This is a genomic window from Corallincola spongiicola (assembly GCF_004284785.1).
Lineage (GTDB): Bacteria > Pseudomonadota > Gammaproteobacteria > Enterobacterales > Neiellaceae > Corallincola > Corallincola holothuriorum.
Window position 1 is genome coordinate 115,344 of sequence record NZ_SHLY01000004.1, and the last position, 57,671, is coordinate 173,014.

The following is a 57,671-nucleotide window of genomic DNA, read 5'->3' on the forward strand; positions in this document are numbered from 1 at the left end:
GAGCGGTCCCATGGGGGGAGATCAGCAGCTCGGCGCGCTAATCGCTGAAGGCAAGATAGATATGCTGGTATTCTTCTGGGATCCCTTGGATGCAGTTCCTCACGATCCCGATGTCAAAGCCCTGCTAAGACTCGCTGCGGTCTGGAACATCCCTGTTGCCACCAACAGAGTCACCGCCGACTTTCTGCTTGATTCTAAACATATGAATCAAGCTTATGAAACCAGCATCCCTGATTACGCCAATTACCTAAAAGGGCGGACATAATATTCACCCCAAAAAACAAAAAAACCGGACATTGTCGTCCGGTTTTTTTCTGAGGCAATCGGTCTATTCTTTACCAAATACCTGATTTTCTTGCTCTTGCACACGAATAAAGGTCATACGTTTGGTCAGCTCTTTTAACTGCCGAGCACCAACATAAGTACAGGCACTCCGCACGCCACCCAGAATATCCTTCACCGTGGCATCTACTGGGCCACGATAAGGCACGCTAACCGCTTTACCCTCTGAGGCTCGATACTCGGCAACACCGCCCGCATGACGCTGCATCGCCGTTGCACTGCTCATGCCATAAAACTGCTTGTACTGCTTACCGTCACGCTCAATGAGATCACCACCTGACTCATCATGCCCTGCAAACATACCCCCAATCATGACAAAATCGGCACCGCCGCCAAATGCCTTGGCCACATCGCCGGCACATGAACAACCGCCATCTGACACAATCTGTCCGCCCATGCCATGAGCCGCATCGGCGCACTCAATCACGGCGGACAGTTGCGGATAGCCAACACCTGTCTTCACTCGGGTGGTGCATACAGAACCAGGACCAATACCAACCTTAATGATATCGGCTCCTACTAGGATAAGCTCTTCAACCATTTCGCCGGTCACCACATTACCCGCCATAATGGTGATGTCTGGGTAGCTTTCTCTCACGCGGCGAACGAAATCAACAAACGCCTCAGCATAGCCATTTGCCACATCAATACAGACAAATTGAAACTCTGGATGCTGCTTTAACAGTTGTCCAAGCTTTTCAAAGTCAGCCTTAGAAGTTCCAGTGCTCACCATGATGTAGTTAAAGATAGAGGCATCGTTCTCAGCGATAAATGCAGCCCACTCTTCCACCGTGTAGTGCTTGTGGATCGCAGTCAGCATCTGATGCTCTGCTAACGCTCGAGCCATCTCAAAAGTGCCGACCGTGTCCATATTGGCAGCCACTACAGGCACACCTGTCCAAGTACGACCGCTATTGTGAAAACGGTAGGTACGCACTAATTCGACTTCGGAACGACTTTTGAGTGTTGAACGCTTAGGGCGGATAAGGACATCCTTAAACCCCAACTTGATATCAGATTCAATGCGCATACTAAAACCTCTGGTGAGAAAACAAACCGGCGGACTTTAGCAAAGAGTAGCAGCTTAAAAGATTGCGTCAGGACAAAAAATAGCGATATAGCCCAACAACAAGTAACCAAAGGCAATTAAGTATTGCGACAATAGGACAGAGCTCGACGTATCGCTATGGCCAAAAAGCAGAAAAGGAGCCGATAGCTCCTTTTCTTATTCATTCATCTACACACTATGTTTTATAGCGCTTTCAGAATGTTATCCACACTGGCTTTGGCATCGCCAAACAACATCTTACTGTTGTCGTTAAAGAACAGTGGGTTCTGTACGCCAGCATAGCCTGTGGCCATAGAACGCTTAAATACCACAACATTCTCTGCTTCCCATACGTGTAGCACCGGCATACCAGCAATTGGGCTGCCTGGCTCACGCGCCGCAGGGTTCACGGTGTCGTTCGCACCAATCACCAACACCACATCAGTATCGGAGAAATCATCGTTGATCTCATCCATCTCCATCACGATGTCATAAGGCACTTTGGCTTCGGCCAACAACACGTTCATGTGTCCTGGTAAGCGCCCTGCCACAGGGTGAATGCCAAACCGCACCTGGATGCCTTTTTCACGCAACTTCTTGGTGATATCAGCAATAGGATACTGAGCTTGTGCTACCGCCATACCGTAACCAGGAGTAATGATCACGCTCTTGGCACTCTTCAGCATGTCGGCCACATCCTCGGCATTGGTTTCATGGTATTCGCCCACTTCCTCATCGCCAACGACAGTGCCACCATCGGTACCAAAGCCGCCCAAAATCACGCTGATAAAGGAACGGTTCATCCCCTTACACATAATGTAAGAGAGGATCGCACCAGAACTACCCACCAAGGCGCCGGTGATAATCAACAGATCGTTAGAGAGCATAAATCCGGCTGCTGCTGCCGCCCAACCTGAATAAGAGTTCAGCATAGACACAACAACTGGCATATCTGCGCCACCAATGGCTGCAACCAAGTGGTAACCAAATACAAACGCAATAAAGGTCATGATCAGTAAGGCGATGATATTGCCACTGTCCATGTACCATGCACCCAAACCAATAGAGGCGATCACCATCGCCAGATTGATAAAGTGCTTACCAGGTAAAGAAAGTGGCTTGCTGCTCATCACACCATGCAACTTACCAAAGGCAACAATCGAACCGGTGAAGGTCACTGCACCAATAAAGATACCAAGGAAGACTTCGACATCATGGATCGTCTTTTCAACACTGGTCTGGGTCAATGCTTGAGCAACCGCAGCAGCACTGCCTGGCTCAGGGTGAGATGCAATAGCGCTAGAAAAGCCGACTAATACCGCAGCTAAACCAACGAAGCTATGTAAGATCGCCACTAACTGTGGCATCTCGGTCATCTCGACTTTCAACGCTAAAACAACGCCGATAGCCGCACCAACCAGCATCGCTCCGGTCAGCCAGGTGATCCCGCTGATCTCGACACTAGCAAAGGTAGCCACGATAGCAATCAACATACCGGCGATACCATAAAGGTTACCGGCCTTGGCAGTTTCGTGCTTACTTAAGCCCGCAAGTGCCATAATGAACAGAACGGCTGCAAACAGATACGCAGCAACTAACAAACCTTGTGACATGCGTTATCTCCTCAGTCGCGCTGGAACATTTTCAACATGCGTTGAGTGACGGTGAAGCCACCAACAATGTTGATCGTCGCGATTAAAATGGCAAAGCCCGATAGCGCTAAGATCAGCGGGCTATCGGAATTCATCTGTACCAAGCCACCAACAATGATGATGCCGGAAATAGCATTAGTCACACTCATCAACGGCGTGTGTAAGGCATGGGCGACACCCCAAACCACGTAGTATCCCACCACACAGGCAAGAACAAACACGGTAAAGTGTGCCAGAAAATCGCTCGGTGCATTCTGAGCAACCCAACCAAACAGTCCGGCACCCACTGCAAGCATGGCAGGCTTAAGCCAAGGCTTAGGTTTTGCCTCTTCCACAGGCTCCGGCGCAGCCGCTTCTGCTGCAGGCTGTTGTGGCTGAGCACTGACCTTAATGGGTGGCGCAGGCCAGGTAACTTCACCCGCTTTGGCAACGGTGACGCCACGCAGGACTTCATCGTCGAAGTTAATGTCGATATTGCCGTCTTTTTCCAAGCACAGCAGCTTCATCAAGTTCACCAGGTTGGTGCCATAAAGCTGACTCGATTGTGCCGGTAAGCGCGATGGAATATCGGTATACCCGATGATAGTGACGTCATGCTTGACGACCGCTTCACCAGGCTCAGTTAATTCACAGTTACCACCGGTCAGCGCAGCCAAATCAACGATGACTGAGCCCGGCTTCATTGATTCGACCATCTCAGCCAAAATCAATTTAGGTGCCGGACGACCAGGAATAGCGGCAGTGGTGATGATAATGTCGACTTCGGCGGCCTGCTCAGCGAACAGTTTCATTTCCGCTTCAATAAACGCCTTAGACATCTCTTTGGCGTAGCCATCACCGGCACCAGTATCTTCTTCCTCATAATCGAGGCGTAAGAATGTGCCGCCCATCGATTCGATCTGCTCAGCTACTTCAGGGCGAGTATCAAATGCACGTACTTCTGCCCCCAAACTGCCCGCAGCACCAATCGCTGCCAATCCAGCAACACCAGCCCCAATCACCAACACTTTGGCCGGAGGAACTTTACCTGCTGCCGTTATCTGACCAGTAAAGAAACGGCCAAACTCATGGGCCGCCTCAACCACAGCACGATAGCCTGAGATATTCGCCATGGAGCTCAAAGCATCCAATGACTGAGCACGGGAGATACGAGGCACACTGTCCATCGCTAACAGATTGATATTTTTCTCTGCTAACACTTTCAGGCGATCTTCGTTCTGAGCTGGCCAGAAGAAGCTAATCAGAGTCTGCTCTGGTTTTAACAACTCGGCTTCGTCGTTGCCGGTTGCCGGATCAACCATAGGCGGATTGACTTTAAATATAATATCCGCACCACGCCACAGCGCCGCTGTGTCGGTGATTACTTCAACACCTGCCGCACTGTATGCGTCATCGGTAAAACTTGCCGCCGCACCGGCACCCGCTTCAATAGCGAGTTCAAAACCCAGTTTCTGCAGCTTCTCAGCAGTATCTGGCGTCAACGCTACGCGCTGTTCACCTGACATCACTTCTCGTGGCACACCGATTTTCATAGCCATGAAAACCTCCTGAACAATCGTTACAATCCCGTAGAAAGACGCGATATAAACCGACCATTTGGTCACTGTTTATTCGCATTTTTTAGTTTATATGCAAAAAATCTGAATATTTATACACTCAGGAAGGAAATTTTCCTACCATTTTTACTAGAAAACGCTAAAAAACAGCAATTTCTGAAAATTTATTACAGCGCACTCTAACGCCCACGCCTCTGCAATCAAACTAGACCAGTCCGGCAGTCTATTCATTACATGGTAATTGGGGGCAGTAACGCCCCCAAATGTAGATTACAGGCAGAAGCCGTAATCAGCCGCTTCAGGCTTCACGCACATGCCATATCCCGTCGTACAATCAGTGTCGACTGCACAACGCTGTTTTTCCTGCTTAGCCGCAGGAGCAGGCTCAGCCGCTGCTTCAGGCTCTGAACTTGCGCAAGCCGCTAACATGCCAACCATCATCAACATAGCCAGTAGTTGTTTCATTTCAATCTCCGTGTGCTAACAAAATCAAAACACGGCAACGCCGTGACCGCTTCCAAAGTGTAGACGGCTGACGCAGGATACATAGCCAATGAGATGATTGTCTTGGGTAAAATCAAAATGACAGCAAAGCAACTATGCTATTAACTGTACTGGTAATCATTATTCTCCGGAGATGCTGCAATGGCAGTCTATGAAATCCAACATCCTTTGGTAAAACATAAATTGGGTCTGATGCGGGTGCGTGACATCAGCACCAAACACTTCCGCGAACTTTGTGGTGAGATCGGTACTTTACTCACCTATGAAGCCACCCGACACTTAGAAACAGAAACCATTGATGTTGAAAGCTGGAGCGGCGAGAGCGTGCCAGTGACAAATATCAAGGGCAAAAAGATCACCTTGGTACCTATTCTGCGCGCCGGACTCGGCATGTTAGATGGGGTCATTAGCCTGCTCCCCAATGCCAAAGTGAGTGTCGTCGGTCTATACCGAGATGAAGAAACCCTTGAGCCTGTGGCTTACTTCGACAAAATTGTCGCCGATGTACCTGAGCGCACAGCACTGATCCTAGACCCTATGTTGGCAACAGGCGGTACGCTGATCGCCACAATTGACCTGCTAAAGCAGAAAGGCTGCACCCAGATCATGGGACTGTTCTTGGTTGCGTCGCCAGAGGGGATTGCCAAGCTTGAAGCTGCCCATCCAGATGTAGATATCTATGTCGCGTCGGTCGACGAGTACCTCAACGATAAGGGCTATATTATGCCTGGCTTAGGCGATGCCGGAGATAAGATATTCGGCACCAAATAAGTTTTCTGAACAATAAAAAAACCGCCTGAGGGCGGTTTTTTTATTCCTGCAAGCGACAGATTATTTCGCTGCAGATTTCTCTTGCGGCAACACGAGGTTAAGAAGGATAGCCACAATACCGCAAAGCCCTACCCCTTTAAGCGTAAAGTCGCCCGCGCTGATGCTCATTCCACCAATGCCAAAGACGAGCGTTATCGACACGATAGCTAAGTTACGCGCTTTCGCTAGATCCACCTGACTACGCACCAGGGTATTCATCCCAATGGCTGCAATAGACCCGAATAACAGACAAAGAATACCGCCCATGACAGGTACTGGGATGGTCTGCAACAAGGCACCGGTTTTGCCGACAAAAGCCAAACCAATAGCAAAACAAGCCGCCCAGGTCATAATGACGGGATTATAAGATTTAGTCAGTGCCACCGCACCGGTACACTCGCCATAACTAACCACTGGCGGCCCACCAAAACTGGCTGCAGCCATAGTAGCCAAACCATCGCCCAACAAAGAACGGTCAATCCCCGGTTTTTCGACAAAGTTCTTTCCGGTCACGTTGCTTATCGCCAAAATGTCACCAAAATGTTCGACCACGACAATCAGTCCCACTGGCGCAATCAACAAGATGGCCCGCCAGTCGAAAGACGGCGTGGCAAAATCAGGGGCCGCGATCCAAGGCGCTGCACCGACAGGAGTAAAATCAACGACGCCCAGCGCCAACGACAGCAGATAGCCCACCACTGCGCCCGCGATAATCGGCATCAGCTTTAACAAGCCTTTGGCATAAACCGCCACACCAACCGTCGTTAGCAAGGCCACCGATGAGATAATCAGCGCTGTATCGAGTTCAATCAATTGCACTGCGCCATCGCCGGTTTTACCCAAAGCCATGTTCACAGCAACAGGCGCAAGCGCCAAACCTATCACCATGATCACCGGACCAACGACCACTGGCGGCAGCAGCTTTTCGATGATCTGGATCCCACGTAATCGAACGAGCGCACTGGCAAGGACAAACACCAAACCGGCCGCCATCAAACCGCCCAATGTCGCGGACAAACCAAATTGGGAAATGCCCAGTTGAATAGGAACAATAAAAGCGAACGAACTACCAAGAAAAATCGGGATCTGACGCTTGGTGCATAACTGGAAAATCAGCGTACCTACACCCGCTCCTAATAAGGCGATATTCGGTGATAAACCAGTAAGGATAGGCACCAATACCAGCGCACCAAACGCGGTCAGTAATATTTGTGCCCCGAGCAGAGGCAAAGTGAAGTTCATAACGCATTCCTAGTTAACAAAACCGAGCGACTTTAACAAATTTGCTACCTAGCCTACTTGAGATAAGTCAGATTGCCAGCATTAGCAATACGTTTACGAAAGAGGTGAGCGCTAAGGAAGTAATAATCCGCGAGCCCGCTTACCCTTTGACACAAACACTTACCACCCGCGCCCCTTCACTTCCAGCTAACGCCGCATGGGACTGACCTAACCGAATAAAGTGCATATCGCCTGGCATTAGGGTCCGCTCCGTACAACCGCCCTCTGCATCTTCCACGGAGATCTTCAATGTACCTTCCAGCAGATAGTAGATCTCTTCCTTATCGCTATGCTGATGCTGTCCAATACTTGCCCCCGGTTCCATATAAAAATCAGCAAACATGTTGATACCGGACTCGGATATCCCTTCCGCTTTGTTGCCATCTTCACTTAACAACCATTTAGTCCAAACCCGCCCTTGGCCCTGCCGATAATCGCTATACTCGGCGTTACTATGGCAAGGCTCGTACTTCACGGTCGCCACCTCGTCCCCCTGTTTAAATACCACAGGCCCTATCTCGCGATGATAAACAGGGGTTTCCTCCTGCTGATGAAATTCCTGTTCGGTATAGACGTATCTGGACAGTTTCATAGAACCTCGGCGACCAAAAATCATAGAGAAATGAATATACATTTAACTCAACAGCACTCACATTAAGCGCCAAACAGATCAAAAAGAGCAAGATCCAAGCAACGGCTTTTGACGACGTTAACCTTTGCCGTTTAGCAACTCTAAAAGCTGGTTAAAATTCATCGGCTTATAAAGGTAGTACCCTTGAATAAAATCACATTTTTCGCTGTTCAAAAAGTCTAGCTGTTGCTGGTTTTCGACGCCCTCGGCGGTAACTGAGAGATTGTAGGCGTGGGCAAACTCCAGCACTATTTTGGCTACCCCTGGGGTATCTGCGGGCTGCTTCAAACCAATCTCTGCAGTATGAGTCCGATCAAGCTTGAGCTTTGTCACCGGCAGTTGGCCTAAATGCGCAAGGGATGTATAGCCGGTACCAAAATCATCCAGTACTAAGCCAACCCCAAGTTTCTTCAATGCATTGGCATTCGCCAAAAAGCGGTCGTCCAAATCAGCGGTCGCGGTTTCCGTGATCTCAATTTCAACCTGCTTGGGTGGTAACGCCATCGCCGAAACAACACCGGAGATAAAGTCTGCCAATCCGGGTTGTTGCAGGTGGGTATTTGATACATTAACAGACATGGAAAACGTAGAGTTTTGCTGAGTTTTTAGGATCTCAGCCAATGACCGGCAAGCATGCTCAATCACCCAACGATCAATCGCATAGATCAACCCCGACTGTTCAGCCACTGGAATGAACTTGTCTGGCCCGACACGGCCTAAACTTTCGCTTTGCCATCTCAACAATGCCTCTGCGCCGGCAATGAGTCCAGTTTTGCTACACACATAGGGTTGAAAAAACAGTTCAAATTCATCCTGCTCTAACGCCGTCGTCAACGCTCTTTCAATCACCTCTTTTTCTAACAGGTATTCAGCGATCTGCTGGCTAAACACCTGATACTGAGCACCACCTTTTAGCTTCGCCTGCTGTTTTGCAGCTTCAGCCAATTTCTGTAATTCCGCCACAGTCTCTGTGTGTTGCGGACTTGCAGCAATACCGATAGAGACTTGTAGATACACCTGTCCAGCACCCACAACCACAGGATCCGCTAACGCCGTGACCAATTGCTCAGCCAACGATTCAGCCAGCTCAAGATTGGCATGGAACAACAAAATGGCAAATTCATTACCAGCGGTACGCGCAACATAACTCCGATGATCAATCAGTTCGTCAAATGGTGGCTTAGCCATCATCGATTGCACTAGTTCACTTAGGCTCTTCAGTATTTGATCGCCCCCTTTGTCCCCATGGGTCTCGTTCAAATGTTTGAACCTATCAATATCGAGGATCAACAGAGCCATCTTGCTTTCTAACCCTTCCCCCAAGGAGCGTTGCAATACCAGGCGATTGTTGAGACCCGTAAGACGATCTGAGTACGCGACTTTTTCCAGTGCTGTCTTCGCTTGCCGCACTGATGTCACCATATCAGCAAAGCTATTATTGAGCTCTGCAAGCTCATCACCCCCCTTGGAGAGGGGAACATCTTCATCGATGCCCTCCTCTACGCCACGGATACGCTGCCTGATCATCATTAACGGCGTTACCACCGTACGCTTGATCGCCCAGCGCAACAGAATAAACAGCAGCAGGAAAGTAACTAAAAACAGCAAGATAACGCGCCATAAATACGCGTTGGCATCTTGATTTTCGATGCTCTCAGACACCATTGCGATAGAGATGGAGTCCCCTGAAGTTAACTGCGAGACCAGTTGAAACTCACCAACATTATCCAGAACCAATGACTGACCACGGATCAATTTCTGTTCGAGTTGTTGGAAAAGATCAGCATTTCCCACCTGCCAAGGCATTGAGGAGGGTCCAAAGATGAAACGCCGTTCACGATCAAAAACTAGCAGAGCTATCCCCTGCTTAAGATAGAGCTCTTCAATCGCATCAGCGACATCTAAGCGATCGACTTCAGCAACTAAGGTATAAAGCTCACCGCTTGCCGCTGGCGACTGGCTGGTTCTGATCAATGAGGGGGAAAAACGCTCTGCTAATCTGAAAGTCAACGCGCCATGATTATTTCTCAGTTCGGAATCAACATGACTATGTGGGTAGGCCTGCAGCCGTTGCAACAGGGCAAGATTAGCATTATCGACATCAGCAAACGGGTCAACATTCTCCCCCACCATAATGAGCTGCTGATGCTCAATGTCATAAAGAGAGATACGCTTAAAACTACTGAGCTCCCTGGTCAGCTCATCCAAAGCAAACATCAACCGCGGCTTTAGGCTCACTTCACGCAACTTTGCATTACTGGTAAAGAGATAATCATCCATCTCACCGATTTTGGAGATGGCTCTTAACTGGGCGATCTCAAGCTCTAGCCGCTGGTTGCCCTGCCGAACCCAATTTCGATGCTGCAGCTCCACCTGTTGCCGAACTGCCTGCCTGTCATCTTGCAGCAAAAACCAATACTCAACCACAGACAACACCGAGACTGTCAGAAACAGACTGGGCAGAATAATCAGCAGAAATTTTGACTCTAACTTCATCGTATAACCGACAGCAGTATGCGCGAGCGCAGATCACTCGATGCTGACACATCACCATAATATTCACTTTGTTCCCGCACATCAGCGGGAAGATAAATATCGGTGTTATCGAGCAGAGTTTTCGGCAGGAATGATTTTGCGCTCTCAACGGGCGTGGCATAGCCAGAGTCTTCACTCAACCAAGCGGCATATTGAGGCGTTAGCAACAACTCAAAAAACTGGTTGATCGCTGGTTCTTGCTCTGAGCCACTCAACATGGCTAAGCAATCGGTCCAAACAGCACTCCCCTCCTTAGGTACTACATATTGCCAATCTTCATGCCCGGTAAGTTCTATCAAGGTATCGAGGTCACCGTTATATAGCATTGTCGCCACCAGCTTCTCTTTGCCCTCCTCCTGTTCCACCACATCCAATGGGTTGGCGTACGCCAGCACATCTTGCTTTTGCTGTTGCAGCAGAAGATAGGCTTGCCGCAACTGCTCAGGATCATTGCTATTGATCGAGTCCCCAGCAGCCTTTAATGCTGGGATTAATAGCTCTGTCGCATCGGGCAACATCACAATGCCACCTTTGAGTGATTGCTCCGGTCGTAACAGATCTAACCAACTATCTATCGCAGACGACACTTTTGAACGGCGATAAGCAATGCCCAAACTTCCCCAAAGGTAGGGCACACCATAGTTGTGGCAAGCATCAGCAAACACCGCAGGCACTTGTTTCTCCACCAAGGCTGCAACGCGCTGACTCAACGGCGCAATAATCCTTGCGGCGGCATAGCTTTCTATCGATTGATTGTCGATCACCGCTATATCGAACTCTTTTCGCCGCCCACCAAACAACACACGATCTCGTTCCTCGTCACTTTCAAAATAGAGTTCATGGATCTCGCGCCCGGTGACCTGTCGATAATGGTTAAACAGACGCTCAGAGCTATAGTATTCCCAGTTGTATAGTTTGAGCGGGGCAGTGGCAGTGGCACAAGGTAACCAACCGACCACGGCAAAGATCAACAAAAGTCGCAGGAGACGTATCATCAAACACCACAGCGGCCATGAATTTGTAGCTAAGTGTAATCAAAGAAAGGGAAAAGTGCGCAGCATTGCGCTGCACACTTACGTTTAGATTGCGCAGGAGTTGCACCAGATCACATGGCGACAGCGAGCGCTTTCACCTGTTGATAATCTATCTTGCCGCTACCAAGGGTAGGAAGCCCATCAACCTTGATCACCGCAGCGGGTAAAAACAGATTATTCAGCTCACCGATTTTGCATTGTTGTCGCAGCTCGGTAAGCGAAATATCCTGATCAACTAACACCACCAAGCGTTCCCCTTTGCGTTCATCAGCAATCGCGACGACCGCTAGAGAAAGCTCAGGGAACTGCGGCAATAACAACTCACTTAGGCTCTTTTCTACAGCACTTAAACTCACCATTTCACCGGCGATTTTGGCAAAGCGAGAGTAACGATCAACCACGGTGAGAAAACCGTCTTCATCTAACCACCCCTTATCACCAGTCTTATACCAACGGATCCCATCGATCTCGACCACGGCATCGGCGGTGCGCTCTGGATCATTCAGATACCCTTTCATCACCTGCGCTCCCCCAATCAAGATCAGACCCGCTTCTCCCTGTGGCAACAGTGCCAGTGAATCAGGGTCGACAATGCGGAAGCTGCTGCCCGGTAACGCCATGCCGACAGTGCCCGGCTTATTTCCCTTCTGCACTGTCCAGTAGCGGGTATCCAGTTGATCTGGAACATTCACACTGGCAACCGGGGTTGTTTCAGTGGTGCCATAGCCTTCGACCACCTGCTGCCCATACTTGTTCTGAAAACCATCTCGTACCGCTGAGTCTAAGCGCTCTGCCCCGGACACCACCAGACGCAGTGAACTGAGCATCAACGGGTGGGATTGGCGACTGTTGGTCATCAAACGCAATATGCTCGAAGTAGCGCAGTACAATGTTGCGTCATAACGGGCTATCGCCTTGCTTATCCTGCTCACATCCGTGGGGTCAGGATGAGACACCAACGGGATCCCTTCAACCATTGGCATCAGCGTGGTCACAGTCAGGCCAAAGGCATGAAATAACGGCAAGGAGCCCATCATCACATCCGAGTCCTGCGTGTTAAGCAGATCAGATACCTGCTTAATGTTAGCCATCAAATTACGGTGGCTCAGCTTCACCCCTTTCGGCGAGCCTTCACTCCCTGATGAGAACATTATTGCTGCGGTACGCTCCACATCAATCTTCGACACAGACAACCACTGCAACAGGCTAATCGGCAGTGCGGTGACCAGCAACTGGCGCCAGATCACCGACCACGGCGATACCTTAGCAAACAGATCTTCCAGATATATAACATGCAACGAAGAGAACAGCGCTTCGACGGCAAAGCCGCGCTTTTCTAACTTTTTAACGAAGCGTTTAGAGGTCACCACCAGATCTAGGTCGGCATTAGTTATCGCACCCTCGAGGGCGCACAGCGATGCGGTATAATTCAAATTGACGACAGCCTTGGCACGCATCAGCAGAGCCATATTAGCCAAAGCGCCACCATTGCTGGCCGGCAGCAAAACTCCCACCCGACGTTTTTTGCTCTGAGATGCCAGGCGGTTAGCCAATAAGTGGGTAACAGCCAACGCACGTCTACCTGATAATGACTTACCATCACTGTCGGTGAGTAACGTGTTGCCGCCGACACGGCTTGCCGTTCTTACCCAAGCAGCAGGCACCGACGGCAACGCCTTGGTGTAATGTTCCCAAGCTTGTACCGACAGTTCAGATACCCTGCGCTTAAGCTCATCCGGTGTTGTAGTGATCGCCATTGGCAAGCCAAAACTTACCACCACATCACGGCGACGTCCCTGCTCTCGGTTACTTCTTAACTTGGCACTGGCACGACTAAAACGACTCCCCCATAACCCGCGCAGATAAAATGGCAAGATCTTAACATCGGCATTGGCAAGCGCAGCAGCTTTGGTATAACCATGCTTAAACTCGGCCAACTGACCATTGCGACTAATGGTTCCTTCGGGAAACAAGCACACCACCTCCCCTTGATTAAGCAGTTCGGCGATCCGGGCAACCGATTTCCGATAATCACCAGAAGCGATCGGCACGACGTCAAACAAGCGGAAAAACCAATTCAGATACCAACGCTGATATATGCTCTTTTCCATCACAAAACGCACCGGGCGTGGCGAAGCTATCTGCACGATTGCCCAATCAATCCAACTAATGTGGTTACCCAGCATCAGGACGCCACCTTGTTCCGGGATATGCTTAAAACCATCTACGCGCAAGCGATATCCCCGAGTTGCGATAATCGCTAACAGGTACCGCACTAAAGACTGCGGTAGCTTCCACATGGTGTACAACGCACCCAAACTGGCGACAGCACATAGCAGCCAGATCAATGCTGCACCATCGATCCCGACCATCGCCAGTAACACGGTCATCACCAGGAAGCTCAACATCCCCACGTTTTGCACAAAGTTGTTTCCAGCCAAAATGCGACCACTCTCATGCTCTGGGGCATGAAACTGGATCAGGGCATTGAGCGGGATAATGAACAGGCCACCAGCCACACCAATCAAGATAAAGACCAATGCAAAGCTAACCGTAGAACTGATAAGAGGGATTAAAAAGAGTCCCAGCGCCACACCAACTGCACCTAAAGGAATGATCCCCGTTTCAATATGGTGCTTAGACACGCGACCAGCCAATAACGATCCCAACATGATCCCGATACCGGTGCACGCTAATAAGCCTTGGATCACCACGGTGTTATCTTCCGACAACACCGATTTTGCAAACGCTGGAAACGCGGCCAACATCACCTGTGATACCGCCCAAAATACAGTTAAGCCGATGATCGATAGCCAAATCACTGAGTTGCGGGAGACGGTGGTCAAATTCTCTTTCAGGTAGGTACCACGGCGATACGCTTTGATATCAAAAGACATCTTGCTGTCGACAGGCTGAGTTTGTGGCAAACGGTAGGCCATCAGCAACTCGATCACCGACAAGGCAACTAAACTCCAGCCTAACGGCGCAATAGTCATTAAGATATGACTGGTATCATCCACGGGCTGATCAACAAGGTAGCCCTCAAACAGAATTGAGTAAGCGAAAATTCCGCCCAAAATACTGATCGTCGTGATCGCTTGCACCACACCATTGCCTCGAGCCAACCTATCTTTCCCTAGTAGCTCTTTGATATAGCCATACTTCGCTGGCGAATAGATCGCACTTTGCAAGGCCAATAGAAAAGTCATGGCGAATGCCACCCAAAACCAGCCAAGGTAATAGCAAGCGGTGATCGCCAAGGTGATCCCGACTGCGGCCCAGGCACTCATCTGCATCACCCGCTGTTTCGGATACTTGTCTGAGATAAATCCAGATGGTGAAAATAGCAAAATGAACGGTAGTAATATCAGGGCATTAATGATTGCAGTGAGGATCACTTGTGAACTGCCGTCGTAGGTTTTAAAGATAGTATTTTGGATCACTATCTTATGCCCTAGGTCGACAAACGCGTTTAAAAACACCATCACCAGATAGGGTAGGTACCCTTTCACCTTCAACATTGTCTACTCCATGTAGTCTTAATTGCGCCTAAGACTATTGAAAACAGAAACTATTCGATACCAAAAACTGATTGTTCGCATAATAGTCGACCCAAGGTATTATTAGTTAATACCAAATAGCGAATATCACTTATGAGCCAAGCAAAAAAGATCCATCAGGCGCTGAAACTAGCACTGAAACAAAAAACAAAAAACTATCGTGATGTGGCTGAGTGTTTAAACCTTTCCGAAGCATCAGTGAAGCGCCTGTTTGCAACAGCAGGCTTTACCCTAAAGCGAATCGATAAAATTTGCGAATGGCTGGGAATAGATTTCGTCGGCTTAGTTGAATTAATGGAGCAGCAGCAACCAAAACTGAATGAACTCAGTCATGCTCAGGAACAGCAGTTAATCGACGACTCAATGCTCCTTCTTGTGGCAATAAGCGCCTTAAACTATTGGCAGTTTGATGAGATCCTTCGCCACTATGAGCTCTCGGCCACTGTCTTGATCCAAAAACTGGCGACACTTGATCGTATGGGAATATTAGAGCTACTGCCGGGTAACCGGATCAAATTGATTGTGGGTAACAACTTCAAATGGCAAGCCAGAGGTCCCATCCAAACATACTTCCGATCACGAGTAGAACAAGAGTTTTTTCACCATGATTTTAATGATGACAGCAGTGAGATGGTGTGCCTCAATGGCATGATGACTGACGACGCTTTAGCGCAGTTAATGCAAGCACTGGAAAAACTGTCAGAACAGTTTAACGAGCTCAATCACGTTCAGAGGAAACTGCCAATTGCTGACCGCCACGGTACCACCTTGGTGCTAGCGTTAAGACGCTGGCAATTCAGTGCCTTTGCTGACTTTCGCAAGTAAAAAGGCAGCGTAAAGTTAGCGGCACCATCAATTAAGCGGTATTTTTGCCAGCTTGGTCGCGATTTAGTCACTCCGAACTGGATCAAGCGCATTGACATCAGTAGCTTATACTTGAGGAAAGCAGTGCGGTAAGATGATGTTTAGAGCAACGCAAGATAATAGTCAGGTTGAGTGGGTTGTTGATGATCCAACAAGTGCCCCTCTTCCTTCGCTTGAACAACTCAAAAAGGCATTTTCAGAATCGCCTTATGCCAGCTATTGCTTTCTTGAAGGCGTATTTGAAGAAGCGTTAACCCAACTCGCCGTTGCCGCTACCGCCAGCACCGCCTCAACAGAAGCTCTCGTTTTTATCATCGCTGAACGTAAAGACGCACAGATCCGCGTCGTTGTTAGCGACGATCAGATGATGGCTGGTATTGAGGTCATTGGTGCATTTGGTGGGAAGCAACTGGATCTTGAAGCGCTGCAATATGCGCTTGCAGCCAACAGTGTGACCTTTGGGATCCACGAAAAGAAGCTAGCAAAGATCGCCACCCATTTACAATCGTTAGCGCCAGGAGAAGTATTCCAGGGAGTGGTCGCTAATGGCTCGCCGCCAAAAGCGGGCAGTGATGGCGTTATCAAGCAATTAGCCAGAACAGCAAAAGATCGAATACTCCGTCCAAAAGAGAAAGAAGACGGTACCGTAGACATGCGGGATCTTGGTGACCTGGTCACGGTTGCCGAAGGAACACCTCTGATGGAGCGTGTTCCAGCGACAGAAGGGGCAAGCGGCACCGACGTCTGTGGCAAACCGATACCGCCCGAGCCAGGTAAACAGCCTGCATTATCATCAGGTAGCGGTACGCGCTTTAATCCAGTAAACCCTCACCTATTGGAATCGTCACGAGAAGGCGTCCCTGTAGAAATAGAAAACGGCATGATGGTGGACGATGTCCTTGTCATCAACCAAGTCAATGTCACCACAGGTCATGTCAGATTTAAAGGCTCTGTGATCATCGAAGGTGATGTAGGTGAAGGCATGGTCGTCGAAAGTGGCGGTGACATTACGGTTGGCGGGGGAGTCAGCTCTGCCACACTGGACGCTGCTGGTAGCATCACCATCAGCAAAGGGATTATTGGGCGCCCCATCGATCATGATGAGATAGACAGTGGCAGTAACCATGCCGATAGCATGAACTGCCACATCACAGCGAAGTTAGATGTTGCGGCAAACTTTGCTCAGTACGCCGCAATTAATACCGGTAGAAATATCACTCTCACCAGACAAGCAAGTCATTGCGACATTAGATGCTTACACACCTTAACGCTTGGCAGCGAAGACAATCCACGAGGACGCCTGCTCGGGGGGATCGCCAAAGTCGGTGAACAGGTAAAAGCAGGGGAAATAGGTACCGCCGCTGGGGCAAAAACAGAGATCGATATGTCGGTACTGTTTGTGGTCATGAAACAACAGATGCAGGAATCATCCCGCGCGCTGAAACGTTCAGCCGAGAATGTCATCGAGGCCGCCAGTCAGATCAAGCAATTAAAAAAGGCAGAAAAGCCTGAGCTGTTACCTGAGTTGAAAAACGCCGTAGCGCGGTACAAGTCAAGTAAAAAGGAGAATGCGGAGCTGCAGCAGGAGGTCGAGCACTATCGGAAAGAGGTCCTGCGATTACAAAAAAGCTGCCAAGTGTCAGCAGCCAGTAAACTACACTCTCGGCTAACCGTGCAATTTGGTAAACAGCGGGTCACCAGCGAGCGTGACTATGGCCCATCGATAATAAAAATGACCGATGAAGGTTTGCAGATATCCCCCATCTAAAGCTCGGCGGCCAGTAGCCTACTCTCTGGCCGCACAAAATCTATCAGCCTTTAAATTTCGGCTCGATTAACCCTGTTACCGGTAAGTTCACCGAAAACAGGCTACCCGACAGCGGATACTGCGCTTTTTCTGGCGCATAGTCTGTGTCCGCAGTGGTAATAAACAGGGTGTTCATTGACTCACCACCAAACGCCACCATCGTTGGGTTTTTCGCTGGCACTGTGATGGTATTGACGATTTTTCCCGCTGGACTGATGCGAACCACCCGGCCACCACCATATAAAGCACTCCAATAATAGCCCTCGCTGTCAACCGCGGCACCATCAGGGCGGCCAAAGCCATGGGGAAATCGAATAAACTCGCGTTGATTACTCACCGCCCCGGTCACCACATCATAATCACAGGCGAATACCACATGCCTTGGCGTATCGGAGTAATACAGAGTCTTGCCATCAGGACTGAAAGCTAGGCCGTTAGAGGTCCAGTTATTACCCACCAGCTTGCGCACTGACAGATCCAGATCCAAGGTATAGTAATGACCACTATAAGCATCTTTGTTTGGGTTTAATGTACCAGCTAAAAAGCGTCCAGCAGGATCACAGCGGCCATCATTAAAACGCTGATGCGGCTTATCTTGTTCGGGATCGGCAATCGGGGTAATGCCCCCCGCCAGAGAGTCGATAGTTACAAAGCCAGATCTTAGACCAGCGACAAAGCCCCCCTTTTCTCTAACCGCGAAGCAGCCGATCTCTTCGTCCAACTGCAGGTAACTGTCTTGTCCGGTTTTCGGATCAAAGGCGTGCAGGCGCCCCGCATCGATATCAACCCAAAACAAGCGCTGCTGCTCCGGATCCCAACGCGGACACTCCGCCAGTTGTGCGCAATTAGCCAGCGCCGTGATCACTTCACTCATCCCTTCACTCCCTCAGCTTACCGATAACATTTTGCAGCCGCACACTATAGCCCAGCCACGTAGAGTGGCAAACCGATTCCAGTGCCAGTATCATCCGCGACTTCACAATGTAGGGGTTTTCATGAGTCTTATCGCCTATCACCCGCCCACTATGCCAGCTTTTGACCTGCTATATGGAGATGATCAACTACTGGTATTTAACAAGCCAAGTGGTCTGCTGACTGTTCCCGGCAGGGCAATCGAGCACAGAGATAGCCTGGCACTGCGGGTACAACGAATTTGGCCTGAAGCGCGGGTCGTTCATCGCTTAGATATGGCCACCTCGGGGTTAATCGTCATGGCGATCGGTGCAGATGCGCAACGTAAGCTCAATCGGCAATTTGAAACCCGCGCCACGGCGAAAACCTATCATGCCTTGATCTGGGGGGAGCCCAACGCGGAGCAAGGCACCGTTGACCTGCCTCTACGTTGCGATTGGCCTAATCGGCCGAAACAGATGGTCGATGTCGAAGCCGGCAAGCCGTCCCAAACCGATTGGCGCGTACTGGCCAAACATGGCAACTACAGCGAGATCGAATTAACGCCCATTACTGGCCGCAGTCATCAGCTGCGAGTACATATGTTAAGCCTGGGTCATCCAATACTCGGAGATCGCCTCTATGCCCATGACCAAGCATTAGCCATGGCTTCACGGTTACAACTCCATGCATCGACACTCTCTTTGTATCACCCACTAACCAACGAATGGCTCACATTTTCAGCGCCTTGCCCGTTTTTAGGTAAACCTTTAGCAAAAGTGGTCGATAAACAGATAGGGTTTATTGCAAATAACTAGTTCGGGTGCCATGGACAATAGCGCGTTCCACCGACTTAAACGGTTCATCGTCACGCTGCCACTCGTTGCGTTCAGCCTAAACGCGTTCGCAGCCCCACCGGCAGATGAGGCGACGTTAGCCCGTTACGATAGAGATAGCGAGCTGGTACCACTTGGGGAGCCGGACAACCCATTTAGTGCGCTTAAGCTGGAGGCGTTAACCCCACAAACCAAAGGGGTCGTCATTCTCGTTCCCGACTGGGGATCGCAGCCCGATGAACAGTTTGGTGTGGGGTATCTGAGGCGACTGCTACCTTCCCACGGTTGGGTCACCCTGGCGATCACACCGCCACCTGTTGTTGATAGTGAAAATCATGTCTCACCTTTGGATAAAGCAGATGAGATGGACCCTAGCCGCAGAGCTCCAGATCCACTTAAGCCTTATCAAGCCGACGAGTGGCTCAGCGAAGAGAGTCGCCAACAACAGATCGAAGCATATAAAACCGCACTGCTGCAGCGAATGGAAGCCACGGTTAAAGTGAGTTCACAATACCCTGGGTTCTATCTGGTGATCGCTCAAGGTAGCAGTGCTGGCTGGTTAGCTCAGCTCTACGCCGAAGAGAAACTAGCGCCTGCCGATGCCTTCGTTACCATAGGTGCTTACTTACCTGAACATCAGCTGAATCGCACGCTGGCAACGGCAATGGCCAAAACCAGCATTCCGGTTTTAGATCTTTACAGTCGCTACGACAATCGTTGGGTGCAAGACACTGTCACCCTGCGCCCACAACTCGCGAATAAGTACTTTAAGCTTCACTATCGCCAGCGAGAGCTGTTTGGTGATGTTGCTTTTAGCCGCAGCGACGAACGTTTGTGGAAAGAGATTTACGGTTGGTTAACTTACCTTGGCTGGTAAACGGTAACTAGCTATGTGACTTACGATGACTGCGGATTAATTCATAAGCCGCCTGTATATCCTGAGTTTTCTGCTTGGCTAAATGCATCACCTCTTCCGGTACGCCCTTAGCCACCAACTTATCAGGGTGGTGCTGCGACATCAGCTTACGATAAGCTTTTTTCACTGCGGTATCATCTGCAGCCTTTGTCACTCCGAGCAAGCGATAAGCTTCTCGCAATGCACCATGGTGTGAGCTTGCCGCATGGGTTTGCTCACTTTTCGACTGATGGCGACGAAATGCCATTTCAGCCTCAATCATGGTCAAAAGCTGAGCCAAAGACTGCGCATCAAAACCTAACTGCAGCGCCACATCCGTTAACAGCGTGCGTTGCGCGGCATCCAATGGCCCCTCAGCAAACGCCACTTGGATCTGCACTTCCAGATACACTTGCAGTACATCATGACGACCAGCACAGGCATGATGGAACTCAGCCAATGTGCGCTTTAAAGGAAATGCAGGATCTTTACCTTCACGAAAAGCAGCCTGTGCTTCATGCCGAGCCTCACTGCCTAACTGCATCTGATTCATCAATGCTGCGGCCGCCTGGATCTGACGTGGCGACACACGGCCTCGCGCCTTAGCGATATGCCCCATCACGCTAAAAAGCGCATAAAAATAAAAGGCTTGGTCTGAAACCTGAGGTTGGCCAAAGATGGCCGAAAAGCCACCAGCACGATCAAATTGGCGAGCGAGAGAGCGGTCAAACATATGCCCAAGCGCGATGCCAAATATCAATCCAGGGAAACGCCCCAGAACAAAGCCTATCGCCGCCCCAAACACCTTACCCCAGATCCGTATTTTCAAAGCGGCGCTCTCCCCATGCTGTCAGCTATCCGATTAAGTTCGGCTAGACGTTCTGGGGTGCCCACATCGGTCCATTGCCCGGCGAAATGTTCACCAGACACACAGCTCTCCATCATCGCCTGACGCAACAAGGGCGCCAAAGGAGACTTACCTGGCAGGCAATGGGCAAATAGGCGGGGGTGATATACACCGATCCCTGAGAAGGTCAGCTTCGGCGCCTTATCAGCAACAACTTTCCCTGTAGGCATCAAGCAAAAATCACCGGAACTGTTATGCGACGGATTGTCCACTAACACCAAATGGGCAGTGTCCTGTTGCAACTCCAACTTCTGTAGGCGCGAAAAATCGTAATCGGTATAGATATCGCCATTAATCACAGCGAACGGCTTATCTCCCAGCAGAGGCAAAGCTTGTATTATACCCCCTGCGGTCTCTAAACCACCGGTGGTTTCCCGGGAATAGCTGATGGCAACGCCATAGGCATCACCAAAACCCAAACGATCCTCGATCTGTCGCCCAAGGTGTGCATGATTGATCACCACTTCAGTAAAACCTGCGGCGGCTAAACGCAACAGATGGTGCTCGATCAACGCCTTCCCGGCAACTTCCAGCAGTGGTTTCGGCACGCGATCTGTTAACGGACGCATCCGTTCTCCACGTCCCGCAGCTAGGATCATCGCCTTCATGACGGTGTTAACTCCGCTAACACTTTAGATTCAACGAAGTTAGCAAATTTAGCCAGTTGCGGGTAGGTCGCGGCGACATCGACAATATAGCTAACGGTACGGGGGATATCAGCAAGATAACCCTCTTTACCATCACGATGGTAAAGTCGCGCAAAGATACCAGCCGCCTTAAGATGACGTTGTATTCCCATCAAATCAAACCAGAGCCGAAACTGCGCTTCATCTATCTCAGGATCTAACAGCTCAGATTCAACCAACAACGCCTGCCACCGTGCTAACAGTTCGTAAACCAAAGCATCAGGCCAACGGATGTAACAATCTCTCAAAAGTGAAACAGCATCGTAAGTAATAGGGCCAATCACCGCATCCTGAAAGTCGATAATCCCCAAACCATCATCACATACCATCAAATTGCGACTGTGGTAGTCACGATGCACGCCACCTTGTGGCTGCATTTGTGCATTTTCAATCAGAAACTCAAATGCCTCGTTGACGAGCTGCGCTTCATCATCAGAAAGCGTTAGTTGTAAGTGCTTGGCGATAAGCCAATCAGTGAACAGCGCCATCTCACGACTTAACATCGCTTCATCGAATGCGGGTAGTTCTCCCGCTTCTGTGGCTGTAACAGAGTAAATCGCAGGTAACTGCTGCAAGGCATGACCATAAAGAAAACCCGCCGATTGCTCCGTTAATTCAGCGAGCAGCAAGGTATCGCCAAAGTCACTCAGTAGCATCATCCCCTGCTCAAGATCCAACGCCTTAATCTCTGGAACTTTGAGCTCTGCAGCCAGGTAAGCTTGAGCAATAGCGACAAAGGGGCGGCAATCCTCATGGGGAGGCGGTGCGTCGACCGCAATATACGGGATGTCATCATGAATCAGACGAAAATAACGACGGAAACTGGCATCACCAGATACCGACATCAATTCCAATTGAGGGTCGTTAAGTTGCTCCCTCGCCCACTTTGTAAGCAAATTTCGACGTAGATCAGTCATTTTGGAAAATAAATAGCAATAAATTGCTAACAAGGTTACCAGAGTCAAAAGCTGTCAAGTATCATATCTTATTAAGCAAACATGTCTTGATCCGGAAACGTGATCGGTTCGATATCCTGTCGGAAGAATAAAAAAGAGTAAACGGATGCGTTTTTTGTTGTTACTCCCCCCGCTACTGCTATCGGCTAACGCCTATGCAGAGCCACAAGCACCACTGCCGTCGGAGCAAGAGTTGGCAGAATTACCAATGTCAAAATGCTATACCACGGCCGCCAAGCCTCCTAGCTCGCGACGAACGCTAAAAAACCTTCCCGTAGAGGTCTCTGCGGGTAAAGCAGCGGGCAGTGATCTCCAAGCTGACTTCCAAGGAAATGTCGAGCTTTCCCACGGCGATCGGCATTTAGTCGCAGATAAGATATCGATCGACCGCGAACAACAACGGGTGAATGCTGAGGGTGGCATTCGCTTTGAAGATGGCTGGTTAGATATCGAAAGCGAAACGCTCAGCGCTGAAATCTCCTCGGGCACAGCTGAGCTAACCGACGCTGATTATCAATTTACCGAACAGTTGGGTCGCGGCAAAGCCGAGCGTATCGCTTTAGAAGATGGTAACAGGGTAGTAATGGAGAACGCCTCATTCACCACCTGCCCGGAAGGCGATAACAGCTGGGATCTGCAAGCTGATGAGATATTGATTAACGGTGATGAAGAGTGGGGCGAGGCGTGGGGAAGCTGGCTGTATGTGAAGGATACGCCGGTAATATACGTACCCTATTTCTCCTTTCCTGTGAGTAGCAAACGTAAGAGCGGCTTTCTCTTCCCTAGCGTCGGTAGCAGCTCTGACAACGGTTTTGAAATGGAAACCCCCTGGTATTGGAATATCGCGCCCAACATGGATGCGACGATAACCCCTAGGTACATGGATAAACGCGGGCCTCAACTCCTGACCGAATATCGATACCTAACAGAAAAGCATTACGGCCAATTCAATCTTGAATATATGAATGAAGATAAGTTACTCATCAATAAGGATGAGCGCTACCTCTTCCATTGGGAACAAGAAACACGCTGGAACAAACATTGGCGCGGCTATTTTGATTACACCACCATCAGTGATGATAACTACCTGAATGACTTAGGCTCGGATGTCGCATCAAGCACTGATAATCGTCTCGAACGGACAGCCAATATTGGCTATTTTGAAAAGAGCTATCAGGTCAACATCCGCCTTTTAGACTATGAAGAACTCGGTGATTCATTCAGTTCGCACCGTATGTTGCCTGCCGTTGAAGCGATCTATCACAAACCTGAGATTTTCCCTTACGTAAATTTTGACTGGTATAGCGAAGCCGTTTACTTCGACCACAGTAAAAACGAGATCCCTACCACCTCACGATTACACCTTGAGCCAACGCTGAGCATCCCTTTTGGTGGGCCGAGCTACAACCTGTTGGCGGAAACCAAGCTGTATCAAACATTTTATGACCAAAACACCAAGGATGCGCCCTTTAACGAGGTACTGGACAGTTCTGTCAGCCGAACGCTCCCCTCTGTGCGCCTGCTAGGCGCGCTGAACTTTGAACGCGACACCAGCCTGTTTGGTGATCAATACCTACAAACCTTAGAGCCCCAGATCCAATACGTATATGTACCCTATGAAAATCAAGATGAAATTGGCATCTACGACACCAACCTATTGCAATACGACTATGACGCACTGTTTCGTGCGCGCCGTTTCATTGGTTTAGATCGAATTGCTGACGCTAATCAGCTCACCGTCGGTGCAACGACGCGCTATATCGACGCCAAGAATCGCGAACGGCTGAGATTCAGTCTGGGACAGATATTTTATCTTTCCGACAGTGATGTGCGCTTAGCCGATGACGAAACCCAAGTCACAGAAAACCACTCCGCCATCGCCAGCGAACTCGATATATTCTTAGACCAAAATTGGTATTTCCATAACGAGTTGCAATTTGATACCAACAACGGCCGTACCATTAAAAATGCTTCGATGATCAATTATCAGCCTGAACCGAACAAAAGATTGCAGCTCAATCACAGATACCTACCAGAGATAACAGAGTCTGATGAGATCAATCAATTAGGCGTATTGGCGACTTGGCCGATCCAACCCAACATTCAGTTGGTTAGCACCTGGTACAAAGACTTAGTGGAAAATCGCACCATTGAAACATACGTCGGCCTGCAATTTGAATCTTGCTGTTATGCTATTCGTGTGGGCTACCACCGCCACCTGAATACCAACTTCCCAGACGATGATGCACCAGCATCGTCACGTGACGCATTTGATAGTGGCGTCTGGATTAATTTTGTTATCAAGGGCTTTGGTGGCGCATCAACGCCTGGATATCAAGAGATGGAAGCCGACAGCATCTTTGGTGACGTCCGCAACGAGTATATCAACAACTAAAGCGGCTTATGATAGACTAATTGGCCCGCCGTCTATGGCGGGTTACCTCTTTTTGCAGCCCATAATTTAATAAAGAAGTCTGTATGAAATTGCTCAGTCTGAAACAGATAGTCCTGCTAATCACATCGTTGTGCTGGCTAGCCCAAGCCAACGCAGAGCCCCAGCTGTTGGATAAAGTGATAGCCATCGTTAACGAAGGCGTCGTCTTACAGAGTGAGATGGACGATATGGTTGCCGATATTAAACAAGGGGCGGCCGCAGCGGGTCAGGAGCTACCTTCCGACCACGCACTAAAAATCCAGGTTCTTGATCGTTTAATCATGACAAGCCTACAACTGCAGCTCGCAGAAAGAATGGGCATGCAGATCGCCGATTCACAGCTGCAACAGACGCTGGAAAATATCGCCAAAGACGATGGTCTAACGCTAACAGAGTTTCGCGCCAAATTAGAAAGCTCGGGTAAAAGCTACGAACAGTTTCGTAACCAAGTTCGGGAAGAACTGATTACTGGTGATGTAAGACGGATCAATGTCCGTCGTCGGATCAACGTCTCACCACAAGAGATCGACAGCCTGGTTCGCCAAATGAACCAAGAGGGTGCTAAGGACGTTGAATACCATGTCGGGCATATTATGATCGGCGTTTCCAACGAAGCTGATTCAAAAGAGATGACCGCTGCGGAAGAGAAAGCAAACAAGGTATTGAAACTGCTTGATGACGGCGCAGATTTTAAACGTACAGCAATCGCCAGTTCTGCTGGTCCAAAAGCCCTTGAAGGGGGAGATTGGGGTTGGATGAATATCAACGAGATGCCGACGCTATTTTCAGAAATAGTCAGTGAAGCTGCAAAAGGTGAAATTATCGGCCCTATTCGTACCAGCCGAGGCTTTCACTTAGTGAAGATTTTCGATATGCGTGGCGTCGAAGTGATTGAAGTCGAAGAGATAAACTCCCGTCATATCCTGATCAAACCTTCTATCATCTTGAGCGACGAAAAAGCGGAAGATATGCTCGACAAATTTGCTAAAGAGTTGCGAGCCGATGACAGTAAATTTGCAGAGCTCGCCAGCAAGTACTCTGATGACCCTGGTTCAGCTGCAAACGGTGGCGAACTTGGATGGAGCGATCCAAACATTTATGTTCCCGCATTTCAACGCGCACTTAGCGAACTGCAACCAGGGCAGATATCCGACGCATTTCGTACCCAACACGGCTGGCACATCGTGCAATTAGTTGACCGTAGGATTAGTGATGCGACAGAGGAAAGAGCAAAAGAAAAAGCATATCAGCTGATCTTTAATCGTAAGTTTATCGAACAACAAGGTATCTGGCTCGGTGAAATTCGCGCCGAGGCCTACATAGAGATTCTTGATGAAGATATTCAAGGGTAATCAATGACTAATAGCCTTACCCATAGAATTGCCATAACCCCAGGTGAACCTGCAGGTATTGGCCCAGACTTAGTGCTGCAGATAGCACAACAGCCATGGACCGCCGAACTCGTCGTGATCGCCGATCCTGAGCTATTGCGTCAACGCGCGAAGCAGCTGGGTTTGCCGATCACCCTAATCGATTACGACGCAAGCACAGAGCCAACGCCGCAGGCAGCAGGCACACTTAACGTGATACCGGTGAAGCTTAATACCACGAGCATCCCAGGACAGCTCGACGAGCAGAATGGTCAATACGTTGTCGAAACGCTACGTATCGCCTGCCATGGCAACATGGATGGTCAATTCGCCGCGATTGTGACCGGCCCCGTGCATAAAGGTGTCATCAACCGCGCAGGCGTTCCATTCAGTGGCCATACGGAATATTTCGCCCAAGAAGCTGGCGTCAACGATGTGGTGATGATGTTGGCAACAGAGGGCTTACGTGTGGCGCTTGTCACCACGCATATTCCCCTCGCCTATGTGTCAAAAGCGATTACCGATGAGCGACTGGAAAATATCATCCGTATTTTGCACCATGACTTGGTAACAAAATTTGCGATTGAAACACCGAAAATATTTGTTTGCGGCCTAAACCCCCATGCGGGTGAAGATGGCCACCTCGGGCGTGAAGAGATAGACGTCATTCAACCGGTGATGGAACGCCTTAACGCAGAAGGGTTGGATCTACGTGGTCCCTTCCCTGCTGATACCGTATTCCAGCCTAAATATCTCGATGAGGCCGATGTTGTTTTGGCCATGTATCACGACCAAGGCTTGCCGGTACTTAAATATAAAGGCTTTGGTAGCTCAGTGAATATCACCCTTGGCTTACCTTTTATTCGTACCTCTGTCGATCACGGCACCGCACTTGAGCTTGCTGCTCAGGGCGACGCAGATCCCGGCAGTATGCTAGTGGCACTCAGTCAAGCAATCGATATGGTCAACAGACAGGCAACACGAAATGGCACACGGTAAAAAGCATTTGGGCCATACGGCTCGTAAACGTTTTGGTCAAAACTTTCTCCATGACGACTACGTTATTGAGCAGATTGTCGCTGCCATTAATCCGCAACCAGGTGAACCCCTAGTAGAGATCGGCCCGGGCCTTGGCGCCCTTACCGAGCCGGTAGTCGATGAAATTGACCACCTGCACGTTGTCGAACTAGACAGAGATCTGGCCGAGCGGCTGCGTCATCATCCATTTATGGCCAGTAAATTGACCATTCATGAAATCGATGCGATGAAATTTGATTTCGCCGCGCTTGCTGCAGAACTCGGCGGACCGCTGCGTATTTTCGGTAATCTACCTTACAATATTTCGACCCCACTGATGTTCCACCTGTTTAATCAGTTCCCCCATGTCAAAGACATGCACTTCATGCTGCAAAAAGAAGTGGTCGAACGTATGGCTGCAGGCCCAGGAACAAAACAATTTGGCCGTTTAACCGTCATGACCCAATATTACTGTCAGGTGATGCCTGTGGTACATGTGCCTCCCGGTGCCTTTCAGCCACCACCCAAGGTTGAATCAGCGGTGGTTAGATTGATCCCTCACTTGACGCCACCACATCCGGTAAAATCGGTGAAGACGTTGAATCGGGTTTGTTTAGAGGCCTTTAACCAGCGCCGCAAAACAATACGCAACTGTTTCAAGCAACTTTTGCCACTGGAAACCTTAGCGCAACTGGGTATCGATAATAATTTGCGCCCGCAGGAGCTCTCCGTGGCTCAGTTTGTCGCTATCGCCAACGCCGTCACCGAACAAGAGGAAACAGCATGAGCCGTCCTTCCGTCAGCATCACCATTGAGCCGGCATTTATGGAAGAACACTCTGCACCAGAAAAACAGCATTACCTGTTTTCCTACACCATCACTATCGAAAACCTAGGTGATGAAGCATTTCAGCTGCTGGAACGCAACTGGATCATCACTGACGGCAACGGTGAGAGTAATGAGGTGCATGGCCCTGGCGTGGTTGGCGAACAACCAGTAATCGAACCAAACGAGTCATATCAGTACACATCAAGTGCCGCCTTTGCCACACCAATTGGCTTTATGGAGGGGCACTACCTGATGCAAACCGCCTCTGGTGCCCAGTTTGATGCGCCGATCCCCCCTTTCCGGCTGGCTCTTCCCTGCTCGGTTAACTAACTATGGCAACCTATCTCACAGGGGATATTCAAGGCTGTTTTGACGAGCTGCAGCAGCTGTTGGCACAAGTTGAGTTTAATCCGACTAATGACCAGCTTTGGCTAACCGGAGATCTAGTTGCCCGAGGGCCAAAGTCGCTAGAAACACTGCGTTTTGTTAAATCTCTGGGAGATTCCGCGGTCACAGTGCTCGGTAATCATGATCTGCACCTGCTTGCCTGTGCCAAAGGATTTGCCAAAGTTAAAGCCAAGGATCTACTCGACGATTTGATGCAAGCCACCGATCGTGACGAACTACTGGATTGGCTCCGGCATCAACCTTTACTGGCAAAACATGAGCAGTATAACTTCGTTATGACCCATGCGGGCATTCCGCCACAGTGGAGCGTCAAACAAGCAAAAAAAGCTGCCAGAGTGATTGAGAATAAACTCAGAAGCGAAGCCTTCCCGACACTGCTCAAACAGATGTATGGTAACGGCCCTAATTTATGGCATAAGGACTTGTCTGAAGTAGAGCACGATCGATTTACCATCAATGCTCTTACCCGAATGCGCTTTGTTGATAAAAACGACCACGCTCTGGATATGGCTCATAAGACTGCAACCGTTGATGACAAACAACTTGTCCCCTGGTTTCAGTGCCGGGCGCAACATGATGATCCGGTGATTTTCTTTGGCCACTGGGCATCACTGGAAGGGGTAACCAACCAAGCAAACGTTATCGCCCTGGATACAGGTTGTGTATGGGGAAATAGCCTCTCTCTCTACTGTTGGGAAACAGAGACACTGATCAGTCAACCCTGCCCTCTGCAAGCAAAGTAGATACACTTCATAGCATTAACACTTACCTACCTCGGTTATCTCATAGAAATGGTACGCAACCGGATAAATAACCTCAGCTAGCAGCACGGATATCGTAAGCCGCGGCTCCTCTTTGTTTCAGCGAGCTCACTGAGTAACCAAGAGCGCTATGCCCCTTGGCTCCTTGTAACAAGCAACTATCGCTAGTATCACTTGCGCACAAGAGTCACGAAACGATAGTGATAGGGATTTTTTTCATCTGGCTGGTGGGCTACGGAGTCGATTTCATGCCAAAGCTCCGGCTGATAGTCCGGAAACCAGGCATCCCCTTGGGTATCAAGCTCGATAAAAGTCAGATAGAGACGCTTGGCACGGGGCAACAGCTGTTGATAGATATTGCCACCACCTATCACCATTAACTCTTCGACAGGTCCTGCAGCAACCAGCGCTTGCTCAACCCCATGAACCACAGTAACGCCGTCGGCTTGCCACTGCGCATCACGGGTGATCACTATGTTTTGACGTCCCGGTAACGGCCGCCCTATCGATTCGAAGGTCTTGCGCCCCATCACCACCGGCTTACCTAACGTAGTGGCTTTAAAGTGCTTTAAATCAGCAGGAAGATGCCAAGGCATCTTATTATCTCTACCTATCACTCGTCCGTTTGCCATGGCGGCAACCAGTGAAATCATCATCGTTAAAATCCTATCTCCGAAGCATTACACCACGGGTTTACTACGTTGCAGGAAAAGCTGTGGCATGGCGAGACCGACACTCAACGCGCCGAGAATAAACAGCGTCTTCAAACCATTGTCGATAACATCCCCCAGCAACCAAGGAGACACAGCACCATCAATATTAAGCTGTACCAGGCCAACCATGGTAGCAAAGGCAAACTTGCCGGGGATCATCGGAATGATCGCCGCGACCGTAAACACTTGTTCTGGCACCAACTTCTTTTTTGCCCAGTGGAAAGCTAAAACACCGACCAAAACAGAGACCAAAAATGATCCCAGCTCCACAGAGATCCCCAAACTGATCAGTAGGGTACGCAAACTATGGGCAATAGCTGCGGCCAAGGCACAGTAAATCAGTGCTTTTTTCGGCACATTGAAGAGCATAGCGAAACCAACGGCGGGAATAGCACTGAAAAAAGCGTCGTCCAGCAGGTTAATCAGCAACTCCATTACAGCCACCCCCAAACACCGGTCAGGTTCATCGCCAGCAAGATCCCGAGGGCAACACTCAGCGTCATCATAGAAGCCCAGGTCCACCGAGCAATACCGACATTCACATGGCCTTTGACCATATCAGAGATCGCATTCATCAACGGGAAGCCTGGCACCAGCAGCAACACACTGGCCGCCATCGCCAACTCAGGCTTATTACCCAAACTAAATGCTGGCCCTAAACTCGCGACGGCAGTCGCAGCAGCAGCGGATAATACCCAGTTCATCAACAGATGATAGCCACGGTGATGTAACTCCTGCCGCACAAACATCGCTACGGCTGAAGCCATAAAGGTAACGCAAAATACCGGCCAGTCACCACCTTGCAAACGGGCAAAGCAGGCGCAGGACAACCCCACCATCACCACCATTAACCAGCGATTATAATGAAACTGCTTGTCGCTCAACTCTCGAAGTTTCTGGCGCACATCACGGGCGTCTTTCAGTCCCTTTTCGACCATCACCACCAAACGGCAGATCTGGCTTACCGTGGTCATATTAATGCCTCGGTCGACAATACGCCGTGTTTTGGTGAGATAGCGGGGTCCGGATACAGACGTGAGTACGATGGCATTGTGAGAGACGGCCAGATCCATCCAGTCACAGCCAAGGGCGGTCCCCAGGCGGTGAGTGAGCGTTTCTACCAGCTGGCTTTCCGCACCATACTGCAGTAATAGCTGCCCGCCCCATAGAGAGAGGCGGGTAGCTTCTTCATGCTGTTCCAGCGAAAGCTGAGGTTTGTTATTCGAGGCAGACATCTAACGACCCTTGCACAACCGATAAACAACTATGGTTTGTAGATGATCTCCATATCATGATCATCGTCATCATCATCCCAATCATCGTCATCATCATCGACAAATTTTTCGATCTGCTCTTTATGATAATGATCCCATTGGAACTCGACCTTCTCCGCTTCTTCCACTTCCGCTAAACGATCTGCAGGTAGCGATTCCAGATATTCCAAGATCTTCCAACAAAGTGGATCCGTGCCCTCTTTGTTGAACGCCGACATGCGATACACATCGCCCTGCCAATCCAGAGCAGCGACTACGCGATCAACCACCTCGTCAGCCTCATCTTCCAGTAGCAAATCGGTCTTATTAAAGACTAACCAGCGCGGCTTGCTCGCCAGCTTGGGGCTGTACTGTGCTAATTCATCGAGGATGGCAACGGCTGTTTCTGCGGGATCAGTGCCATCGACAGGGCAGATATCAACCACATGCAACAATAAGCGGCAACGCTCTAAGTGCTTAAGAAAGCGAATACCCAGACCAGCACCATCTGCAGCGCCTTCGATCAGTCCGGGGATATCAGCAACAACAAAGCTGCGATGGGATTCGGGACGAACCACCCCCAGATTAGGTACCAAAGTGGTAAACGGATAATCCGCCACTTTTGGCTTGGCCGCTGAGACAGAACGGATAAAGGTCGACTTACCGGCATTAGGGAAACCTAACAATCCCACATCGGCCAGCAACATCAGCTCCATCTTCAAGCTTCGCACTTCACCCGGCGTACCCATGGTTTTTTGGCGTGGCGCTCGGTTGGTACTGCTTTTAAAGCGTGCATTACCCAAACCATGATAACCGCCCTTAGCCACCATCAACTTCTGTTCATGTTTCGTCAGATCACCGATCACTTCACCGGTGTCCTGATCAGTGGCCCGGGTACCTACGGGGACTCGCAGCTCTAAATCTTCACCCCGCTTACCGGTACAGTTAGCACTTTGACCATTGGTACCGCGCTCTGCGCGATGAAAACGTTCAAAACGAAAATCGATCAGGGTGTTGTAGTTCTCATCGGCGACTAAATAAACATCACCACCATCACCACCATCACCACCGTCTGGGCCACCCTTAGGTACATACTTTTCACGACGGAAACTGACAATACCGTTGCCGCCATCTCCCGCTTCAACGCGAATGACTGCTTCATCTACAAACTTCATGGACTTATTCTCGGAATATCCAGCGCCGATATTGGAGCTCGGCTGACAAAGGTAACCTTAGCATAACCCTTGGGCAGGCTGCAGAAACAAAAAAGCCTCGCACAAAGCGAGGCCTTTTCACCACATCAATGCTTATTCAGCAACGATGCTAATATACTTACGGCTCTTAGGACCTTTAACTTCGAAAAGCACCTTGCCATTGGCAGTTGCAAACAAAGTGTGGTCTTTACCGATACCAACGTTGTTACCAGCATGGAACTTAGTTCCGCGCTGACGAACGATGATGTTACCGGCTAATACTGATTCACCGCCGAAACGCTTAACACCCAGACGCTTACTTTCTGAATCGCGTCCATTTCGGGTACTACCGCCTGCTTTTTTATGTGCCATCTGACTCTACTCCTGAAACTTAAGCACTGATGCCAGTGATTTTGACTTCAGTGAACCACTGACGGTGGCCCATCTGCTTACGAGAGTGCTTACGACGACGGAACTTAACGATCTTGACCTTAGCGCCACGACCGTGAGTTACGATTTCAGCAGTAATTTTGCTGCCATCAACGTAAGGTGCTCCCACCTTAATATCTTCACCGTTTGCTACCATCAGCACTTTATCGAATTCGATAGTAGCTCCGGTCTCCGCGTCCAGCTTTTCTAAGCGAACGGTTTGCCCCTCGGCTACACGGTGTTGCTTACCGCCACTTTGGAAAACAGCGTACATGGTTATAACTCCGCTGGTATACGCGCCCTAGCATCGACATTTCATTGTTGGTCGGCTGGACACGATTTACTAATCACAATAGGGCGCGCATTCTACTTAAAAGATAACCAACGATCAAGGCTAATTTCAGTTTACTGAGCCATATCTCATTCAAGCCAGATAAGGCGCGACATCAGGCTGTTGTAGTGCAACATTTAGCGCTAGAATCTGGCCTTTCTATAGTCCGTAGCAAAATTGCCGCCAATAAAAATAACAACCCTCTCAGGAGCGACATGAATCTCGAGCAAATTCGGTTACTTGCCGAAGACGATATGCAGCAAGTAAACCATGCAATTATGGAGCAGCTCAGCTCTGACGTGGCGTTGATCAATCAACTTGGCTTTTACATCGTCAATAGTGGCGGCAAGCGGCTACGTCCTTTGCTAACCACCCTTGCCGCACGCGCGGTTGGCTATGATGGCACACAACACCAAACCCTCGCTGCAATCATAGAGTTCATCCATACTGCCACCCTGCTCCACGATGATGTGGTTGACGAATCAACCATGCGCCGTGGCCGCAAGACCGCTAACGCCATGTTCGGCGATCAGGCGAGTGTGCTAGTCGGTGACTTTCTCTATACCCGGGCATTCCAAATGATGGTGACGCTGGACTCAATGCGCGTTATGCAGGTTCTCGCGGATGCCACCAATGTGATCGCAGAAGGTGAAGTGATGCAGTTGATGAACTGCAACGATCCCGATACCGATGAAGCGCGCTACATGGAAGTGATCTACTGCAAAACCGCTAAATTATTTGAAGCCGCGACTCACTTGGCGGCAGAGCTGGCTGGCGAATCTGAGAGCAATAAGCAGGCAATGGCGGACTATGGCCGTTATTTAGGCACTGCGTTCCAACTGATTGATGATCTCCTCGATTACACCGCTGACGCCGATGCCCTAGGTAAAAATCTAGGAGATGACCTAGCAGAAGGTAAACCGACCCTGCCGCTGATCCGCGCCATGCAAGTCGGTACTGAAGCACAACAGAAGATCATTCGTCATGCCATCGAACATGGTGCCGAAGTAGAGCAATTACCGAATATCGTCGCAGCCATTGAATCAACCGATGCCTTTGCTTATACCCGTCTACGAGCCGACGAGGAAGCGATGAAAGCGGTAAAGGCACTGGATTGCCTCGCCGATAGCGAATACAAAAGCGCACTGATCGCGCTGGCACGTATTGCAGTGCAACGGGATCACTAATCTGCTCAACAAACAAGTATTAAAAAAGGCGCCTTCAGGCGCCTTTTTTACTTATTGTCGTCTGGCTTAGCCAGCAAACTCAATGCCTTTCTGGATATCACCTTGCAGCGTATCCATCATGCCTTCCAGCGCCGCTTGTTCAAACGGGCTAACGTCACCATATGGCAATACAGTTTCAATGCCTTCGGCACCCAGTTTAACTGGCTGGGCAAAGAACTTGGTATGTTCACCAGGGCCTTCAACATAAGCACATTCAATCACAGGCTCACCCTGCATCGCTTTCACCAGCGACAGGCAGAAGCGTGCTGCTGCTTGTCCCATAGACAAGGTAGCAGAGCCACCACCAGCTTTGGCTTCAACGACTTCAGTACCAGCGTTCTGAATTCGATCAGTCAAGGCGGCAATCTCTTCGTCTGAGAAATCCAAGCCCAACTGCGACAACAGAGGCAGAATGGTGACACCGCTGTGACCGCCAATAACATTGATGTTCACTTCTTCCGGGTTTAACCCTTTGGCTTCAGCAATAAAAGCTTCGGCGCGAATAACATCCAGCGTTGTTACACCAAACAGTTTCTTCGGATCGTAAACACCAGCTTTCTTTAGTACTTCGGCAGCAATAGCAACCGTAGTATTCACTGGGTTAGTGATAATACCGATGCAAGCCTTAGGGCACTGCTCGGCAATCGCTTCAACCAGGTTCTTAACGATACCGGCATTGAAGTTAAACAGATCGGCGCGATCCATGCCCGGCTTGCGCGGCACACCGGCAGGGATCATCACAATATCTGCACCTTTCAGAGCATCATTGAGGCCATCCTGACCGTAACCTTCAATCGCTACCTGTGTTGGGATATGGCTGAGATCTTTAGCAACACCTGGCGTTACTGGTGCAATATCAAACAACGCTAATTCAGAGCCTGCAGGTAATTGAGTTTTTAATAACAGCGACAGTGCTTGGCCGATTCCACCAGCAGCACCTAATACAGCGACTTTCATGTGGGGTTCCCTTCTTGTGGAGAATCTTAGGAGACATAGCTTTCCAACCCAGTACAGGGCTGCAAAAACATTAATCCAAGGAGGGGATAAATACAATCAATGTCACACAACTCAGATCACGGATTGAACCCGTAACAGATAGTGCGCGACAAGCGTAAACCATTAGTGCCAAAATAATTGCCCAGCTGTGATACGGGCAGCTTGCAGGATATTGCAATTTTATGCAGAATGACTGCATAACTTTTTCAGAAGATAACCTTTCGACGACATGAATTACGGTAAGCAGGAAGACTTGGTCCGCTCGTTCAAGAACCTGTTGAAGGAAGAGTGTTTCGGCTCCCAAGGGGAGATAGTTAAAGCGCTGCAAACGCAAGGCTTTATCAATATCAACCAGTCGAAAGTTTCCCGCATGTTAAGCAAGTTTGGCGCAGTAAGAACACGCAATGCCAAACAAGAGATGGTGTACTGCCTACCTATCGAACTCGGCGTCCCAACCACTTCTAGTCAGCTTAAAAACCTGGTTTTAGATATCGACAACAACGAAGTCGCTATCGTTATCCGTACCAGTCCTGGGGCTGCTCAGCTGATTGCCCGACTATTAGACTCATTAGGCAAAGCGGAAGGGATACTCGGCACCATCGCCGGCGATGACACTATTTTCATTACGCCAACCAACGTGAAAGAGATAAGCAAAACGGTCAGCGCCGTCAAATCTCTGTTCGCTTTTTCCAGCTAACTCAGTGCATTAAATCGACTCAGGCAAGGCAGCACGAAAAGGCGCTGCCGTTGCGCTTCCCTGCCCCCCTTCCGCTGCCAATATTGCTTGAATAGCTTGCGGCCCTAGCCAACGATCCTCACACCAATCAGGTGCCAGTAACGTGGGCGGACGGGCGTGAGCCGACACCCGATGGAAGACCACCTGCGCAGGGGTCGCCTGGATCATCTTCGCTGCTGTTTCTGCATAGCTTTCTAAACTAATAGTTGCCAAGCGGTCAGCACGCCACGCTTTCGCCATCACGCTCCCCTCAACAATGTGCAATGGATGCAGCTTTAGACCATCCACTCCTACCATCAGCACTTTATCCAAGGTCTGCAAAGCATCTTGCTGATCTTCACCTGGCAAACCGACAATAAGATGAGTGCATACTTTTAGTCCATAATGTTTGGCTCGTGCGACAGCATCTTGGTAGGCAGCAAAATCGTGGCCACGATTAATTCGCTTCAGGGTTTGATCATTCGCCGTTTGCAACCCCAGCTCCAGCCAGATCTCTTGACCCTGAGCCTGATACTCCGCCAACATCCCGAGCACACCATCGGGCACACAATCAGGACGGGTACCGACACACAATCCAACAATATCTTTCGCCGCCAGCGCCTGATCATACAGCTTTTGCAGTTGAACCTGCTCACCATAGGTACTGGTGTACGCCTGAAAATACGCCAAATAAGCATCCGCTTTACGCTTTAATTCTTGCTCGCGCAGCTGCAACTGTTGAGAGATAGGTGCTGCACGAGCTGTTTCATCGACAAAAGAAGCTACATTACAGAAAGTACAGCCCCCTCGGCCAAGGGTGCCATCGCGATTGGGGCAGCTAAAATCACCGTGCAGTGACAGCTTGCGGATCTTGCGACCAAACTGCTGCTTCAGATAGTAACCAAAGCTGTGAAAAAGTTGAGGAGTATGCTGCATAGCGGCGCCATTGTAGGCGCCGCCAAGGAAGTTGTACTGTTTAGGATCAAACCTACAGGCTAAATCATCAACCGAGATCAGTAGCCTGCTGCCTGCCCATCCTTGCGACTTTCGGAAGCACCGTAGTAAACGCCGGTTGCAAGATCGCGCATGATCGCCTGATAGCCACCGTAAGGACCTGACTCCTCTTTTAAGGTATGCCCCATCTGCAGCAGTGTACGGCGAGTACCAGCAGAAAAACCGTTCTCCAAACTAACATGCCCGCCATCTGTCATCTGTTCGCCTGTGGGCTGACTGGAGCCGGTATGCAAAATACGTGGCGCATCCCCCGCCTCCTGTAGATTCATACCAAAATCGATCATATTGACCAGGATCTGCGCATGCATCTGTGGCTGAGTTGCGCCGCCCATCACACCATAACTGAGCCAAGGCTTGCCCTCTTTGGTCACAAAGGCAGGAATAATAGTATGAAACGGGCGTTTGCCAGGCGCGTAACTATTAAAATGCCCTTCCTGCAGACTAAACAACTGACCGCGATCTTGCAGTACAAAGCCGAGCTCAGGCGGTGTCATCCCCGAGCCCATGCCGCGGTAGTTACTTTGGATCAACGACACCATGTTGCCATCTTTGTCTGCGGTGGTCAGGTAGATAGTATCACCGTGGTACAGCGCTGGGTTGCCAGCATCCAAGCGCTGACTGGCGCGTCGCGGATTAATCAGTTTTGCTCGTTCATTGGCATAAGATTTAGCGATCAGACCGGCCACGGGGATCTGATTAAACGCGGGATCGGCGTAATACTTGGCGCGATCTTCAAATGCGAGCTTCTTTGCTTCAACAAACAGATGCACATACTCCGGATTATCCAACCCCATGGCGGCTATATCGTATGGCTCCAAAATATTGAGAATCTGCAGTGCCGCTATCCCTTGGCCATTCGGGGGTAACTCCCACACATCGTAACCTCGATAATTAGTGGAGACAGGCTTAATCCACTCAGAGGTATGGGAGGCGAGATCTTCATAACTCAGAAAACCACCATGTTGTTTCATAAAAGCGGCAATACTGACTGCAATATCCCCTTTATAAAAAGCATCGCGTCCACCTTGGGCAACTTGGCGATAAGTACTTGCCAGCGCGGGGTTTTTAAACAGTTCCCCCTTGGCTGGCATTTTACCATTCGGCATAAAAACTTGAGCAAAGCCGGGATACTCAGACAAACGTGGCGCACTGCGTTGCATGTAGTAAGCCACCAACTCACTCACAGGAAATCCCTGTTCTGCATAATCAATCGCGGGTTGCAGCAGCTTGGTCATCGGCAACTTGCCAAACTTGCCGTGTAATTCAAACCAACCATCCACCGCCCCCGGTACGGATACAGGTAACGGCCCATAAGGTGGTAAATAGTCGAGCCCCAAGGAGTGCAGGTGTGCCAAAGTAAGTGACTTAGGCGAGCGCCCAGATGCGTTTAGACCATATAACTGCTGCGTTTTTGCATCCCAGACAATAGCGAACAGATCGCCGCCAATACCGCTACCCGTCGGCTCAACCAGACCAAGCATCGCATTGGCGGCAATGGCAGCATCAACCGCACTGCCCCCCTTTTTAAGTATGTCCAACGCCACCTGAGTAGCCAATGGTTGACTGGTTGCCGCCATACCATGTTGCGCGATCACTTCAGAGCGACTGGCGAAGTGTGCACCGGTGATACGGTCGTAAGCTATCGTAGGAAAAGCAGTTAATAGGATCAGAGACAGTAGCCAGCAGCGCATCGAAACGACTCCATAAGCGATTGATTAACCGCCAGTATCACTTAGCAGGAAGTCAGGTGCAAATCACCTAGGTAAGCTAGCAATCGATGCATATAACCAGCTACCTATCGATGTTAAGGCTTAACGACAACGGCTGCACGTAGCCTAGCCATGCTATACACGTCAGCATAGACACCATTTTTAAATGCCGAACTAACGTGCTCTCCTTCGATAACAAAGCCAAACTTTCGGTATAAAGCGATTGCTGCTTTGTTATCAGTAAACACTTCTAATTCAACACGTTCGATATTGAGCCAGTTATCACACATATGCAGCGCGCTTTCCAACAACCGCGTCGCAACGCCTTGACCTAAGACTGAGGCACACACCGCCATACCAAAACCAGCGACATGCTTACGCCGAGGCCGCGTTGATACCATCAAACCAAGTTGACCGATCACCTTGCCGTTAGTGATCGCCACCAAGTTATGGTAATCCGCAGAAGCGTTATCGAAACGTGATTGCCACAGCGCCTCTGAGGGATAAGGAAGCTGCAGTGTGCCCGAGTATGCATGGGGTTGAGCATAGATCTCTTTGATCCCTGCAACATCAGACTTTTCAGCACTTCTAATCGTGACTTCCATAGAGCCTCATAAAAAAACAGCCATACGCCACCTTAGATAGTAGACATAAAAAAGGCCGCAAAAAGCGGCCTTCAAGGTGCTCATGAGATCAGCGCACCTGATGCAAAAAGTGCATATGTTTTTCATACTGATCAATCATGTCGCTGATCACCTGCTCTTTACTCCACCCCATGATGTCGTAGTCCTGCCCACCTTCCAACAGAAAAACCTCGGCACGGAAGTACTTACGCGCTTCATCATCATCTTCTTCGACCAAGAAACTGGGCTGCAGATACGCTTTAGGCCGCACCCGATAAAGAAAATCCTGTTCATCGCCATGGAACACCTCAAAGCGAGCACTCAGACTGTCTTCATCAACCGCAAATCGCGTATCCACACTATGCTTTTCCAGTTCAGTGGCTACCGACTCCATCGCTGGGATCACCACATCAGCAATAAACTGACCGACATTTTTTCGCCGCGGCAACAGCACTAAATTCTTCAACCTGCGCTCCCAACCTAACAGGCTGCTGTCGACCCGTGGTGGATGGATCACTTGCTCTAAACTGACCCGCTTCGTCGCATCAATACGCAACGCCTTCAACAAGCCATAAGCAGAGATCAAAAGCACAATACAAAATGGTAAGGCACTGGCAATCGTCGCCGTTTGCAAAGCACCGAGTCCGCCAGCTAGCAGCAAGGCGATCGCCACTACCCCCTCCATCGAAGCCCAAAACACCCGCTGCCAAACAGGGGTTTTGTCCGTACCGCCTGACGCCAACATATCAACCACCATGGAACCAGAATCAGAGGAGGTAACAAAGAACACCACCACCATGATGATAGCGATCACTGATAAGAACGATGACATAGGAAATGCTTCAAGAAACTTGAACAACGCCAATGACACATCCTGATTGACCACGGCTGCCAGCTCATCACCGGTGCCTTGCAACATCATATCGATGGAGGTATTCCCGAACACCGTCATCCATAAAAAGGTAAAACCGGTCGGTACAAAAAGTACGCCAATCACAAATTCACGGATGGTGCGACCACGGGAGATCCGGGCGATAAACATCCCCACAAATGGCGACCAGGAGAGCCACCAGCCCCAATACAACAGTGTCCATCCGCCCAGCCAATCGGTGGGTTGATAGGCAAATAGATTGAAGGTCTTATTGACGATATCAGAGAGGTAACCACCGGTATTTTGTAGAAACATCTGTAGTAGCAGCACCGTCGGCCCCAACAGCAACACCAACCCAACTAAAGCAACAGCCAATAGCAGGTTAATCTCCGACAAAATGCGGATCCCTTTATCCAGTCCGGTCGCCACTGAGATCGCCGCCAACCCAGAAATAACGACGATAAGCACCACTTGTACCGTTTCGTTCACTGGCAGATCAAACAGGTAGTTCAAACCAGAATTAACCTGCAACACGCCATAACCTAAAGACGTTGCCACACCAAACACAGTACCGAGAATGGCAAATACATCCACGGCATGACCGATCGGGCCATAAATTCTATCGCCAATCAGCGGATACAAAGCGGAGCGCAAGGTAAGCGGCAAACCATGACGATAACCAAAATACGCGAGGATCAACGCTACCATGGCGTAGATCCCCCAAGCGTGAAGCCCCCAATGGAAAAAGGTCAGCTTCATCGCTTCCCGTGCAGCTTCCACGGTACCAGGGTCACCCGTAGGGGGGGACAAGTAATGCATTACCGGTTCGGCAACGCCAAAAAACATCAAACCGATACCCATACCGGCAGAAAAAAGCATGGCAAACCAAGAGCCATTGCTGAAATCCGGTGCCGAGTGATCCGGCCCCAACTTGATATCGCCGAGCCGACTTATCCCTAGATACGCAACCGTCATGAGGATGATCGCCACCGCCGCAACATAAAACCAACTGACATTGGTCACAATGGACGCTTGCATGTCAGTGGAGAGTTTGTTGAATTTTTCCGGCATCAACACAGCACTAACCACGATAAGAAAAACCAATAGGGTTGCGCTATAAAAAACAGGGGGGTTGATCTTGGCTTTTAGTTTAAAGGGACTCGAAGAGTCAGACATCATGCCCTCTTAGTATGCGACGGTTAAGTGAATGAAGAATGCATAAGATAGTCTAATTAGCTTAGCAGCTTATATCGGGCATGTTGCGATACTGCCACTAAATAACGCTATAAAATCCACACCTTAGGCCATGCAGGAAAAATCAACAGATGGCACTGAACGAAAAAAACCCGGCCAATTGGCCGGGTTAAATAAGGGACTAGCTATATTTGTTAGCAGGTTACTTCTTGATAGTACCGAACTCTGGGTATGCTTCCATACCACACTCAGCCATATCAACACCTTCAAACTCTTCTTCTTCGGTAACACGTACACCGATGACTGCCTTAATCACACCCCAAACAATCAAGCTACATACGAATACCCAAGTGAAGATAGTCAGGGCACCAATCAACTGGCCAGAGAAAGTCACATCGCCGTTAGTGATTGGAACGATAATCAGACCGAAGAAACCAACTACACCGTGTACAGAGATAGCACCTACTGGATCATCAATCTTCAAGCGGTCAAGCGTGATGATTGAAGCAACCACAATCAGACCAGCAATCGCACCGAAGATAGACGCTTCCAGCGCAGTCGGAGTAGATGGCTCAGCAGTGATAGCAACCAGGCCAGCCAAAGCACCATTCAAACACATGGTCAAATCAGCTTTCTTAAACCAGATACGTGCCAGAACCAGTGCAGAGATAGCACCTGCAGCCGCAGCTGCGTTAGTGTTCAGGAATACCATGGCAACAGAGTGTGAGCTAGCAACATCACCAAGCTTAAGGACAGAACCGCCGTTGAAGCCGAACCAACCCATCCACAGGATGAACGTACCTAAGGTTGCCAAAGGCAGGTTTGCGCCAGGGATAGCGTTGATTTCACCGTTAGCACCGTACTTACCTTTACGAGCACCCAGCAGCAATACACCAGCCAAAGCAGCAGCAGCACCGGCCATATGAACGATACCTGAACCAGCGAAGTCAGAGAAACCAAGGTCACCTAGGTTGTACAGGCCAAATACGTCAGCACCGTTCCAAGTCCAAGCACCTTCCATTGGGTAGATGAAACCAGTCATCACGACACAGAAAGCCAGGAAAGACCACAGCTTCATGCGCTCAGCAACCGCACCAGAGACAATCGACATTGCCGTAGCTACGAATACCACCTGGAAGAAGAAGTCTGAAGCACCAGAGTACACGGAATCACCGTCAAAACCGGCTTCTGCAGATTCAGCTAATACACCTGCTACATCAACAGTTTCGATACCAGACAGGAAGATCCCGCCATCGTACATGATGCTGTAACCAACAATGAGATACATCACACAAGAGATCGCAAACAGTGCGACGTTCTTGGTCAAAATTTCGGTAGTGTTCTTAGAACGTACCAAGCCAGCCTCTAACATTGAGAAGCCCGCTGCCATCCACATTACCAGGGCACCACACACTAAGAAGTAGAAGGTGTCCATTGCATACTGCAACTGAAAAATTTGGTCTTGCATTATTAACTCCCCCGAGTCATTTAATTCAGTGTCTGCCGGACGTTATAGCGCGTCAGCATCTGCTTCGCCGGTACGAATACGTACGGCATGTTGCAACTCATAAACAAAAATTTTGCCATCACCGATCTTACCGGTGTAAGCAGCTTTGCTGATGGCTTCAACCAGACGCTCTACCTGCTCGTCGCTGGTGGCGATCTCTAACTTAACTTTCGGCAGAAAATCCACCTGATACTCGGCACCCCGATAAAGTTCGGTGTGACCTTTTTGGCGACCAAAGCCTTTTACTTCAGTCACGGTCAAACCTTCTACACCGATCTCCGAGATGGCTTCCCGGACATCATCTAGCTTAAAAGGCTTGATGATTGCACTGACTAGTTTCATTGCTGCACTCCCTAGGAACGATAAGTTTTAATTAGCTAAAGCTATTTGTAACAGGAGTGTTATCAAAGGCTGTGCCAACTTTAAAAAAGCACGACACATCAAGGGATTAGATAAATTTGCGGGGAATATTGAAAAAACAAAATTCACAGAAAGAACAAAACAGGTGCAAGGAGATCACCAAAATCGTGCATATCGACAGGTGATCACATTTTCACCAGCAGCAAAGCACCGAATTGGTGCACCCTAAGCAAGCAAGTAACTCTGCCATGAGCGTAATAAATGAATAAAATCCTCGACACCACAACTAGTTACAGCATTCCAGTCGGACAGTTCTAAGCTCGGATCTTCGATTGCTTCAAGTTCATCATCATTGCGATTTGGAAAGATCTCAGCCGCTCCATCTTCCAATAACAGGGTCGCTTCACGACCGACATACTGCCATTGAGGTATTGCTCGGCTTCTCACCTGTTCGGCATAGCGCATGATCTCAACCAAGAGCACCTGATCGGTGCTTACCTCTTCCGAGAGCCATTGCCCTAACGCTTCCTGTTCCATCGACAAACGAGCGATCGGGAGTTGCGTGATCGGATCACGGCTAAACTGAAAATCCATAATGACGTCTAATATATCTATTGGCAGGACACCTGTTCAGTTTAGCCCGAAACAACCGGATAGACGATGCCGATCTGCCATCGCTTAGTCGGCAGTCACTTGGGCTAACAAGAGGCCTTTTTCCTGCCAGATCCGCACACGATAGCCCGCGCTGTATAACATAACCGCAGGCGCAGCACGTTCTGCAAACAGTTCCTTGCCCCACCCTGTCGGCAACGCAATTTGATACAAGGTACTTAACCCTCCTTCGCTGTCGGTATAACGTAACTGCGCAGCATCCACCCCCTGAATAGAGCAGTAGCGTCCACCGGTCAGTTGCCACTGCTGCAACTGTGCGCTGTCGATTGGTTGAAAACTTAATTGGCGAAAATAGCCACGAACCAGCTTCAGCTCTTGCCCCTGAACCTCCAATGGTTTCAACTTACGGTGATTTGCCACCACCTCATCGGCAATCAGCTGTGCCAGATTGAGTGCTGTGGTACTTTGCATCGGCAAGTTGTGCCATAACACCAGAGCAAACGCACAAAGGGTCGCAGCCAAGCCCAACCACATTCGCCGCTGGATCGTCTGCTCTTTGTTATCTTGGCGATGTCGCTGAGGCGCTTCTGTTGCGTTGGATACAGCTTCCGGCACGCTTTGAAAACGCTTATGCAGCTGCTTTAGCTCCTGCTCATCAAGCTGCACCGCAGCAAAATAGTCTTGGCAAGCTTGTTTAAATGGGCGAGGTTGAGAATCTGTCATGGACGAACTCCATAGGCATCGCGGGGCAGATCCGACAATAGACTGCGGATCCGGCTAAGCCGAGCCAACACCGTGCCGCGGGGCTCATCAAGATGCGCGGCGATTTCTGACGTACTGTGCCCTTCTACTGCCCATAAATAGAGCACCTCACGCTGCTGCGGCGACAAGCGAGGTAACAGCAACTCAAGCTGTTGCTGATTGATAAAGCTTTGCTCCACACTTTGCTCTGAGTCCGCCACATGTTCAGACTCAACGAAGAGTTCAAGCGGGTACTGCTGCTGTTTACGCCAACCATCTAAGTATAAATTTCGTAACGTCACTTTCAGGTAGATTTCCAATTTCAGCGGATCAGCTGGCGGATTGCGCAGAACTTTTTCACACGCCTGTTGCACCAAGTCCAAAGCGCTGTCGCGCTGCAGCGTAAATGCATAACCGTAACGGAACAGACGATTGAGTAGCTCAGCAGGAAATTGCATGGTGAGCCCCCTTATCCCGTTTGCTATCAGTCGCATTAGCCGCCGAATCAGTCGAATTCGCTACCAGCCAGCCTGATTGCAGCACTTGCGGCAACAAAGCGAACTGCGCGGTTAACTGGGCGACAGAGCGTTTGCAACGCCATGGCGCTTGTAGCCAGCGCAGCAGCTGCAGCATAAAGCGGTCTATCGTCGTAATGCCGGTCTGATCTGGTGCGGCCCATATCAGCCAAGTGGTACGCTGTCCGGGCGCAATCATTAACTCGGCATCCTGACCATCTGCTATCAACTGCAAGCATTCACATATATCAACAATCGGGTAGCGTGAACTCACCAGTTGCAGCGCCGGTTGCAAACGCCAGGGCGGTGGCCGCTCGCAATTGGTCTGCCCCGCCATTAACTGCTCGGCGCTAAGCGCTAGCCAACGGTCACACTGAATCAGATCCACCGCCTCAGGCTGCCAAGCGTGATACGCCTGATGACATCCCCATTCAAAGCGCAGCAAAGCTGTTAAAAAAGGGTAATCAGCAAACAGAGCGTCCGCCTGCCGTTGCTGCCGTAACCAGCGGGGAAAGCTTTCACCAATGCCGGTCAATACCGAAGTCACGGCAACGGCTTTCAGGTAAGCGTGACAAATTTGGGTAAACAGCGTATTGCCCAACAAAGTGCGCGTATGAGGATATGTCGCAGACAGTGTACGCAGCAGGATTCCCAGGCGATTTTGCTGGTACACCTGCAGTGCCGCCTGCAGGTAATCATCTGCAGCGGAAACAGCCTTAGGGTCTGCGGCGCTCAAACCGTCAAGCAGTGGCCTAGCAAAGCCGTCCGCCCCTCGTTGTTGATAACAGCATTGCGGCGACGTCGGTGGCTCACTCTGATCATGAGTTCGATGCATCAGGCCACTCCCGCTAGTGGCATCATTAGGCGCTGAGCTCTGGCTACCGTAGACAACAGTTCTGCCAACGGTGGCAGATCGTTATCCCATTCGATAATGGTTGGCTTTGCTCCAAACCGCGCTAAGGCAAGGGCATACAGTTCCCACACTGGCGGGGACACTGGGCAGCCATGGGTATCCACTAACAAGGGGGGACGCTCCTGATAGCCCGCCAAATGATACTGCTGCACCGCACCTATCGGGTACTCATTCAACATCTGGCGCACATCGCACTGTAAATTATGGGCAGTGACATAGAGGTTATTGACGTCAAACAGCAAACCTACGCCCGTCTGTCGGTGGAGCTCGCCAAACAACTGCCCCTCAGATATTTCATCACTGCGGTAAGCCAGGTAGCGGGAGATATTTTCCAGTAGCAATGGCACCGGCAGATGCTCCTGGACCTGTCGAATATGCTTAACCAGCCTTGGTATGCATGCTTCACGGTACTGAATTGGCAGCAGATCATGAACAAATTCATCTGCCATAGCACTGACGCTGAGATGATCAGACACTGCGCAGGCGCTCAGATCCCGTGCCAGCGCGGCAATGCGTTGGACATAACCGGCTGCTGGCGCATGCGTCGAACCAACGGACATACCGACACAGTGCAAAACCACGGGATAACGCTCGGCGACCTGCCTAATCAATTGATAATGCCTTCCCCGCATCGCCAAAAAATTATCAGCAAGCACTTCAACAAACGGCAATGAAGGCTCGCTGGCAAGTAGCTCAAGTAGATGCGCTTCTCGCACGCTAATTGATGCAGAGGCGGCTGGAATGCCGCCAACCTTTTGCCCAGACATTAGCTTTTTGCCGGCTTAATTTTTGCCACGCTGCCACCAATTTTTTTACAGGTACCTTCTGGCACGTAGACCCACTCATTTGGGCTGTTATCCACTGGGGCCTGCGCCGCACAGCCATGACTACCATCCAGTGCGCCACAATCATTCATCCCTTTTTTCGCTACACCGGCACACTTCTCCCAATTCTTCGGCTGATCAGGTACTGCCAGCGCCTGACCCGACGCCAGAGTGAAAGTCGCGGCCATCACGCCAGCCAGGGTGGTATTGAGTTTATTCAAGTTGCTCATAGGGTTGCTCCGTCAGTAACAATAGTATTGATGTCACAGATAAAGACGAGACAGGACGCATTTTGATTGCGTGAAGTTTGATAACCTTTTTAAATCCGCGTAGAAAAAAAGATATGAAAGAATATTCAAACAGTGCGCTTTCTCAGCGCTAGCACAGGATTGAGTCAGGGAGCTGAGCGTGAAGGAAGCCGCGACAGACGTCACACAAGAAGCAAAACAGCGGGCGGAAGATCGTCGTATTATCACGCCCTACGCATTTCATATCCCCTTTGAAGTGTTAGGTATGCCGCTGGCAGCACCATGGCGACGGGCCCTCGCCCTCACGATAGATCTGATCGTTATTGCGCTATTAAGTACGCTTAATGGCTATTTGATGGGGGTTATTCTCGGCTGGATATTCTGGCGTATGCTCAGTGACTCTCCTTTCTCAAGCGTGACGAGAAAGCTGCTAAAAACACTGGCTACGTTGGTTATACTGGTCTCGTCCATCGCTGGCATCATCAGCTTTTTCGATGAAGAAAACGGACAGGTCAACGAAGTCACAACATCACTGCAAAATATTAGCAGCGTGGTCACACTTGCCCGTGTCGTGAGCTGTGATACCGGCGCTTGTTGGCAACCTCACCTGCAACAAACCGCACACTTTATCGCATCACAAACAACCAATGAGGCGGCAGCAAAAAAGTTGATCAGTCAGTTACTAGAAGACTCCCCGCTCTCCACCGAAGAACAGAAACTCATATCACACCAACTACTTACCTTAGCTTTACCCTTGCAAGGCAGTATGACAAATCAACCCGACGTCACCGAGAAAGAAAAGAGTGCGGTAGCAACAAAGACGGGCGGCAAAAAGGAAGAACAGCTCGAATCTGAAGATCCTATTGTTATTGCGCCCTTCGCTGAAGAGGCAACTCTCACAGCACAAGGCCCCCTAGCTTGGTTGCGCGCCCTGCTCGAGGAGCTTGGTTTAGGCTTTGGCTGGGCCGCCTGTTACTTCACCCTATTCACCGCTTGGTGGAACGGTCAAACACCAGGCAAACGCGCACTCAGGATCCGCGTTCTGCAACTGGATAATACACCGATCTCCCTATGGGATGCTTTCGGTCGCTATGGCGGCTACGGTGCAGGCTTAGCCACCGGCTTACTGGGGTTTATACAAATATTCTGGGATCCGAATCGGCAGGCCATACAAGATAAGATCTCTACCACCGTAGTGATCGCGACTCATCAGTCTAAAAAGATCACGGCCTCAACGGAGGTAGCAGATGAGTCTTAAAGAAGGCGCGAACAAAAACGCGCACCAAAACTAAAAAATAAAACTCAATACAAACCAAGCACAAGAGACGACGACAATCACTTGCAGCGGCTTATCGTCGCGCCATGACCATTTGCTGCCATTCTCTGCATGGGCGTTGGCCATCATCGCTGCGGTAGTTTTATGGTAGGGTTTAGAACCATCAGGATCCCGCTGGTCGCTTTTCGACCAGCGGCTAAGCAAAGTAAAACATCCAATAATGGGAATAGAGAGCAATACAGCAGAAAGGGCACCAAACCGCCCTTCAGTCAGGCTTTGGGCGAACTGGGAAAGGTATGAGCCGGCCCCCAGCGAAGAGAGGTTAATCAGCCAAAACAGACCCCAACTCGCTTTATATTTCAGACTTGCCATCCCTAGTCCCTCCATGAACATTCGTGACTACTTATTTAAGCAAGTCGCTAATAAGTCAACGAATTATAAGCAAGTAGAGACACGCGCATCAGCATTCAGCTAACTGTTGTAAGAACGCCTGCTTTTGCTCCTCGGGTAAAAAACTCGCCTTGAAGCTATTCCCTAGCAACACTCGGATCTGTTCGTCGTTCAGTTGTTGCGCTGCGGCAGCCTGCAGAATATTGTCATTGATATAACCACCAAAATAGGCCGGGTCATCAGAGTTAATGGTGACGCAGAGTCCCGCATCCAACAGCGCTTGCAGATTGCTGCTCGCCAGATCTGCAAACACTTTAAGCTTGATATTGGAAAACGGACACACCGTCAGCGGGATCTGCTCTGCCACTAGACGATCAACGAGTGCTTTATCTTCCAAGCAACGTACCCCATGGTCGATGCGATCGGCTTTCAGGCTATCCAACGCGCCAAGGATATATGCGGCTGGCCCCTCTTCACCCGCATGAGCAACCACTTTCAACCCCGCATCTCGCACCAAAGCAAATACCCGTTCGAACTTTTCAGGCGGATGCCCTAACTCTGATGAATCTAAACCCACAGCAACAAAATGCGCTAGGTGAGGTTGCAGTTCCTGCCAGGTATCAAGGGCATCCTGTTCACTTAAATGGCGCAAAAAACAGGGGATCAAGCTGGCAGATAAACCGAGCTGGGTGTGAGCTTGAGCGATCGCCCGGCTGATACCATCGATCACCACATCAATCGCGATACCACGAACCGTATGCCCCTGGGGATCAAAAAAGATCTCTGTATGTACCACGCCATCAGCCTGACAACGCTCCAGATACGCCCATGTCAGATCGTAAAAATCACTGGCCGTCTGCAACACAGACATGCCCTGATAATAGAGATCGAGAAAATCCTGCAATGAGTTGAACTGGTAAGCGGCGCGCACAGCGTCGATATCTGCATAGGGCAGCACCACCTGATTTTTGTCCGCCAGTTGAAACAACATTTCCGGCTCTAAGGTGCCTTCGATGTGCAGATGCAATTCTGCCTTGGGCAGTTGCTTGAGTGTGGCGAAATCCATGAACAGCTCCTTACAGATTAAGGCTCGATGGCATTCATCAATAGATGAAGAATAACAGGGAGGCGCGCACGCTTCTCGCGCTTTCGCCCACCTGTTGCGATCTGGGTCGGCTAGCCTGCCGTAAACCTCACCATGAGGTCATGACTCGGATCACAGAATCAGTATCCCCTGGGTGACGACCTAAATAGTATGAGACCGTTATACTCAAAGTCTTGAAATAGTTCTCGCTCTGATACGGTCTACTCAACCAACGAATAAGCGCCAAAATCATCATAACCAATTGGCCAACGGCCAACGATGGAGTAAAGAGATGCTGATCCGATCACCAAAAGCCAGTGAGCTCACCGAGGCAGATATTACGGATGAGGCGGTTTACCAGCAACGGCGTAAGTTCATCAAACAGCTGGCAGGGGCGGCGGGAGGCGTATCGATCGCCGCTGCCCTACCCAACAGCGCACATGCAGCGGGTTGGTTTGGCAGCGACGATGACGATGTTGCAGCCCCGCGTCAAACTCTCAAATTCAAGCCACAAGCGCGCGCGGAAAATATGGTGATAACCGCGGAAAAGAAAGCGATCAGTTACAACAATTTCTACGAATTTGGCACGAGCAAAGACGACCCGGTCAACAACGCACAAAAATTCCGCACCAGCCCTTGGCAAGTAACTATTGATGGTGAAGCGGAGATCACTGGTCGCTTCGACTATGAAGATATCCTGAAGAAAGTGTCGTTACAGGAGCGTATCTATCGTCTGCGTTGCGTCGAAGCCTGGTCCATGGTGATCCCCTGGATAGGTTTTCCCTTAGGAGAGCTGCTGAAACAGTTTAAGCCCACGTCCAAAGCGCGCTATGTCGCCTTCGAAACGCTGGTTGATCCCGAGCAGATGCCTGGGCAGCGTAATGCCTGGCAAGGCGGAGGGATCGACTACCCCTACGTGGAAGGCTTGCGCATTGATGAAGCGATGCACCCTCTGACATTGATGGCTGTCGGTATGTATGGCAAAACGCTACCACCACAAAACGGCGCTCCTATGCGCCTGGTGGTACCATGGAAGTACGGCTTTAAGAGCATTAAATCAATTGTACGGATCAGTTTTACCAGCTATCAACCACCGACAACCTGGAACATATTAGCCCCCCATGAATATGGCTTCTATGCCAACGTCAATCCCAAAGTTAGTCATCCACGCTGGTCTCAAGCCAGTGAGCGCCTGCTAACCAGCGGTGGTCTATTCGACCAACAGCGGGTACCAACACAACTGTTTAATGGCTACGCTGGCGAAGTCGCTGCGCTGTATAACAATATGGACCTAAGCAAAGATTACTGATGCGGATACTCTCTACTCAGCCACGCTTGTTGGCACTAAAGAGCTTTACTCATCTTGCCTGCCTACTGACCGCCGTGGGTGCTTTCTATCTCGGCATCACTGACCAGCTCGGTGGCGATCCGGTTAAGGCGATCATTCATTTTTACGGCAAAGCATCGCTTAACTTACTGATCCTGACTCTGTGTGTCACCCCGCTGAGTCGGTGGCGTCGCGAGCCCCTCTGGCTCCGCCTGCGTCGACTACTGGGGTTGTATGCTTTTTTCTTTGCTTCGTTACATATCCTCAGTTTTCTCTGGTTTGATCTGCAACTGGCGTTTGCGCTATTTATTTCAGAGGTGATTCAACGTCCTTATATCACCTTGGGGATGGCGGCTTATCTGGTACTACTGGCGCTCACCATCACCTCAACCAAAAGTATGCAGCGGCGCTTGGGTAAGCGCTGGCAACTGCTGCATAACTGGGTCTATCTAGGGCTTCCCGCCATCGTCGTGCACTACTACTGGTCAGTAAAAGCGTATATCGGTGAGCCACTGATCTACTTTGCTATCGTCTTTATTCTGCTGTGGCTGCGCCGGGACAAGTTCAAACGTATGTGGCGGCAGCGCTTATCTTCATCGATGAAATAAAACCTCGCTTTCCTCTGTCTAGTTAAGCGAGAGCAGAAATCCATTAAAAATCGAGGTATGCAATGTCCCATCGTCGTTCCGTCAGCCACCTGTTTCAACGCTATTTTCTCTTCAGCATGAACACCGTCGTGCTGCTGATGGGACTGGTAATCAGCACAGTGCAAGCAGCCGAAGCAAAGGTAAAAGCGCCGGACTGGGCATTGCAAACTGAAACCGGTGAGACGATCAGATTAGCCGACTTTCATGGTCAGCCACTTATCCTGCATTTCTGGGCGACATGGTGCCCGTATTGTAAGAAAGTCCAACCAGGGTTAGATGCCCTCTATCAGCAATATCAAGAGCAGGGACTTGCTGCGGTAGCGATTAGCTTCCGTGAAGATGACGACGCCACCCCAGGGACAGTATTGAAACAACGGGGGATCAGTTTTAAGACGGCCGTTCAGGGTGAACAAGTCGCCGCGCTTTATGGCGTCCGAGGCACACCCACTACCCTGCTCATTGATAGCGAAGGTTACCTGGTGTACGTCACCAACACCTCGGATCCCAATGACGAGGCGCTTATCACCGCCACTAAACAGCTAATGAAAAAATAGCTCTCCCTCGGCTTTGGCTGATCTTGCCCTGTGTGCCAAAGCCGGTTCTCTAGGAGGGTGAAGCAACCAAGCAATCTTTCGTTGCGTTAACTGCTTACTCGACGTAACTTTAGCCAAAACCTTAAGTCACCTCTAAAGTGATGTTGCCAGAGCATCTATCGCACATGCCAATACATGAGTTAATCGTCGATAATAAACTTATCGCCTCCGTTATCTTAGTTATCACTGCGTTACTGCTACGCTGGTTGTTGCTCCGTCTAATAGGTAAACGCAAAAAGCACGAGGAAGACCTCCCGCAACGACGGATCAATGGCCTCAACAACGCAACCAGCCTGCTATTAATGGTTGGGCTCATTGCGATCTGGATGTCGGAACTGCGATATTTCGCACTATCGATGGCTGCATTTGCGGTCGCATTTGTTGTCGCCACCCGTGAATATATTCAATGCATGCTCGGTGCAATCTACATCGCAAGCACACGTCCATTTGTGGTCGGTGACTGGATCCAGGTGGGTGATTACAGCGGTGAAGTCGTGAGTAGTGATTGGCTAACCACCAGCTTATTAGAGATAGATCTCGAAAGCCAAAGCTATGGCTACAGTGGCAAGACATTGATATTACCGAACAACCTATTTGCCACAAAAGGCGTTCATAATCTGAACTTCATGCGCCGTTATGTTGCCCATTCATTTACCATTGTTCGCGATCCCGATTGGGTTAACGTCTTTGCAGCGAAGCAATATATTCTAGACTGCACTAACGCCAGCTGTGAGCCGTTCCAAGACGTCGCCGAACGCTACAATGCTATGATTGAAAAACGCTTGGGGATCCCCATCAGCGGACCCCATGCAGATGTCCGCATCAGCACCAATGCCACGGCTAAAAACCTGTTTACCATCACCCTGTTTTGTCCAACCCAAGAGGCCGTTCGCATAGAGCAAGAGATCACGGAGAAATTTATGGCGTTCTGGTATGCAGAGATGAAAAAAGCAAAAGCAGAACTGCCATTACCCGCACTTAATGCCGAACTGAAACAACAGCAGGATAAACACAAGCAAGAGGAGTAGTGGCATTCACCGGTTATGTGACAGCTGATCTTTTTGCAATTCTCAGCCATGCTAGTATCGGTTAAAAATCAAACGGAATTGGCGTATGCCTTTACTGCGTGGCCTGATTATCTTCGGAATTGTTATCCTCGGCTTGCTGGGCGTATTGATGCTGTGGCCGAGCCAGCTACCTTCGCCACCGACATTAAATCCAGCATTAAAGCCAGAGCCGCTAACGCAAATTGCTACCGAGCCACAAACCCAAACACGCTTGCCACCACTTGAAAATATCGTAGCAACGCAAGCCAGCTGCGAACAAGAGAAGCTAGAGCTAGCAACACAACAACTATCCGTCCATGTTCAGGCTCAGCAAACGCTGCAGAACGCTATCAACAACGGTTTATCCTTGGGCACTCTGCAGGCATTAAAACAAGAGTTGCAGCCGTATCAGCTATGGCAAATATCACGTGCAACAGCAACCCCTGAAGATATCCATGTAGAGCCCCCCGACATAGAGCGGTTAGTCTTGGTCAGTCGTTTAAAGTCCCATGTGGAAGCGGAAGATTGGGATAAGTTTCTTGCTGATATTGAAAATGGCACTATCGATCTCTCATATTCCATCAGTAACTGGGTTGGGTTACCTGGATTGGAAATAGACTACCCAGAGATTGATATCCAACGCACCTTGGGTGTGATGCTGATGTTAGATCGCGGCAATCGCTTTCCCTCTCCTCTCCTAGAAGCTATCGCCGAACGCTATCGTCCGAATGAGCGCGAGCTAATCAGCCTACTGATCATGGATGCTAATAATGACGGCCTCTCGGCTACCAACCGCTGGCTCATCCGTTACCAAGCAGGGGTGACGCAAGGCGATTACGATCCGGATCTATTACTTAAGGCCGCAGCTCAGCAAGGCAATATGGAACTGGCACAACAAGCATTTGAACTTGGCGCCACCATCCAAAGCTCACCAGATGAAGCCACGCCGTTAGAGCATGCGTTGGCAGGCTATGCTCGCTCCAGCATCGAAGATAAAGCAAGCTTTGAGCAGCAGTTCAAGCCTATGATTGAGCTGCTTATTGAGCAGGGAGACAGTGCCGCTTATCGCCTACCCGATGAGCAGTATGACCAGTGGCACCTTTGGGGCTGGGGGCACGACCTCTCTGCAGAGATGCGGCAGCAACTGGAAGCTATTTCGATACCTCAGCGAGATCTTGTTCGCCAACTAAGTGGCGAACAACTGCAACGGTTACAGTTACTGCGCAATGAGCTAGCTCCGATGCTGGCATTGTGGCAAAAAAACGAAGATGCCCTGGGTGCGCAACAGGCTTGTGAGAAAAATTTAGCCGAGCTGTTACAACACTCGGATGCCAACTGGCAAAAAATTGATAGCTTTGAAATTCTCTCGGCCGCGGAAAAACAGCCTATTGCCGAAGAAGCCCTGTTAGATAAGCTGTACGTTCAAGATCCAAGTCTGGTCGATGCGCGGCTGATCTCTCAAGGCAGTAATACCGCTCTCAATGCCTATGAGGAAGCTGAACCCAACGCTCAAGCGAGTGAAGCCCAGCTACTGGAAGCGAACTTTATTACCCTACTCGAAGCATTACAGCAAGAAGGTAGCGATTGGTCAGAACAACTCGCGGCACATCTAGAAAAACAGCCGTTAAGCAATGACCAAATAGAGAGCCTCTACCAGCTGGCCTACTCGAGAATGACACAGGGACTCGAAAATACAGAACTTTCAGCATTAATCAGCCAAGGCTATCAACCGACCGGCGAAGCCGTTCTTTCCATGGTGTCATTCAACCGCATAGCCACTCTGAAAGCTCTGCAGATCGCTGGATTAGATCTCAATAGTTATCATGATGACGCCGGACGCCCCCTAGGCTTTCTAGCCATTCAAAACGGCTACCCAGAGTTAGCCTATTGGCTGGTAGAGCAGTCTGTGATTGATAACCAGGAGCCCAGAGCCAGCGATCCCCTAGATGCATTATTGGAGCGATTAGCCGAGGGCGATACTGATCCAAGGTGGGTTGCGCAGATGCCACTGCTTTTACGCCAAATTCAGGTCCGTCCCAGTCACCTAAACCGTATGGCTGCACTTAAATATGTCACGCCAATACGCTATCAACAGATAGTAAAACGTCATCCGACACTGGAACCTTTTGCAACATCACGCCCTCTAAGGATCGATGGTGTGCGATGGTGATAAACCGTAAACATATCAACCGCGCACCATAGCTGCTACACCATGACAAACGGCTCAGGATCATGTTTGCCGCTGTTGTATCAACCGAAAAGTGACCAAAGAAAGTAATTAGAGCGTGATATCGTGAATAAACTGTCGTTACCCACTGTCGGACTGGTTTTATTGGCGTGGTCAATTTCCAGTGCGGCAAATGCCACCTTACCTGCACTAGAAGCTGAGTATGCCTTAGCTGTTTGCACCCAAGCACTAAACAAAGCATTTAAGGAGCCGCTGGATCGTGATCGCAAAGCGATGTTCAATCTAGCGTTCGATGTTTGTCGTAGCCATCAGGTGGATGTCAATATGGCAGTGAATCAATTAACTGAATCCAACACCCCGTATAACAAGCGCCCACCTGAGTAGCTTTAGATAGCTCACGAAGCGAGTAGTGACAAACAAAAAAACCCGCCGCAGCGGGTTTTTTAATAGCAGTGGAGCACTACACTTCAGCGGTCTGGAAAATCACCTCGTCCGCTTTCTTGGTGTACTCTTCCATCTGATGGAAGTTGAGGTAACGATAAGTGTCCTCAGCTGTCGCATCGATAGATTTCGCGTATACGCCGTACTCTTCTGCTGTTGGGATCTTACCAATAATAGAAGCCACGGCGGCTAACTCAGCTGACGCCAGATACACATTGGCTCCCGTACCTAAACGGTTAGGGAAGTTACGGGTAGACGTAGACACAACCGTGGCATTATCAGCCACTCGCGCCTGGTTACCCATACACAGCGAACAACCTGGAGACTCAGTACGCGCACCAACTTTACCGTAGATGCTGTAATAACCTTCAGCTGTTAACTGGCTTGCATCCATCTTGGTTGGCGGAGCCACCCACAAGCGAGTAGGCAGTTGACCGGAATGCTTCTCTAGCAACTTACCAGCCGCACGGAAGTGACCAATATTGGTCATACAAGAACCGATAAACACTTCATCGATGCCAACACCAGCAACTTCCGACAAAGTCTTCGCATCGTCAGGGTCGTTCGGGCAGCAAAGAATAGGCTCTTTGATCTCATTGAGATCGATCTCGATCACGGCAGCATAATCGGCATCGGCATCGGCTTCCATCAGCTGTGGATCAGCGATCCATGCTTCCATCGCCTTAATACGACGCTCAATAGTACGGCGGTCACCGTAGCCTTCGGCAATCATCCACTTCAACATCACGATATTAGAGTTGAGATATTCGATGATCGGATCTTCACCCAGCTTGATCGTACAGCCCGCAGCAGAACGCTCCGCAGAAGCATCTGACAATTCAAACGCCTGCTCCACGGTCAGCGATTCAACGCCTTCAATTTCAAGGATACGGCCTGAGAAGATATTCTTCTTGCCCGCTTTCTCTACGGTGAGGTGACCCTCTTTGATCGCCTGCAGTGGAATGGCATGTACCAAATCACGCAACGTCACGCCCGGTTGCATCTCACCTTTGAAACGAACCAAGACTGATTCAGGCATATCCAATGGCATAACGCCAGTGGCTGCGGCAAATGCCACC

General features: G+C 49.9%; 56 protein-coding genes (2 of these 56 cut by a window edge). 21 read left to right on the plus strand and 35 right to left on the minus strand.

Annotated features, from left to right (window positions below; translation table 11 throughout):
• Positions 1-265, plus strand: the 3' portion of a protein-coding gene (locus EXY25_RS12660) for a methylglyoxal synthase (protein ID WP_130567059.1). 191 nt of this gene lie to the left of the window's left edge; the window shows 265 of its 456 coding nt (coding positions 192-456); its start codon lies off the left edge, out of view; the stop codon is at positions 263-265.
• A 63-nt stretch (positions 266-328) separates the two neighbouring features.
• On the opposite strand, the gene EXY25_RS12665 is transcribed toward EXY25_RS12660, so the two are convergent.
• The 4 genes from EXY25_RS12665 to EXY25_RS12680 form a co-directional block, all read right to left on the minus strand.
• Positions 329-1,372: a GMP reductase gene (locus EXY25_RS12665; protein ID WP_114338253.1), complete on the minus strand. Its 1,044-nt coding sequence runs from the start codon at positions 1,370-1,372 to the stop codon at positions 329-331.
• Between the two features lie 221 nt (positions 1,373-1,593).
• A complete protein-coding gene (pntB, locus tag EXY25_RS12670; RefSeq protein ID WP_114338252.1) occupies positions 1,594-3,003 on the minus strand; it encodes a Re/Si-specific NAD(P)(+) transhydrogenase subunit beta in 1,410 nt (469 codons plus the stop codon).
• A gap of 11 nt (positions 3,004-3,014) precedes the next feature.
• The gene (locus EXY25_RS12675; protein WP_130567173.1) at positions 3,015-4,574 is read right to left on the minus strand and encodes a Re/Si-specific NAD(P)(+) transhydrogenase subunit alpha; all 1,560 of its coding nucleotides are present in this window, start codon (positions 4,572-4,574) and stop codon (positions 3,015-3,017) included.
• Between the two features lie 294 nt (positions 4,575-4,868).
• Positions 4,869-5,063, minus strand: coding sequence for a hypothetical protein (locus EXY25_RS12680; RefSeq protein WP_114338251.1), 195 nt, complete (start codon positions 5,061-5,063; stop codon positions 4,869-4,871).
• 180 nt (positions 5,064-5,243) lie between these two features.
• On the opposite strand from EXY25_RS12680, the gene upp reads away from it, so the two are divergent.
• On the plus strand, positions 5,244-5,873 hold the full coding sequence (upp, locus tag EXY25_RS12685; RefSeq protein ID WP_114338250.1) for a uracil phosphoribosyltransferase: 630 nt from the start codon (positions 5,244-5,246) through the stop codon (positions 5,871-5,873).
• A gap of 60 nt (positions 5,874-5,933) precedes the next feature.
• On the opposite strand, the gene EXY25_RS12690 is transcribed toward upp, so the two are convergent.
• From EXY25_RS12690 to EXY25_RS12710, 5 genes are all read right to left on the minus strand, one after another.
• Positions 5,934-7,154: a uracil-xanthine permease family protein gene (locus tag EXY25_RS12690; protein ID WP_114338249.1), complete on the minus strand. Its 1,221-nt coding sequence runs from the start codon at positions 7,152-7,154 to the stop codon at positions 5,934-5,936.
• 139 nt (positions 7,155-7,293) lie between these two features.
• The gene (locus EXY25_RS12695) at positions 7,294-7,785 is read right to left on the minus strand and encodes a cupin domain-containing protein (RefSeq protein ID WP_158538021.1); all 492 of its coding nucleotides are present in this window, start codon (positions 7,783-7,785) and stop codon (positions 7,294-7,296) included.
• Between the two features lie 117 nt (positions 7,786-7,902).
• Positions 7,903-10,320, minus strand: a complete 2,418-nt coding sequence (locus tag EXY25_RS12700) for a putative bifunctional diguanylate cyclase/phosphodiesterase (RefSeq protein WP_130567061.1) — start codon at positions 10,318-10,320, stop codon at positions 7,903-7,905.
• A complete protein-coding gene (locus EXY25_RS12705; protein WP_130567062.1) occupies positions 10,317-11,354 on the minus strand; it encodes a polyamine ABC transporter substrate-binding protein in 1,038 nt (345 codons plus the stop codon). Before EXY25_RS12705 ends, EXY25_RS12700 begins: the two co-directional genes overlap by 4 nt.
• Positions 11,355-11,464: 110 nt before the next feature.
• Positions 11,465-14,914 carry an acyl-[ACP]--phospholipid O-acyltransferase gene (locus EXY25_RS12710; protein ID WP_130567063.1) on the minus strand — a complete coding sequence of 1,150 codons (3,450 nt, stop codon included), beginning with the start codon at positions 14,912-14,914 and terminating at the stop codon, positions 11,465-11,467.
• A gap of 132 nt (positions 14,915-15,046) precedes the next feature.
• On the opposite strand from EXY25_RS12710, the gene EXY25_RS12715 reads away from it, so the two are divergent.
• Both EXY25_RS12715 and EXY25_RS12720 read left to right on the plus strand, forming a co-directional pair.
• Positions 15,047-15,778 (plus strand): helix-turn-helix domain-containing protein, encoded by a 732-nt coding sequence (locus EXY25_RS12715; RefSeq protein WP_130567064.1) that lies wholly within the window; start codon positions 15,047-15,049, stop codon positions 15,776-15,778.
• 133 nt (positions 15,779-15,911) lie between these two features.
• A complete protein-coding gene (locus EXY25_RS12720) occupies positions 15,912-17,585 on the plus strand; it encodes a flagellar assembly protein A (protein WP_130567065.1) in 1,674 nt (557 codons plus the stop codon).
• A 43-nt stretch (positions 17,586-17,628) separates the two neighbouring features.
• On the opposite strand, the gene EXY25_RS12725 is transcribed toward EXY25_RS12720, so the two are convergent.
• The gene (locus EXY25_RS12725; RefSeq protein WP_130567066.1) at positions 17,629-18,498 is read right to left on the minus strand and encodes an SMP-30/gluconolactonase/LRE family protein; all 870 of its coding nucleotides are present in this window, start codon (positions 18,496-18,498) and stop codon (positions 17,629-17,631) included.
• A gap of 121 nt (positions 18,499-18,619) precedes the next feature.
• Between EXY25_RS12725 and EXY25_RS12730 the strand changes: the two genes are divergently transcribed.
• The gene (locus EXY25_RS12730) at positions 18,620-19,333 is read left to right on the plus strand and encodes a pseudouridine synthase (protein ID WP_130567067.1); all 714 of its coding nucleotides are present in this window, start codon (positions 18,620-18,622) and stop codon (positions 19,331-19,333) included.
• A gap of 10 nt (positions 19,334-19,343) precedes the next feature.
• Positions 19,344-20,228, plus strand: a complete 885-nt coding sequence (locus EXY25_RS12735) for a DUF3530 family protein (protein ID WP_130567068.1) — start codon at positions 19,344-19,346, stop codon at positions 20,226-20,228.
• 7 nt (positions 20,229-20,235) lie between these two features.
• Here the strand turns inward: EXY25_RS12735 and djlA are convergent, their stop codons facing one another.
• The 3 genes from djlA to EXY25_RS12750 are packed head-to-tail and all read right to left on the minus strand — an operon-like array spanning position 20,236 to position 22,684.
• Positions 20,236-21,075, minus strand: a complete 840-nt coding sequence (gene djlA, locus EXY25_RS12740) for a co-chaperone DjlA (RefSeq protein WP_233496470.1) — start codon at positions 21,073-21,075, stop codon at positions 20,236-20,238.
• Positions 21,072-21,761, minus strand: a complete 690-nt coding sequence (gene murU / locus EXY25_RS12745; RefSeq protein ID WP_130567069.1) for an N-acetylmuramate alpha-1-phosphate uridylyltransferase MurU — start codon at positions 21,759-21,761, stop codon at positions 21,072-21,074. Before murU ends, djlA begins: the two co-directional genes overlap by 4 nt.
• Positions 21,758-22,684, minus strand: coding sequence for an aminoglycoside phosphotransferase family protein (locus tag EXY25_RS12750; protein ID WP_246019554.1), 927 nt, complete (start codon positions 22,682-22,684; stop codon positions 21,758-21,760). Before EXY25_RS12750 ends, murU begins: the two co-directional genes overlap by 4 nt.
• A 217-nt stretch (positions 22,685-22,901) precedes the next feature.
• On the opposite strand from EXY25_RS12750, the gene EXY25_RS12755 reads away from it, so the two are divergent.
• From EXY25_RS12755 to EXY25_RS12780, 6 genes are all read left to right on the plus strand, one after another.
• Entirely contained in the window at positions 22,902-25,190 is a 2,289-nt protein-coding gene (locus tag EXY25_RS12755; RefSeq protein ID WP_130567071.1) for an LPS-assembly protein LptD, read from the plus strand.
• A gap of 83 nt (positions 25,191-25,273) precedes the next feature.
• A complete protein-coding gene (surA, locus tag EXY25_RS12760) occupies positions 25,274-26,581 on the plus strand; it encodes a peptidylprolyl isomerase SurA (protein WP_130567072.1) in 1,308 nt (435 codons plus the stop codon).
• Positions 26,582-26,584: 3 nt separating this feature from the next.
• Complete coding sequence (pdxA, locus tag EXY25_RS12765; protein WP_130567073.1) at positions 26,585-27,598, plus strand: 4-hydroxythreonine-4-phosphate dehydrogenase PdxA; 1,014 nt, start codon at positions 26,585-26,587, stop codon at positions 27,596-27,598.
• Positions 27,585-28,403 (plus strand): 16S rRNA (adenine(1518)-N(6)/adenine(1519)-N(6))-dimethyltransferase RsmA, encoded by an 819-nt coding sequence (gene rsmA / locus EXY25_RS12770; protein ID WP_130567074.1) that lies wholly within the window; start codon positions 27,585-27,587, stop codon positions 28,401-28,403. The genes pdxA and rsmA overlap by 14 nt, the downstream gene beginning before the upstream one ends.
• On the plus strand, positions 28,400-28,774 hold the full coding sequence (gene apaG / locus EXY25_RS12775) for a Co2+/Mg2+ efflux protein ApaG (protein ID WP_130567075.1): 375 nt from the start codon (positions 28,400-28,402) through the stop codon (positions 28,772-28,774). Before rsmA ends, apaG begins: the two co-directional genes overlap by 4 nt.
• Positions 28,775-28,776: 2 nt before the next feature.
• Entirely contained in the window at positions 28,777-29,595 is an 819-nt protein-coding gene (locus EXY25_RS12780; RefSeq protein WP_114338232.1) for a symmetrical bis(5'-nucleosyl)-tetraphosphatase, read from the plus strand.
• Positions 29,596-29,783: 188 nt separating this feature from the next.
• On the opposite strand, the gene folA is transcribed toward EXY25_RS12780, so the two are convergent.
• The 6 genes from folA to rplU form a co-directional block, all read right to left on the minus strand.
• The gene (gene folA, locus EXY25_RS12785; RefSeq protein WP_130567076.1) at positions 29,784-30,269 is read right to left on the minus strand and encodes a type 3 dihydrofolate reductase; all 486 of its coding nucleotides are present in this window, start codon (positions 30,267-30,269) and stop codon (positions 29,784-29,786) included.
• A gap of 24 nt (positions 30,270-30,293) precedes the next feature.
• Complete coding sequence (locus EXY25_RS12790; RefSeq protein WP_114338230.1) at positions 30,294-30,761, minus strand: threonine/serine exporter family protein; 468 nt, start codon at positions 30,759-30,761, stop codon at positions 30,294-30,296.
• On the minus strand, positions 30,761-31,561 hold the full coding sequence (locus EXY25_RS12795; RefSeq protein WP_130567077.1) for a threonine/serine exporter family protein: 801 nt from the start codon (positions 31,559-31,561) through the stop codon (positions 30,761-30,763). Before EXY25_RS12795 ends, EXY25_RS12790 begins: the two co-directional genes overlap by 1 nt.
• A 29-nt stretch (positions 31,562-31,590) precedes the next feature.
• The gene (gene cgtA, locus EXY25_RS12800) at positions 31,591-32,754 is read right to left on the minus strand and encodes an Obg family GTPase CgtA (RefSeq protein ID WP_114338228.1); all 1,164 of its coding nucleotides are present in this window, start codon (positions 32,752-32,754) and stop codon (positions 31,591-31,593) included.
• 132 nt (positions 32,755-32,886) lie between these two features.
• Positions 32,887-33,144, minus strand: a complete 258-nt coding sequence (rpmA, locus tag EXY25_RS12805) for a 50S ribosomal protein L27 (RefSeq protein WP_114338227.1) — start codon at positions 33,142-33,144, stop codon at positions 32,887-32,889.
• Positions 33,145-33,163: 19 nt separating this feature from the next.
• Positions 33,164-33,475, minus strand: a complete 312-nt coding sequence (rplU, locus tag EXY25_RS12810) for a 50S ribosomal protein L21 (RefSeq protein WP_114338226.1) — start codon at positions 33,473-33,475, stop codon at positions 33,164-33,166.
• 272 nt (positions 33,476-33,747) lie between these two features.
• Between rplU and ispB the strand changes: the two genes are divergently transcribed.
• The gene (gene ispB, locus EXY25_RS12815) at positions 33,748-34,719 is read left to right on the plus strand and encodes an octaprenyl diphosphate synthase (protein ID WP_130567078.1); all 972 of its coding nucleotides are present in this window, start codon (positions 33,748-33,750) and stop codon (positions 34,717-34,719) included.
• Positions 34,720-34,785: 66 nt separating this feature from the next.
• Here the strand turns inward: ispB and mdh are convergent, their stop codons facing one another.
• Positions 34,786-35,715, minus strand: a complete 930-nt coding sequence (gene mdh / locus EXY25_RS12820) for a malate dehydrogenase (protein WP_114338224.1) — start codon at positions 35,713-35,715, stop codon at positions 34,786-34,788.
• 268 nt (positions 35,716-35,983) lie between these two features.
• On the opposite strand from mdh, the gene argR reads away from it, so the two are divergent.
• Positions 35,984-36,451 (plus strand): transcriptional regulator ArgR, encoded by a 468-nt coding sequence (gene argR, locus EXY25_RS12825; RefSeq protein ID WP_114338223.1) that lies wholly within the window; start codon positions 35,984-35,986, stop codon positions 36,449-36,451.
• A gap of 9 nt (positions 36,452-36,460) precedes the next feature.
• On the opposite strand, the gene mnmL is transcribed toward argR, so the two are convergent.
• The 12 genes from mnmL to EXY25_RS12885 form a co-directional block, all read right to left on the minus strand.
• Complete coding sequence (gene mnmL / locus EXY25_RS12830; protein ID WP_130567079.1) at positions 36,461-37,405, minus strand: tRNA modification radical SAM protein MnmL/YtqA; 945 nt, start codon at positions 37,403-37,405, stop codon at positions 36,461-36,463.
• A 77-nt stretch (positions 37,406-37,482) separates the two neighbouring features.
• Positions 37,483-39,174 (minus strand): gamma-glutamyltransferase, encoded by a 1,692-nt coding sequence (ggt, locus tag EXY25_RS12835; protein WP_130567080.1) that lies wholly within the window; start codon positions 39,172-39,174, stop codon positions 37,483-37,485.
• A gap of 113 nt (positions 39,175-39,287) precedes the next feature.
• Positions 39,288-39,797, minus strand: coding sequence for a GNAT family N-acetyltransferase (locus EXY25_RS12840; RefSeq protein WP_130567081.1), 510 nt, complete (start codon positions 39,795-39,797; stop codon positions 39,288-39,290).
• An 88-nt stretch (positions 39,798-39,885) separates the two neighbouring features.
• Positions 39,886-41,862, minus strand: a complete 1,977-nt coding sequence (locus tag EXY25_RS12845; protein ID WP_130567082.1) for a BCCT family transporter — start codon at positions 41,860-41,862, stop codon at positions 39,886-39,888.
• 220 nt (positions 41,863-42,082) lie between these two features.
• A complete protein-coding gene (locus tag EXY25_RS12850; protein ID WP_114338217.1) occupies positions 42,083-43,348 on the minus strand; it encodes an ammonium transporter in 1,266 nt (421 codons plus the stop codon).
• Between the two features lie 42 nt (positions 43,349-43,390).
• Entirely contained in the window at positions 43,391-43,729 is a 339-nt protein-coding gene (gene glnK / locus EXY25_RS12855; protein WP_114338216.1) for a P-II family nitrogen regulator, read from the minus strand.
• Positions 43,730-43,972: 243 nt separating this feature from the next.
• Positions 43,973-44,341 (minus strand): YacL family protein, encoded by a 369-nt coding sequence (locus EXY25_RS12860; RefSeq protein WP_130567083.1) that lies wholly within the window; start codon positions 44,339-44,341, stop codon positions 43,973-43,975.
• Positions 44,342-44,425: 84 nt separating this feature from the next.
• A complete protein-coding gene (locus EXY25_RS12865) occupies positions 44,426-45,082 on the minus strand; it encodes a hypothetical protein (RefSeq protein ID WP_130567084.1) in 657 nt (218 codons plus the stop codon).
• Entirely contained in the window at positions 45,079-45,558 is a 480-nt protein-coding gene (locus EXY25_RS12870; RefSeq protein WP_165419359.1) for an RNA polymerase sigma factor, read from the minus strand. The genes EXY25_RS12865 and EXY25_RS12870 overlap by 4 nt, the downstream gene beginning before the upstream one ends.
• Positions 45,542-46,450 (minus strand): HvfC/BufC family peptide modification chaperone, encoded by a 909-nt coding sequence (locus tag EXY25_RS12875; protein ID WP_130567086.1) that lies wholly within the window; start codon positions 46,448-46,450, stop codon positions 45,542-45,544. Before EXY25_RS12875 ends, EXY25_RS12870 begins: the two co-directional genes overlap by 17 nt.
• Complete coding sequence (locus EXY25_RS12880; RefSeq protein WP_130567087.1) at positions 46,450-47,295, minus strand: MbnB/TglH/ChrH family RiPP precursor modification enzyme; 846 nt, start codon at positions 47,293-47,295, stop codon at positions 46,450-46,452. The genes EXY25_RS12875 and EXY25_RS12880 overlap by 1 nt, the downstream gene beginning before the upstream one ends.
• Positions 47,295-47,582: a BufA1 family periplasmic bufferin-type metallophore gene (locus tag EXY25_RS12885; RefSeq protein WP_114338210.1), complete on the minus strand. Its 288-nt coding sequence runs from the start codon at positions 47,580-47,582 to the stop codon at positions 47,295-47,297. The genes EXY25_RS12880 and EXY25_RS12885 overlap by 1 nt, the downstream gene beginning before the upstream one ends.
• Before the next feature lie 178 nt (positions 47,583-47,760).
• Here EXY25_RS12885 and EXY25_RS12890 point away from each other — a divergent pair, with 178 nt between their 5' ends.
• Positions 47,761-48,858, plus strand: coding sequence for an RDD family protein (locus EXY25_RS12890; protein WP_130567088.1), 1,098 nt, complete (start codon positions 47,761-47,763; stop codon positions 48,856-48,858).
• Between the two features lie 30 nt (positions 48,859-48,888).
• On the opposite strand, the gene EXY25_RS12895 is transcribed toward EXY25_RS12890, so the two are convergent.
• A complete protein-coding gene (locus EXY25_RS12895) occupies positions 48,889-49,248 on the minus strand; it encodes a hypothetical protein (protein WP_130567089.1) in 360 nt (119 codons plus the stop codon).
• A gap of 88 nt (positions 49,249-49,336) precedes the next feature.
• Complete coding sequence (locus EXY25_RS12900) at positions 49,337-50,332, minus strand: adenosine deaminase (protein WP_114338207.1); 996 nt, start codon at positions 50,330-50,332, stop codon at positions 49,337-49,339.
• Positions 50,333-50,642: 310 nt separating this feature from the next.
• Between EXY25_RS12900 and msrP the strand changes: the two genes are divergently transcribed.
• The 6 genes from msrP to EXY25_RS12930 all read left to right on the plus strand — a co-directional run bounded on the left by msrP (position 50,643) and on the right by EXY25_RS12930 (position 56,535).
• Positions 50,643-51,659 carry a protein-methionine-sulfoxide reductase catalytic subunit MsrP gene (gene msrP / locus EXY25_RS12905; RefSeq protein WP_130567090.1) on the plus strand — a complete coding sequence of 339 codons (1,017 nt, stop codon included), beginning with the start codon at positions 50,643-50,645 and terminating at the stop codon, positions 51,657-51,659.
• Positions 51,659-52,285 (plus strand): protein-methionine-sulfoxide reductase heme-binding subunit MsrQ, encoded by a 627-nt coding sequence (locus EXY25_RS12910; RefSeq protein ID WP_130567091.1) that lies wholly within the window; start codon positions 51,659-51,661, stop codon positions 52,283-52,285. The genes msrP and EXY25_RS12910 overlap by 1 nt, the downstream gene beginning before the upstream one ends.
• A gap of 62 nt (positions 52,286-52,347) precedes the next feature.
• On the plus strand, positions 52,348-52,878 hold the full coding sequence (locus EXY25_RS12915) for a peroxiredoxin family protein (protein ID WP_246019555.1): 531 nt from the start codon (positions 52,348-52,350) through the stop codon (positions 52,876-52,878).
• Between the two features lie 164 nt (positions 52,879-53,042).
• Complete coding sequence (locus EXY25_RS12920) at positions 53,043-53,945, plus strand: mechanosensitive ion channel family protein (protein ID WP_130567092.1); 903 nt, start codon at positions 53,043-53,045, stop codon at positions 53,943-53,945.
• Positions 53,946-54,030: 85 nt separating this feature from the next.
• Positions 54,031-56,133, plus strand: a complete 2,103-nt coding sequence (locus EXY25_RS12925) for a hypothetical protein (protein ID WP_130567093.1) — start codon at positions 54,031-54,033, stop codon at positions 56,131-56,133.
• Between the two features lie 123 nt (positions 56,134-56,256).
• The gene (locus EXY25_RS12930) at positions 56,257-56,535 is read left to right on the plus strand and encodes a hypothetical protein (RefSeq protein ID WP_130567094.1); all 279 of its coding nucleotides are present in this window, start codon (positions 56,257-56,259) and stop codon (positions 56,533-56,535) included.
• Positions 56,536-56,611: 76 nt separating this feature from the next.
• On the opposite strand, the gene acnB is transcribed toward EXY25_RS12930, so the two are convergent.
• Positions 56,612-57,671 carry the final stretch of a bifunctional aconitate hydratase 2/2-methylisocitrate dehydratase gene (gene acnB, locus EXY25_RS12935; RefSeq protein WP_114338202.1) on the minus strand. 1,535 nt of this gene lie beyond the right edge of the window, so 1,060 of the gene's 2,595 nt are visible here — the last part of the coding sequence; its start codon lies beyond the right edge, outside the window; its stop codon occupies positions 56,612-56,614.

What these genes read in the sequence shown, in the direction of transcription:
- apaG (WP_130567075.1), top strand. Translation starts at nt 28,400, where the DNA reads ATGAGCCGTCCTTCCGTCAGCATCACCATTGAGCCGGCATTTATGGAA.
- pntB (WP_114338252.1), bottom strand. Translation starts at nt 3,003, where the DNA reads ATGTCACAAGGTTTGTTAGTTGCTGCGTATCTGTTTGCAGCCGTTCTG.
- EXY25_RS12665 (WP_114338253.1), bottom strand. Translation starts at nt 1,372, where the DNA reads ATGCGCATTGAATCTGATATCAAGTTGGGGTTTAAGGATGTCCTTATC.
- upp (WP_114338250.1), top strand. Translation starts at nt 5,244, where the DNA reads ATGGCAGTCTATGAAATCCAACATCCTTTGGTAAAACATAAATTGGGT.
- glnK (WP_114338216.1), bottom strand. Translation starts at nt 43,729, where the DNA reads ATGAAACTAGTCAGTGCAATCATCAAGCCTTTTAAGCTAGATGATGTC.
- EXY25_RS12730 (WP_130567067.1), top strand. Translation starts at nt 18,620, where the DNA reads ATGAGTCTTATCGCCTATCACCCGCCCACTATGCCAGCTTTTGACCTG.
- EXY25_RS12710 (WP_130567063.1), bottom strand. Translation starts at nt 14,914, where the DNA reads ATGTTGAAGGTGAAAGGGTACCTACCCTATCTGGTGATGGTGTTTTTA.
- EXY25_RS12755 (WP_130567071.1), top strand. Translation starts at nt 22,902, where the DNA reads ATGCGTTTTTTGTTGTTACTCCCCCCGCTACTGCTATCGGCTAACGCC.
- EXY25_RS12895 (WP_130567089.1), bottom strand. Translation starts at nt 49,248, where the DNA reads ATGGCAAGTCTGAAATATAAAGCGAGTTGGGGTCTGTTTTGGCTGATT.
- EXY25_RS12885 (WP_114338210.1), bottom strand. Translation starts at nt 47,582, where the DNA reads ATGAGCAACTTGAATAAACTCAATACCACCCTGGCTGGCGTGATGGCC.
- EXY25_RS12715 (WP_130567064.1), top strand. Translation starts at nt 15,047, where the DNA reads ATGAGCCAAGCAAAAAAGATCCATCAGGCGCTGAAACTAGCACTGAAA.
- murU (WP_130567069.1), bottom strand. Translation starts at nt 21,761, where the DNA reads ATGAAGGCGATGATCCTAGCTGCGGGACGTGGAGAACGGATGCGTCCG.
- mdh (WP_114338224.1), bottom strand. Translation starts at nt 35,715, where the DNA reads ATGAAAGTCGCTGTATTAGGTGCTGCTGGTGGAATCGGCCAAGCACTG.
- EXY25_RS12845 (WP_130567082.1), bottom strand. Translation starts at nt 41,862, where the DNA reads ATGTCTGACTCTTCGAGTCCCTTTAAACTAAAAGCCAAGATCAACCCC.
- EXY25_RS12695 (WP_158538021.1), bottom strand. Translation starts at nt 7,785, where the DNA reads ATGAAACTGTCCAGATACGTCTATACCGAACAGGAATTTCATCAGCAG.
- EXY25_RS12850 (WP_114338217.1), bottom strand. Translation starts at nt 43,348, where the DNA reads ATGCAAGACCAAATTTTTCAGTTGCAGTATGCAATGGACACCTTCTAC.
- EXY25_RS12690 (WP_114338249.1), bottom strand. Translation starts at nt 7,154, where the DNA reads ATGAACTTCACTTTGCCTCTGCTCGGGGCACAAATATTACTGACCGCG.
- cgtA (WP_114338228.1), bottom strand. Translation starts at nt 32,754, where the DNA reads ATGAAGTTTGTAGATGAAGCAGTCATTCGCGTTGAAGCGGGAGATGGC.
- EXY25_RS12735 (WP_130567068.1), top strand. Translation starts at nt 19,344, where the DNA reads ATGGACAATAGCGCGTTCCACCGACTTAAACGGTTCATCGTCACGCTG.
- pdxA (WP_130567073.1), top strand. Translation starts at nt 26,585, where the DNA reads ATGACTAATAGCCTTACCCATAGAATTGCCATAACCCCAGGTGAACCT.
- folA (WP_130567076.1), bottom strand. Translation starts at nt 30,269, where the DNA reads ATGATGATTTCACTGGTTGCCGCCATGGCAAACGGACGAGTGATAGGT.
- EXY25_RS12720 (WP_130567065.1), top strand. Translation starts at nt 15,912, where the DNA reads ATGATGTTTAGAGCAACGCAAGATAATAGTCAGGTTGAGTGGGTTGTT.
- EXY25_RS12725 (WP_130567066.1), bottom strand. Translation starts at nt 18,498, where the DNA reads ATGAGTGAAGTGATCACGGCGCTGGCTAATTGCGCACAACTGGCGGAG.
- EXY25_RS12880 (WP_130567087.1), bottom strand. Translation starts at nt 47,295, where the DNA reads ATGTCTGGGCAAAAGGTTGGCGGCATTCCAGCCGCCTCTGCATCAATT.
- EXY25_RS12910 (WP_130567091.1), top strand. Translation starts at nt 51,659, where the DNA reads ATGCGGATACTCTCTACTCAGCCACGCTTGTTGGCACTAAAGAGCTTT.
- rplU (WP_114338226.1), bottom strand. Translation starts at nt 33,475, where the DNA reads ATGTACGCTGTTTTCCAAAGTGGCGGTAAGCAACACCGTGTAGCCGAG.
- EXY25_RS12900 (WP_114338207.1), bottom strand. Translation starts at nt 50,332, where the DNA reads ATGGATTTCGCCACACTCAAGCAACTGCCCAAGGCAGAATTGCATCTG.
- EXY25_RS12875 (WP_130567086.1), bottom strand. Translation starts at nt 46,450, where the DNA reads ATGCATCGAACTCATGATCAGAGTGAGCCACCGACGTCGCCGCAATGC.
- EXY25_RS12915 (WP_246019555.1), top strand. Translation starts at nt 52,348, where the DNA reads ATGTCCCATCGTCGTTCCGTCAGCCACCTGTTTCAACGCTATTTTCTC.
- EXY25_RS12790 (WP_114338230.1), bottom strand. Translation starts at nt 30,761, where the DNA reads ATGGAGTTGCTGATTAACCTGCTGGACGACGCTTTTTTCAGTGCTATT.
- rpmA (WP_114338227.1), bottom strand. Translation starts at nt 33,144, where the DNA reads ATGGCACATAAAAAAGCAGGCGGTAGTACCCGAAATGGACGCGATTCA.
- EXY25_RS12840 (WP_130567081.1), bottom strand. Translation starts at nt 39,797, where the DNA reads ATGGAAGTCACGATTAGAAGTGCTGAAAAGTCTGATGTTGCAGGGATC.
- mnmL (WP_130567079.1), bottom strand. Translation starts at nt 37,405, where the DNA reads ATGCAGCATACTCCTCAACTTTTTCACAGCTTTGGTTACTATCTGAAG.
- msrP (WP_130567090.1), top strand. Translation starts at nt 50,643, where the DNA reads ATGCTGATCCGATCACCAAAAGCCAGTGAGCTCACCGAGGCAGATATT.
- EXY25_RS12680 (WP_114338251.1), bottom strand. Translation starts at nt 5,063, where the DNA reads ATGAAACAACTACTGGCTATGTTGATGATGGTTGGCATGTTAGCGGCT.
- EXY25_RS12705 (WP_130567062.1), bottom strand. Translation starts at nt 11,354, where the DNA reads ATGATACGTCTCCTGCGACTTTTGTTGATCTTTGCCGTGGTCGGTTGG.
- argR (WP_114338223.1), top strand. Translation starts at nt 35,984, where the DNA reads ATGAATTACGGTAAGCAGGAAGACTTGGTCCGCTCGTTCAAGAACCTG.
- ispB (WP_130567078.1), top strand. Translation starts at nt 33,748, where the DNA reads ATGAATCTCGAGCAAATTCGGTTACTTGCCGAAGACGATATGCAGCAA.
- EXY25_RS12780 (WP_114338232.1), top strand. Translation starts at nt 28,777, where the DNA reads ATGGCAACCTATCTCACAGGGGATATTCAAGGCTGTTTTGACGAGCTG.
- EXY25_RS12675 (WP_130567173.1), bottom strand. Translation starts at nt 4,574, where the DNA reads ATGAAAATCGGTGTGCCACGAGAAGTGATGTCAGGTGAACAGCGCGTA.
- EXY25_RS12870 (WP_165419359.1), bottom strand. Translation starts at nt 45,558, where the DNA reads ATGCAATTTCCTGCTGAGCTACTCAATCGTCTGTTCCGTTACGGTTAT.
- EXY25_RS12860 (WP_130567083.1), bottom strand. Translation starts at nt 44,341, where the DNA reads ATGGATTTTCAGTTTAGCCGTGATCCGATCACGCAACTCCCGATCGCT.
- EXY25_RS12750 (WP_246019554.1), bottom strand. Translation starts at nt 22,684, where the DNA reads ATGTCGGTATCTGGTGATGCCAGTTTCCGTCGTTATTTTCGTCTGATT.
- ggt (WP_130567080.1), bottom strand. Translation starts at nt 39,174, where the DNA reads ATGCGCTGCTGGCTACTGTCTCTGATCCTATTAACTGCTTTTCCTACG.
- EXY25_RS12700 (WP_130567061.1), bottom strand. Translation starts at nt 10,320, where the DNA reads ATGAAGTTAGAGTCAAAATTTCTGCTGATTATTCTGCCCAGTCTGTTT.
- EXY25_RS12925 (WP_130567093.1), top strand. Translation starts at nt 54,031, where the DNA reads ATGCCTTTACTGCGTGGCCTGATTATCTTCGGAATTGTTATCCTCGGC.
- EXY25_RS12920 (WP_130567092.1), top strand. Translation starts at nt 53,043, where the DNA reads ATGCCAATACATGAGTTAATCGTCGATAATAAACTTATCGCCTCCGTT.
- rsmA (WP_130567074.1), top strand. Translation starts at nt 27,585, where the DNA reads ATGGCACACGGTAAAAAGCATTTGGGCCATACGGCTCGTAAACGTTTT.
- EXY25_RS12795 (WP_130567077.1), bottom strand. Translation starts at nt 31,561, where the DNA reads ATGTCTGCCTCGAATAACAAACCTCAGCTTTCGCTGGAACAGCATGAA.
- surA (WP_130567072.1), top strand. Translation starts at nt 25,274, where the DNA reads ATGAAATTGCTCAGTCTGAAACAGATAGTCCTGCTAATCACATCGTTG.
- EXY25_RS12865 (WP_130567084.1), bottom strand. Translation starts at nt 45,082, where the DNA reads ATGACAGATTCTCAACCTCGCCCATTTAAACAAGCTTGCCAAGACTAT.